The sequence below is a fragment of the Massilia sp. AB1 genome (genome assembly GCF_018119385.1).
Lineage (GTDB): Bacteria > Pseudomonadota > Gammaproteobacteria > Burkholderiales > Burkholderiaceae_D > Telluria.
Genome location: NZ_JAGKSG010000020.1, coordinates 1 through 57,671 on the forward strand (window position 1 = coordinate 1; position 57,671 = coordinate 57,671).

A 57,671-nucleotide genomic window follows, 5' to 3' on the forward strand; every position below is an offset into this window, starting at 1 on the left:
CCAAAAAACCCCCCCCCCCCCCCCCCACCCCCCCGGGGGGGGCGGCCCCCCCCCCCCCCCGCGCCCTGAAGCGCTATCCGCAGCCGCAGGGCATTCCGGCTGACGCCCTGGTCCAGGTGACGTACAGCTTCTCGATCGAGGAGAAGTAGGGCTCCGCAGCGAGATCCGTGCGATATGTGCGCGATGTGATGATGTGTGAGAATCCGGGCGCCGCAAGATGCTAGAGTGCCCGGTTGAAATACATACATCATCTGGATTGTCCATGTCTATTCGCCCTGCCCGCGCCGTCCTTCCCCTGCTGCTGTCCCTGCTGTCCCTGCCGGCGTCCGCGTCGGTGATCCCAACCCCGGGGGAGAGCGCCGTCGGCAGCATCACCTTGCGGATCAAGGCCGGCGATTGCGCTGGCGCGGTGGACTGGCTCAAGGACGGCCTGAAAGCGGAATACCGCGAGGTCGAGCTGCTGGCCGGGACCATGTACGACCTCGGCCTGTGCGTGCGCCGCGACTGGTCGCGCGCCGTCGGCTTTTACGCGAAGGCCTATGCCGCCGGCTTGCCGGAAGGGGCGGAGCGCCTGGCCGCAGGGTATGCCGATCCAAAAAACGGGCCGGACGCGGCCGCGGCATTGTGGTGGGCCATGAAAGGCCGAGCGTTCCACGATCCGGGCTGCGGCGTCGCCCCGGACGCCGCGAACGATCCGGACCGCTTCGTCGCCGCCCTGTCCGGCTGGACGCCTCAGCGCCTCGCCTATTGCAACTACGTGGTCGGCGTGATGTCGACCATCTCGTCCGAACTGCGCTATCCGGAACTCGCGGCCGACTTCGCCCTGGGCGGCGACTTCACCCTGCACTTCCTGCCTGCCGTGCCGCGCGTCGAGGTGCAGAAGGGCGAGGCGCGCGAATACGCGGTGCTCGGTTTCATCGACGGCGACGCACTGCGCGACCGCAGCTCCAAGGCGGTCGCCAGGAGCATCGAGAAGACCATCAAGGAAGTCACCGACCGCGCACTGAAGCGCTATCCGCAGCCGGCGGGCATCCCGGCGAACTCCTGGGCCGACATGAAATACACCTTCGAGATCGTCTACAAATAAGGCGGTGTTCGGCGCCGCGCAACGTCGCGGACCGTGCACGAACGGCAGCGCTGCGGCGCGCCGCAGGCTGGTAGAGTAGGGACATCGCATGCGGATGCGCCACCCTACGGAGCCGCCATGTCCCATCTTGCCGTTCGCCGCGCAGGTATCCTGCCTGCGGCATTCGTCCTGCTTTGCATGCATCCCGTATTCGCAGCCACGCCGGGCGCCCGCGCCGCCGCCGACGTCGGTAGCCGCATCGAGGCGCGCGACTGCGCCCGCGCCGTCGAACGGCTCAAGGAGGGCCTCAGGAAGGAATACGGCGAAGTCGAGCTGATGGCCGGCACCATGTACGAGCATGGCGTGTGCGTGAAGCGCGACTGGCCACGCGCGGTGCCCTTCTATGTGCGGGCGGTCGAGCACGGCGTCAGGGAAGCCGCGGACCGGCTGGCGGCCGGTTATGCCGATCCGCTCAACGGCCCCGACATGGCGGCCGCGTTGTGGTGGGCCACGCGCGGCCGCCGCTTCCCGCCGGCTTCCCTCGGCATCAGCGAGGGTGCCGCCGCAGATCCCGACCGCTTTGTCGCCGAACTGCGCAGCTGGGCGCCGGAACGGCTGGTGCGCTACACCTATGTCGTCGGCGTCCTTTCCACCGTCATCTCCGAGCTGCGCTACCCCGAGCTGGCCCAGCGCTATGGCCTGGGCGGCGAGGTGCTCGTGCGTTTCTTCCCCGCCGTGCCGCGCATCGAAGTGCGCAGCGGAGAGCGCCACGAGTACCAGCTGCTGGGCGTGTATAACGTCAACGTCTTGCGCGACCGCCGCGCCAGGCCGGTGAACAATGCGTTCGAAACCCTGGTGGAAGAGATCGCCGCGCGCGCCCTCAAGCGCTATCCCCAGCCGCCCGGCCTCCTGCCCGAGGAAGTCGTCGAGGCCAGGTTCATCTTTTTCCTGGAAGACGAGTAAAGGGCGCGCCTGCCGGCTCCGCGAAAATGGCGTATCGTCACGCTCATGACCCGACCATAGCGGAGGCAGGATGAACAAACTGGAAGTGGACGTCGCCATCATCGGCACCGGTACCGCCGGCATGACGGCCTACCGGGCGGCGACGGCGCAGGGCGCGCGCACCGTGGTGATCGAAAGCGGCGTGTACGGCACCACCTGCGCGCGCGTGGGCTGCATGCCGAGCAAGCTCCTGATCGCGGCCGCCGAGGCGGCGCACGCGATGCAGCACTCCGCGCCATTCGGCGTGCACGCGGGCGAGGTGCGCATCGACGGGCCGGCCGTGATGGACCGTGTCAAGCGCGAGCGCGACCGCTTCGTCGGCTTCGTGCTGGAAGGCGTGGACGCCATCCCCGACGAAGACAAGCTGCGCGGCCATGCCCGCTTCACGGGGCCGCATACGCTGATGGTGGACGAGCATACCGAGATCCACGCGGCGCGCGTCGTGATCGCCACCGGTTCCGCCCCGCTGCGCCTGCCGGCGCTGGAGAACGTTGGTCCGGGCGTGGTCACCAGCGACGATGTGTTCTACTGGGACGACCTGCCGCGTTCGGTGGCCGTGATCGGCACCGGCGTGATCGGCCTGGAACTGGGCCAGGCCCTGCACCGCCTGGGCGTGCGCGTCAAATTCTATGCGCGCGGCGGCAGCATCGCCCACATCACCGACCCCGAAGTGCTGCGCGAAGCTGGCCGGGTGCTGAACGAGGAGCTCGACATCCAGTTCCAGTCGAAGGTGGTCAGGGCGGTGCAGGAAGAGGGCGAGGTGGCGCTGACGGTCAGCGACGCCTTCGGCAAGGAAGCCACGGAGCGCTTCCAGTATGTGCTGATGGCGGCGGGGCGCACGCCCAATGTGCACGGCATCGGCCTCGAGCACACGGGCCTGGAGCGCGGCGAGGATGGCATTCCCTTGTTCGACGCGCGCACAATGCAGTGCGGGAACAGCCACATCTTCATCGCCGGCGACGCCAACAACGAGCGCCCGCTGCTGCACGACGCGGCCGACCACGGCAAGATCGCCGGCGACAACGCGGGCCGCTATCCGGACGTGCGTCCGGGGCTGCGCCGCACGCCGATCGCGGTCGCGTTCACGGAGCCGAATATCGCCACCTTGGGCAAGGACTACCGGACCTTGTGCGCAGGCGGGCGGCGCAAGTTCGCGATCGGCAAGGTGTCGTTCACGAACCAGGGCCGCAGCCGCGTCATGTTGCAAAACAAGGGAATGCTCAGGGTGTACGGGGAATACGGCACCCGGCTGTTCCTGGGCGCCGAGATGATCGGGCCGCGCGCGGAGCACCTGGCGCATACGCTGTCGTGGGCGGCGCAGATGCGGCTGACGGTCGACAAGATGCTGGAGATGCCGTTCTATCACCCGGTGATCGAGGAGGGCGTGCGCACGGCGCTGCGGGACCTGGCGGCTTGCTTGTCCAAAGGCGAAAGCGAGACGGATCCGGCGGATACGGAGCCGGGCACCTAGGTCCGGTAACACTCCGTCGTTAGCCCTAAAACCGTCGCCCCGGCGAAGGCCGGGGTCCAAGTTCGTTGAGCAGTGTGAACGCAAGCAGAACTTGGGTTCCGGCCTTCGCCGGAACGACGGTTTTACGGCTAGCAGTTGATCAGAAGCTTCAGTTCAGCAAACTCGCATCCAGCTTCCCCTCCGACGCCAGCTGCCGCACGATCCGCACCGTATCGATATCCGCCTCCTGGTACGCCGACTTCTTGAACTCGTCGTACATCGCATTGGCTTCGTCCGTGTGCTCGCCCGTGCCGTCGTCGTAGCAGAAGCGCACCAGCAGCATCGCGTTGGTCGGCGACTCGATGATCATGCGCAGGCTGGAAGCGGCGATTTCGCCCTGCGCCGGCACGTCGACCCGCACTTCCTGCAGCGGCGTCAGGTGCACGCGGTCCTCGATCACCAGCTCGCCGTAGCGCAGGCGGCGGCCGAAGCTGCCGGCTTCGCGGTCCAGGATCTGGCACTCGTCCAGATGCGGCATGAACATCATCGGCGATTCGGCGCGCAGCACCAGGCCGCGCCACAGCTGCTCGCGCGTCAGGGTGTCCACCAGCGGATTCATCGGATCGTTGATCTCGACAAGATGTTCGAATTTCATGTGAAAGCGTCCTCAAAAGCGCGGGCGCCCGGCTCCCGGCCGCCCCAAAGACCGAATGGTACTCCATCGCGCGCACCGCCGCCGGACCGAGAGTGTTGCATTCCTGTCTAGCTCGAGATTTTTTCTTTTGTGCATCGCTCCACATGACAGCCGGATCGTTAAAATATCGGCCTGCCTTCCTGAAACTTTCCCATGTCCAACGCACCAAAATTCGGCCTCAACGGGCCGCAGAGCGAAGCCGTGCTCTATCTCGACGGCCCATGCCTGGTGCTGGCCGGCGCCGGCTCGGGCAAGACCCGCGTGATCACCCAGAAGATCGCGTACATGATCGAAGACCGCGGCTACGATCCGCGCACCATCGCCGCGCTCACCTTCACCAACAAGGCCGCGCTCGAGATGCAGGAGCGCATCGCCAAGCTGCTCAAGCAACCCAAGCAGGCCAAGCAGCTCACCGTCTCGACCTTCCACTCGCTGGGCGTGAAGATCCTGCGCCAGGAAGCGGCCGGAGTCGGCCTGAAGGACAAGTTCTCGATCATGGACAGCGACGACTGCTACACCATCGTCTCCGACCTGGCGCTGACCACCGACAAGCAGGAAATCCGCCGCATCCAGAACGCGATCTCCCTGTGGAAGAATGGCCTGGTCGACCCCGAGGACGCGATCCGCAACGCGCGCGACGAGGACGAGGCCATGGCCGGGCGCGTCTACCGCAGCTACCTGGCGACCCTGCAGGCCTACCAGGCGGTCGACTTCGACGACCTGATCCGCCTGCCGGTGGAACTGTTCCGCAATAACGAACCGATCCGCGACCGCTGGCAGCGCCGCCTGCGCTATCTTCTAATGGACGAGTATCAGGACACCAATACCTGCCAGTACGAGCTGGTCAAGCTGCTGGTGACGGGCCTGGGCAAGAAGCCGATGTTCACCGCCGTCGGCGACGACGACCAGGCCATCTACGCCTGGCGCGGCGCCTCGGTGGAAAACCTGAAGACCCTGCAGGTCGACTTCCCCGACCTGCGCGTCATCAAGCTGGAGCAGAACTACCGCTCCACCACCCGCATTCTGCAGGCGGCCAACGCCGTCATCGGCAACAACCCGAAGCTGTTCGAGAAGTCGCTGTGGTCCGAGCACGGCCTGGGCGAGCCGATCAATGTGCTGGGCATGCAGAACGACGACCAGGAAGCCGACCAGGTGGCGATCATGATCTCGGCCGACCACTTCCAGCGCAAGAACAAGTGGTCCGACTACGCGATCCTGTACCGCGGCAACCACCAGGCGCGCGTGATCGAGCAGGCCCTGCGCAAGGAACGCATCCCCTACACCATGTCGGGCGGCCAGAGCTTCTTCGACAAGGCCGAGATCAAGGACATCATCGCCTACCTGCGCCTGATCGCGAACCAGGACGACGACCCGGCCTTCATCCGCGCCGTCACGACCCCGAAGCGCGGGGTCGGCATGGCCACGCTCGAAACCCTGGGCGAATTCTCCAAGCAGTGGAACTGCTCGCTGTTCGAGGCCGCGCGCAAGGGCGGCCTGGAAGCCAAGCTGGCCGAGCGCCAGCTGGCGCCGCTGCGCGACTTCTGCCGCTTCATGCTGGAGCTGGAAGACCGCGCCACCCGCCCCGGCCCCTCGGGCAGCGGCGACAACGCGGCCGAGGTGCTCGACGACATGATGAAGGAGATGAACTACGAGCACTACCTGTACGAGAACTTCGACGACCGCGCGGCCCAGGCCAAGTGGCAGAACGTGCTCGAGTTCACCAACTGGCTGAAGGAACGCGGCCGCGGCGGACGCGACCGCGATGGCGAAGAAAAGAACCTGCTGGAACTAACCCAGATGGTGGCCCTGATGTCGATGCTCGAAGGCCAGGACGAGGAGCAGGACGCGGTGCGCATGTCGACCCTGCACGCCTCCAAAGGATTGGAGTATCCGCATGTGTACCTGGTCGGCTGCGAGGAAGGCATCCTGCCGCACAAGGGCGATCCGGACGATTCGGTCGAGTCGATCGCGGCCCGCATCCAGGAGGAGCGGCGCCTGATGTACGTCGGCATCACGCGCGCCCAGCGCACCCTGCACGTCACCTGGTGCAAGCGCCGCAAGCGCGCCGGCGAACTGGTCAATTGCGACCCTTCGCGCTTCATCAAGGAGATGCAGCTCGACGTCGGCGACGCCCCGCCGAAAGAAACTGAAGTGCTCAGTCCCAAGGAACGCCTGGCGAACTTGAAGGCATTATTGACAACACCTAAGTCCGTGCCTAGTTGACAAGAAAATAAAAGCCCTCGAGAACGTTGTGCGCCAGCCTTGATGGGGTGGCAAGGGGTGCGCACGATTGAAATTCCCATTTGACTTCAACTGTTGAGCAGGAAATACTTTCTCTTAGCGAATTGGTGCAAGATTATTGCACTGTTTCAACATTGAGAGATAGTTAAAACGACAGTCAAATCGACAGTCAAAGAGAGTCAAGATGGCAACCGTTTCGGAAATACTGACCACCCCCTTGTCGGGCCTGCAGCACATCGATGCCTTGCTCGACAAAGGACCCGACTGGAACTACCTGACGGGCACGGCGAACACGATCTACTACACCTTCTCGATTGCCTCCGGCAACGAGAGCGGCAAGAGCGGACAGGAAGCGTTCTCGGCATCCCAGCAGGCTGCCGCGCGCGAGGCGTTCAGCTACCTGCAGCAGACGACCGGTATTTCCTTCGTCGAGACGGCATCCGGCGACAGTGCGCACATCCATCTCTGCAATATCGACATCGCGGACTACCGCACCACGGGCCTGTGCAGCTGGACTTCGCCGTACAGCTACAGCGGCACGACCCTGAGCGAATATAACGTCGATGCCTACGTCTATCTCGACAATGTGGAATTCCGGGCGCAGAACCAGAACCTGACCCCGGGCGGCGCCGGCTACGAGACCCTGCTGCACGAGCTGGGTCACGCGCTCGGCCTCAAGCACCCGTTCGAAACCGAACCCGAAAACAGCACCGTCCTGCCCAGTTCCGAGGACAACACCAACAACACCCTGCTGTCCTACAACATGACCGGCGGTGCTCATTCGACGTTCAGCCCCTACGACATCGCAGCCCTGAACTGGCTGTATGGCGGAGACGGCTTGCGCGGCGCGCTCGGCGTCAACAGCGTCACCGGCGCCCGCTACATCACTGGAACCAATCGCGCGGACTCCCTCACGGGAACGCGTTACGACGACACCTTACAAGGAAACGGAGGCAATGACATGATCGACGGCGGAGAAGGTACGGATACGATGGTCTTTGGCGGCGCACGCGGCGCCTATACGTTCGCCAACCTGGCGGACGGCGCCCTGCAGGTGAGCAGCAGCGCCGAAGGCGTGGATACGCTGCGCTCGGTGGAGCAGCTGAAGTTCTCGGACATGACGGTCCAGCGTGCGGCCGTGGTCGATACGGTCGCGCCGGCGGCCCCGACCTTCGTGGTGACGCATAACCAGTTCAACTATGCCCGCGGCAGCAAGCCCGGCATGACCGGCGCGGCCGAGGCTGGCTCGACGGTGAAGGTGTATTCCGGCGCCACCCTGATCGCCACCGTGGTGGCCGACCAGAACGGGCTGTGGAAGGCCGAATCCTCGATCGACTTCCCGGATGGCATGGGCTACACCGTCCACGCGACCGCGACCGATGCCGCCGGCAACACCTCGGCGCCGAGCGCCACCGTGGACTTCAACGTCGACGCGACCGCGCCGACCGTCCCGACCGGCAGCGTGGTCCAGGTCAGCGGCGACAACCGCCCCGTGTTCAGCGGCACCGGCGAAGTCGGCACCACCATGCAGCTCTACATCGTCGACGACACCACGGTCCAGCGCTTCGGCAGCGCGACCGTCGGCGCCGACGGCACCTGGAGCCACACCGCGGCCCCTCTGCCGAACGGTAACTTCCAGGTGAGCGTGGTGTCGAAGGACCAGGCCGACAACTCCACTGCGGCCGGCAGCTACCTGAATGTGGCGATCGCGAACGCCGGCTACCAGAACGGCACCGCGGGCAAGGACGTCTTCACCATGGGCGACGGCAGCACCGCCGCGACCGGCGGCGCCGGCACCGACGTCGCCGTCTTCAGCGGCAACAAGGCCAACTACACCGTCGCCAAGGCGGCCTGGGGCTATACCGTGACCGACAATGTCGGCGGCGGCGGCACCGACACCGTGATCGGCGTCGAGCGCCTGCAGTTCGCCGACGGCTGGAAGGCGATCGACGACGACGGCGTCGCCGGCCAGATCTTCCGCCTCTACCAGGCGGTGTTCGACCGCGCTCCCGACATCGGCGGCATGGGCTACTGGATCCAGCGCATGGAAAGCGGCACCGACCTGATGCGCATGGCCAACGAGTTCATGACCATCAAGGCCCCGGACGGCACCGTCGAGTTCGAGACCCTGTACGGCAAGAACCTGACCGACGAACAGTTCGTCATCGAGCTCTACGACAACGTCCTGAACCGCGAACCGGACGCCGGCGGCAAGGCCTACTGGGTCGACGTGATCAAGCATCACAGCCGCGCGCAGATCCTGATGGCCTTCAGCGAAAGCCCGGAAAACCAGGGCAACGTGATCGACATCGTCGCCAAGGGCATGGACTACATCCCCTTCGGTTAAGCACTGCCCGGCGGCAGGGCTGGCATAATGCCGGCTTTGCCGCCGGAGGCGCCATGGACCACGAAGACCGTTTCGTCGATATCGAAATCAAGCTCGCCCACCAGGAAGACCTGGTGGAGACGCTGAACCAGACCATCTACCAGCAGGGCCGCCGCATCGACCAGCTCGAAGTGATGGTGGCCAAGCTCGCCGAACATGTCCGCAGCTTGCAGGATGGGCGGCAGACTCCCCTGAACGAAAGACCGCCGCATTACTGATCTGTGGTCGTCAGCCCGTGCCGCCAGCACGTCGTTCCGGCGAAGGCCGAACCCAAGTTCGTCGCGCAGCCGTTTTGCATGCAAACTTAGGTTCCGGCCTTCGCCGGAACGACGGTCTCTCTGCTAACGGCAAAAAGATTGTCAGCGTGCCGCCAGCTGCTGTCCTAATCGCTTCCCCAACGCCAGCAAAGTCAGCGTCGGCGGCAAGCCCCACGGTTCCGGAATCACCGAGGCATCGCACACGAACAGCCCCGGCGTTCCCGTTTCCAGCCCCGCATCCACCCCCGCGCCGATACGCACGCTGCCGCCCGGATGCGCCGCGAAATGCCAGGTACTGAACACATTGCGCGCCCCCGCCTGGCGCAGGATGGCGCGCGCCATTTCCGTTCCGCGCCGCAGCTTGTCCTTGTCGGCCGGCGCCAGCCGCTTGTCCGCCCAGCGCTGGCCGACCGCGCCGCCGATCTCGTCGCGGATCTTGACCATCACCGACAGCGTGCGCCGGTGCGCCAGCAGGCGGTCGAAGCGGCCCACCTGGGCCGCGAAGGCCTGGTACATCGGGCGCGGCAGGGTCAGGTCGGCCAGCGCGATGCCTTGTTCCGCGAAGTGCGCCCCGGCCGCCATCGGCACCTCGGCGCCGCCGTCGAGATCCTCCACGCTGCCCATCACCGCCACCACCGGATCGCTGAAGAAGGGCGCATGGCGCGGCCCCAGGCCGGACCGGTGCAGGATACGCGGGCTGCCGATGCCGCCCCCGGCCAGCACCACCAGCGGCGCCCTGGCCACCTGCGCCTGGCCGCCGCGCACGAATTCCACGCCGCGCGCCCGGCCTTCCTCCACCAGCACGCGCAGCACCCGGCTGCCGGACGCCAGTACCGCGCCGTCGCGCCGGGCTTCCTCGACGAAGTCGCGCGCCGTCCACTTGGCGCCGAAGGGACAGCCGTAGACGCAGCGCCAGCAGCCGCTGCGGCAGGACTGCGGCCGGATCATCTTGTCCAGCTTGCGCCATGCGAAGCCGGCGGCACGCGCGGCCTCGGCGATACGCGCGGCCATCGGGCCCACCAGGTGGTCCGGCAGGGGCGCCATCGGCAGCTCGGCGCGCAGCGCGGCGATGTATGGGTCCAGGTCGATGCCGTGGGCCGCGAACATGGCGCCGGGCGGCGGGGCGGCGGTGGCGAAATTCACCGCCGTGCTGCCGCCCAGGGTGGCGCCGCCGACCAGCAGCGAGGCGTCGCGGTGCACGAAGGCGCCGCGTCCGGGGACGGCCGCCATGGCCGCCATCTGGGTCAAGGTGCCGGCCAGCGGCGCAGCGCCGCCCTGTTCGAGGATCAGGATGCGGCTGCCGGCGCGCGCCAGTTCGCGCGCCACGCTGGCGCCGCCGGGGCCGGTGCCGACCACGATGGCGTCGTAGGAGTGGTTGTCAGCGTCCATGGAATCAAAAAAATGGGAGGCCGGCGGATGCTAACACGGCGCGTATTCGCGCTGTCCATACGCGTCATTACGCCCGTAAATACGGGATGTCCGGACATGTCGTGTGCATACCTCTTTTCATGTGACGACCTGCATATAAGCCTGCTATGATCTCCGCGCACAGCTGTCGAGCTTGCCCGGCAGCTCCTTCCCTAAGAGTCCGAGAAAGATCTCATGAACCGTCCACAACTGCTCATCCTTGCAGCCAGCATCGCACTGGCGCACGCGGCGGTCGCCGCTCCCAGCGCAGCCGCCCTCGACGCCTCCAACCCGTTCGCCAAGCAAAGCAGCCTGCCGCTGAACTACCCGGCTTTCGACAAGATCAAGGACGAGCATTTCCTGCCCGCCTACGCCGCCGGCATGCGCGAGCAGCTGCGCGAAGTGGACGTGATCGCCAACAGCAAGGCCGCGCCGAGCTTCGCCAACACCATCGTCGCCATGGAGCGTTCCGGCCAGCTGCTGGGCCGCGTGTCGGCCGTGTTCTCGAACCTGCAGACCGCCAACACCAACGACCGCCTGGACGCCATCGACCGCGAGATGTCGCCCAAGCTGGCGGCGCACAACGACGCCATCTACCTGAACCCGAAGCTGTTCCAGCGCGTGAAGACCCTGCATGACAAGCGCGCCAGCCTCAAGCTGGACGCCGAGTCGAACCACCTGCTCGAGCGCGTGTACAAGGAATTCGTGCGCGCCGGCGCCAATCTGTCGGATGCCGACAAGCAGAAGCTGAAGGCCTACAACGGCGAGATCGCCTCGCTGCAGTCGGAATTCTCGCAGCGCGTGCTGAAGGAAGCCAATGCCTCGGCGCTGGTCGTGGGCAGCCGCGAGGAGCTGGCCGGCATGTCGGAAGCCGAGATCGCCGCCGCCGCCGCCGAAGCGGAAAAGCGCGGCCAGAAGGGCAAGTACGCCATCGCCATCGTCAACACCAGCAGCCAGCCTGCGCTGGCCACGCTGACCAACCGCGCCACCCGCGAGCGCCTGATGCAGGCATCGCTCAACCGCGGCAGCCGCGGCGGCGAATTCGATGCGCGCGAGCTGGTGCTGCGCCTGGTCAAGCTGCGCGCCGAGCGCGCCGCGCTGCTGGGCTACCCGAACTACGCGGCCTATTCGCAGGAACTGGAAACCGCCAAGAATCCGGCCGCCGTCAACAAGCTGCTGGGCGAACTGGCCGGCCCGGCCGTGAACAACGCGAAGAAGGAAGCGGCCGAGATCCAGAAGGTCATCGACGCCGAGAAAGGCGGTTTCCAGATCGCCTCCTGGGACTGGCCGATCTACCAGGACAAGGTGCGCGCCGCCCGCTACAACTTCGACGAGAACCAGCTGCGTCCCTATTTTGAACTGAACCGCGTGCTGGTCGACGGCGTGTTCTTCGCCGCCACCAAGGAATTCGGCATCACCTTCAAGGAACGCAAGGACCTGCCGGTGTACGACCCGGACGTGCGCGTGTTCGACGTGTTCGACCACGACGGCAAGCAGCTGGCGATCTTCCTGTTCGACCCCTATGCGCGCGCCAACAAGCAGGGCGGCGCCTGGATGAACGAATACGTGTCGCAGTCGACCCTGCTGAACCGCCGCCCGGTGGTGGGCAACCACCTGAACATCCCGAAGCCGCCCGCCGGCGAGCCGACCCTGCTGACCTACGACGAAGTGCGCACCGCCTTCCACGAGTTCGGCCACGCGCTGCACGGCATGTTCTCGAACGTGAAGTACCCGCACTTCTCGGGCACCAGCGTGCCGCGCGACTTCGTCGAGTATCCGTCCCAGGTCAACGAGATGTGGGCGATCTGGCCTGAGGTTCTCAGCAACTACGCCAGGCACCACAAGACCGGCGCCGCGATGCCGAAAGAACTGCTGGACAAGGTGGTCGCCTCGAAGAAGTTTAACCAGGGCTACCTGACCACCGAATACCTGGCCGCCTCGCTGATCGACCAGCGCTGGCACCAGCTCACGCCGAGCGAGATCCCGACCGACGTGCTGGCCTTCGAAGCCAAGGCGCTGAAGGATGCGGGCGCCGACTTCGCGCCGGTGCCGCCGCGCTACCGCACGACCTACTTCTCGCACTCGATGAACGGCGGCTACTCGGCCGGCTACTACGCCTACCTGTGGAGCGAAAAGCTGGACGCCGACACCGTCGAGTGGTTCAAGCAGAACGGCGGCCTGTCGCGTAAGAACGGCGACCACTTCCGCAAGACCCTGCTGTCGCGCGGCGGCACCGCCGACGCGATGGACCTGTTCCGCAACTTCCGCGGCCGCGACCCGATCATCGAGCCGCTGCTGGAGCGCCGCGGCCTGACCGGCAACTAATCCTTCGCACCGCCCCTGCGCCGCCACAAGCGGCGCCGGGGCGGCGTGTCGTTCGTCCTACCCATATCACATAGAGACACCATGAACCGTCCACACATCCTGCTCGTTGCCGCCGCCGCTGCCGGCGCCGCCGCACTGGCTCCCGCCTGGGCCGCCCCCGCTTCCCAGCTGGAGGCGTCGAATCCCTTCGCCAAGGAAAGCAGCCTGCCGTTCAACTACCCGGCCTGGGACAAGATCCGCAACGAGCACTTCGCGCCGGCCTTCGCCGAGGGCATGCGCGTGGAGGCCCTCGAGGTCGAGGCGATCGCCAACAACAAGGCCGCGCCGACCTTCGAGAACACCATCGTCGCCATGGAGCGCTCGGGCCGCCTGCTGGACCGCGTGAGCGCCGCCTTCGGCACCCTGTCGGGCTCCTACACCAACGACAGCATCATCGCACTGAGCAAGGAACTGGCGCCCAAGCTGGCCGCCCACGGCGACGCGATCCGCCTGAACCCGAAGCTCTACCAGCGTATCAAGACCCTGTACGACAAGCGCAACAGCCTGAAACTGGACGCCGAGTCGAAGTACCTGCTCGAGCGCTACCACACCGACTTCGTGCGCGCCGGCGCCAAGCTCTCCGACGCCGACAAGGTCAAGCTGAAGGACTACAACGCCCAGCTGGCCGCCCTGCAGACCCAGTTCGCGCAGTTCACCCTGAAGGAAGCGAATGCGTCGGCGCTGGTGGTCGACACCCGCGAAGAGCTGGCCGGCCTGTCGGACAAGGCGATCGACGCCGCCGCTCTTGAAGCCAAGAAGCGCGGCCTGGATGGCAAGTTCGTGATCCCGGTCGTGAACACCACCCAGCAGGCCGGCTTGTCGGTACTGACCAACCGCGCCACCCGCGAGAAGCTGCTGGCCGCCTCGCTGGCGCGCGGCAACCGCGGCGGCGAGTTCGACACCCGCGACACCGTGCTGAAGATCGCCAAGCTGCGCGCCGAGCGCGCCGTGCTGCTGGGCTATCCGAACCACGCGGCCTACAACCTGGAAGACCAGACCGCCAAGAACACCAAGGCCGTCAACAGCCTGCTGGCCGAATTCGCCAAGCCGGCCGTGAACAACGCACGCAAGGAAGCGCTTGAAATCCAGAAGGTGATCGACGCCGAGAAAGGCGGTTTCCAGGCCGCCGCGCAGGACTGGGGCTTCTACAGCGACAAGGTGCGCGCCCAGCGCTACGCCTTCGACGCCAGCCAGCTCAAGCCTTACTTCGAGCTGAACCGCGTGCTGCAGGACGGCGTGTTCTTCGCCGCCAACAAGGAATTCGGCATCAGCTTCAAGGAGCGCAAGGACCTGCCGACCTATAACGAGGACGTGCGCGTGTTCGACGTGTTCGACCACGATGGCAAGCAGCTGGCGATCTTCACCTTCGACCCGTATGCGCGCTCGAACAAGCGCGGCGGCGCCTGGGCCAATGCCTGGGTGGGCCAGAGCCACCTGCTGGGCACCAAGCCGGTCATCGCCAACAACCTGAACGTGGCCAAGCCGGCTGCGGGCGAGCCGACCCTGCTGACCTATGACGAAGTGCGCACCACCTTCCACGAATTCGGCCACGCCCTGCACGGCATGTTCTCGGACGTGAAGTACCCGCGCTTCTCGGGTTCGCGCGTGCCGCGCGACTATGTCGAGTTCCCGTCGCAGGTGAACGAGATGTGGATGGCCTGGCCGGAGGTCCTCTCCAACTACGCGAGGCATTACCAGACCGGCGAGCCGATGCCGAAGGAACTGCTGGACAAGGTGCAAGCCTCGCAGCAGTTCAACGAAGGCTTCCGCACCACCGAGTACCTGGCGGCTTCGCTGCTGGACCAGGCCTGGCACCAGCTGTCGCCCGACCAGATCCCGACCGACGTTCTGGCTTTTGAAGCCGAGGCGCTGAAGAAGGCCGGTGTCGACTTCGCCCTGGTGCCGCCGCGCTACCGCAGCACCTACTTCTCGCACACCTTCTCGGGCGGCTACTCGGCCGGCTACTACGGCTACCTGTGGGCCGAGAAGCTGGACGCGGACACCGTCAACTGGTTCAAGGAAAACGGCGGCCTGACCCGCAAGAACGGCGACCACTTCCGCAAGACCCTGCTGTCGCGTGGCGGCACCATCGATGCGATGCAGATGTACCGCAACTTCAGCGGGCGTGATGCGAAGGTGGAGCCGCTGCTGGAGCGTCGCGGGTTGACGGCCAAGTAAGGCGTTTGTAGCCTGCTGGCAAACTTGGGTCACCGCGCAGGCGGGGACCCAAGTTTCTATAAACACCACACACTCAACCGCAGTCGTGTACGGCCCCGGCCCACCTTGCCGTACAATGAATCGTGCTCACCACCGGAGGACACGATGCAAAACGACAACGACGAAATCCTGAAAGCGCACCTGCGCACCCTGCATCGCCACCTGCAGGAAACCGACGACGTCGACCCGGAACTGGAAACCCTGCTGCGCCAGCTCGACGGCGACATCGACAAGGTGCTGGAACGCCGCGCCGAGCAGGAACTCGACCACAATACCTTCGGCCTTTCCTCGCGCACCCAGGAGCTGGCGGCCCGCTTCAATGTGCGCCATCCGAACGTCGCGAGCGGCCTGCGCGAGCTCGGCAATATTCTGTCGAACATGGGCATCTAAGCTGGCATTAATGCCACAAGTCATTGATAGTTAAGCCATTTTCCGGGGCGATCGGCGTCCCGGAGACGGTTTTCCGGTAAAATACCGGCCAATGAACTCCCCAGCCAATCTTTTCGCGAGCGTTCCCAAGCGTTCCAGCCGCGCTCCCGCCGCGCCTTTCCTCCCGATGTCCCGTGCCGAAATGGACAAGCTCGGGTGGGATTCGTGCGACATCATCCTGATCACGGGCGACGCCTACATCGACCACCCGAGCTTCGGGATGGCGCTGGTCGGCCGCCTGCTGGAAGCGCAGGGCTATCGCGTGGGCATCATCAGCCAGCCGGACTGGACCTCGGTCGAGCCCTTCCGCGCACTGGGCAAGCCCAACCTGTACTGGGGCGTTACCGCCGGCAACATGGACTCGATGGTCAACCGCTACACGGCCGACCGCAAGATCCGTTCCGACGACGCCTATACCCCGAACGCCGAGCCGAACAAACGCCCCGACCGCGCCGTGACGGTCTATTGCCAGCGCGCCCGCGAAGCCTTCCCGGGCGTGCCGGTGATCGCCGGCAGCATCGAGGCCTCGCTGCGCCGTATCGCCCATTACGACTACTGGTCGGACAAGGTGCGCCGCTCGGTGCTGTTCGAATCGAAGGCCGACCTGCTCATCTTCGGCAATGCCGAGCGCGCGCTGGTCGACCTCACCCGCCGCATTGCCGCGGGCGAGAACATCAAGACCATCCGCGACCTGCGCGGCACCGCCTTCCTGGTGCCGCACGGCTGGCTGCCGGACGAAGAGTGGAGCGTGCACAACTCGACCCGTGTCGACGTGCCGGGCCGCGTCGACCCGCATCCGAATCCGTATGCGATGGCCCAGGAAGACACCAAGGCCTGCGCCACCGAGAACGCCAAGCCGGAACCGGAAGTGAAGCCGGTGGTCATCATGACGCGCGAGGAGCGCCAGGCCGCCGCCCGCGAAAAGGCGCGCAAGACCGTGGTGCGCCTGCCGTCCTTCGAGACCGTGAGCGAAGACCCGGTGATGTACGCGCACACCTCGCGCGTGTTCCACCTGGAGTCGAACCCCGGCAATGCGCGCGCGCTGGTGCAGCAGCACGGCGACCGCGACGTGTGGCTGAACGCGCCGCCGCTGCCCCTGGCCATGGACGAGATGGACAACGTCTACGACCTGCCGTACGCGCGCGCCCCGCACCCGAGCTATGGCAAGGCCCATATCCCGGCCTGGGAAATGATCCGCTATTCGGTCAACATCATGCGCGGCTGCTTCGGCGGCTGCACCTTCTGTTCGATCACCGAGCACGAAGGCCGTATCATCCAGAGCCGCTCGGAGCCCTCGATCCTGCGCGAGATCGAACTGATCCGCGACACCACCAAGAACTTCGCCGGCACCATCACCGACCTGGGCGGCCCGACCGCGAACATGTACCGGCTGGCCTGCAAGGACAAGAAGATCGAGGAATCCTGTCGCCGCCTGTCCTGCGTCTATCCGACCATCTGCAGCAACCTGGGCACCGACCACAGCAAGCTGATCTCGCTGTACCGCAAGGCGCGCGCGATCCCCGGCATCAAGAAGATCCTGATCGGCTCGGGCCTGCGCTACGACCTGGCGGTGCGTTCGCCGGAATACGTCAAGGAGCTGGTGACCCACCACGTGGGCGGCCTGCTGAAGATCGCGCCGGAGCATACCGAGCAGGGCACGCTGTCGAAGATGATGAAGCCGGGCATCGGCGCCTACGACGAATTCAAGCGCCTGTTCGACAAGTATTCGCTGGAGGCGGGCAAGAAGCAGTACCTGATCCCTTACTTCATCGCCGCCCACCCGGGCTGCACCGACGAGGACATGCTGAACCTGGCCCTGTGGCTGAAGAAGAACAACTTCAAGCTGGACCAGGTGCAGACCTTCACGCCGACGCCGATGGCGATGGCGACCACCATGTACCACTCGGGCAAGAACCCGCTGGCCAAGGTGACGGAAGAATCGGAAGTGGTCGAGACGGCCAAGAGCGGCAAGGTGCGCAAGCTGCACAAGGCCTTCCTGCGCTACTACGATCCGGAGAACTGGCCGATCCTGCGCGACGCCCTGAAGCGCATGGGCCGTTCGGACCTGATCGGCACCGGCGAACGCCACCTGATTCCGCCGGCGGGCGCCGAGTTCGCGCCCGAGCATGTCGTCACGCGCGACCGCAAGCGCATGCCGGGTGCGCCGATGCCGGAGCGCGAGATGGGCAAGCGCGGCCGCGACAAAGTGCAGGTGCGCGTCGAGCGTGCGCCGGCGGCGGTGGTTGCCGCGTCGTCCAAGTCCAAGCCGTCGATCCTGTCGACCATCAAGAGCAAGCCAAAAGCCGGACGCAAGTAATTCTTCAGTTAGCAGTAGAACGTCGCCCCGGCGGAGGCCGGGGTCCAAGTTGAGCGTTTGGTTAGCTTATGCAGAACTTGGGCCCCGGCCTCCGCCGGGGCGACGGTGTTTATACGCTGGCGCTCTCGAACAGCTCGCTGGCCATGCGCGCCAGGTCGTTCATCCCGCCGCCCGCGTCCAGGTGGGCGCGCAGCCAGCCTGCCTGGCCACCATCCTTCATCAGCTGCTCGATCACTTCGCAGGCCTTGCCGAAGCCCGGATCTTGCGAGCGCAGCTTCAGGCGCGTCAGGTCGGCCCGCACCGCCTCGGCGATCGGCACCGCCTTGTCGTTCTCCGGATCGATCCACTCCCCGCCCACGCCGTCGCGCGCCGCGATGAAGCGGTTCCAGGTGTACAACTCGCGGCTGCCGTTCGACGGCCAGCGCCCCGGCTGGGCGGCGAACTCCAGGCACAGCTCGCGCGCATAGCAGGCCAGCGCCGCCGCGTAGATCGGCTTGAGCGGCGTGTCCAGCACGCGCAGTTCGATGGTGCCGTATTCCGGCTTGGGCCGCACGTCCCAGTAGAAATCCTTGATGCTCTTGACGATGCCGTGCGCGGCCAGGCGGTCGAAATGCTCGCGGAAGTCCTGCCAGCTGCGGATGTGCTCGGGCTGGATGCCGCTCATCGGGAAGGCGCTCACCACATTGCTGCGCGAGCTGCAGAAGCCCGAGCTTTCGCCCTGCCAGCAGGGCGAATTGCTCGACAGCGCGATGAACAGGGGCGCGCGCTGGGTCAGCCAGGCGCACAGCCGGGTCGCCTCGTCCGCGGTGCCGGCGCCGATGTGCACATGCATGCCGAACACGGTGAACAGCTTGGCCAGGTAGCCGAACTTGCGCTCCGAGGCGAAGTAGCGTTCCTTGGGATAGATGCGCTGCTCGTTCCACTTCTGGAAGGGATGCGCGCCGCCGCCCGAGATCGAGGCGCCGACTTCGAAGGCCGCGCGCTGCACCGTGCTGCGGATGTGCTCCAGCTGCCCCGCCGCCTCGTCGAAGGACTGCAGGATCGAGGTCGCCACCTCCAGCATCGAGGTGGTGATCTCCGGCGTGTGGACCCAGGGCTTGTCCTGCTTGTCGAGCAGGCGCAGGATGTCCGGCGCGGCCGGGAACAGGTCGAAGGTCAGGCGGTCGAGCACCATCAGCTCGAGCTCGATGCCCATGGTGCCCAGGGTCGAGGGCTTGAAGTCGGGCAGGAAGGCCGGGCCTTCTCCAGACACGGCACGCGCCTGTTCGTCGGCGCTCGGCGCGCCGATCGCTTCTTCGTTGATCAAGAGTCCAGTCGTTGGTCCATTCATTGGGCACCTCCTCGGTAGGTTTCGCCCGCCAGGCGCAGGCCCAGCCAGGTCAGGCCGGGCGCCAGCAGCACGTTCAGCGCCAGCAGGATGTTCATGACGGCGGTGGACGACGGATCCAGGCCGGTATAGGCGTTCAGCGAGTTGTCGACCACCAGCCCGCCGTAGCTCACCAGGGAGCACATCGACAAGGCCATCGCATGCTTCTTGCGCTCGCTCCAGGCAGTGGCCGGCCACAGCGCGACGCGGGTGGCGGCGATGCGCACCGCGAACACCACGCAGGCCGAGACCCAGATCCAGCCTTCCAGCACCAGGCGCAGGTCGACCAGGGCGGCCGACATCAGGAACAGCAGCACGTAGCCGATGTCCTGGGCCGTCTTGAGCTGGGCCTGGAACACGTTGTCGCGCTTCTCGACGTTGCGCAGCAGGACGCCCATCAGCAGCAGCGAGAGCAGGGCGCTGGCGGCCGATATCGAACACAGGCCGAGGTCGATCAGCAGCGCGGCCAGCAGCATGCCGGGGCGCATGGTGGCGGGCACCTTGCACAGGCGGGTGGCGAGCGCATACACGCCGTAGGAGAACACGGCGATCAGCGCGCCCAGCACCAGCTTGCCGCCCTGGCGCACCAGTTCTTCGCCGAAACCGGCGGTGGCGTCGACGCCGTGGCTGCGGGTCCATGCCAGGGTCAGGCCCAGCGCCAGCAGGGCCACCAGGTTGCTGATGCCGACCATGTTGTTGGTGGCGAAGGTCGAGGTGCCGCTGGCGTTTTCGTCGGCCACCATGGAGCTGACGATCACCGGGTTCACCGCGATCAGGATCGAGCCGATGAAGATGGCCGCGCTCCAGGGCAGGCCGAGCAGGGCCAGGATGATGGCGGTGGCCGCGCCGCGCAGGACGGTGGCCAGCAGCAGGCTGGCGCCTTGGCGGCCGCTGCGCAGCAGCCAGGCCAGGTCCATCTTGCGCCCGACCTCGAACAGCACCAGGGCGGCGGCGGCGTTAAGCAGTTCCTGGAACTGGGTCAGCAGGGCGCGGTCGATCACGTCCAGGCCCGTGGCGCCGAGCAGCAGGCCGGCGATCACCGCGCCATACAGCTTGGGCACCTTGAAGCGCTGCAGCAGCAGGCCGAGCACCAGGGCCAGCATCAGGCCCGCGCCCAGCACGGCCAGCGGGGACAGCAGCCAGAGCGGCGTGGACAGTTCGTCATTCATGGCTTGCCTCCCAGGCGTGGGCCAGCGCGCTCAGCTCGCGCTCGATCAGGGCCGCGCGCTGCTTCGTGATTTCCTGCGCGCGTTCCGAGTTCCCCACCGGCGCGGCGGTGGTGACGTGGGCGCGCACGATGCCGCCGTCTTTGGGCAGGGGAATCCACAGGCGGCCCTGCACGGCATTGGCCTCCTTCCACACGGCGACGAACTTGGCGCCGGTGCGCGCCCCCGGTACGCCCGGTTCGAGCAGGGTAAAGGGCTGCAGCCATTCGGCATTCGGGAAGCGGCGCGCCAGCTGGACCTGCATGGCGCTGCGCTGTTCCTGGCGCGCGTCGTCGCGCGAATGGGGCAGGTGCAGGCGGGCCTGGGCGTTGACCGCGGTCTGCAGGTTCAGGCAGGCGCCATCCGCCAGCCAGCGCCAGGTGCCGCCGTCGAGCAGGCGCGGCTTGTCCTTCGACGACGCCAGCCAGGCCTGGAGCAGGGCGGAAGGCGCCGCCAGCTTGCCGGCGTCCAGCGCGCGCACGGCGTTGGCGACATCGTTCCAGTGCCCGGCCTGCCAGGCGCGCGTGGCGGCCCGGCTCGATGGTTCCCAGCGCCACAGCACGGCGGACCACTGCCCGTCGGGCTGGCGCCAGACCGCAGCCGCCTGCTGCATGCCGGCGGTACCCGGATTGGTGAGCAGGGCCTGGCCGGCAGCCGCGTTGTTCCAGGGCGGGATCGCCGTCGTGACCGAACGGGCCAGCTGATGCCAGGCCAGGGCGGCCGGCGTCAGGCAGCCAGCGGCGGGGGCGGGCACCGAGGCCCAGTAGAGCATCTCCACATGCCCGCTCCAGGCGCACTGGCGCACCGAGGGCTGGCCCAGGGGCGCCAGGCTGGCGCTCACGGGCGCGCTGCACTCGCGCGGGTAGGAGCCGCTGAGTTCCTTGAATTCGGCCGCGGCGGGCGCCGCTTCCTGTTTAGTCGCGGCCGCGTGCACGGAAGGCAGGGTCAGGGCGCCGGCCAGCAGGAGCAGCCGGGAAGGGCGGGTGAATGATGTGGCTGGTCGTGGAATCATGGACGTGTCGATCCCGGGCAAAACCCGGTCTGAGGATGATCGGGAAGCTGGTCTACGCCAGCTTGGCGGAGATGCGCGGCGGTCGCGCCTGCGCATCGGTTGGGGTGGTCAAGCGGCGGCGGATGCGCCTGCCGGGTCGCTGGGCGAGCGACGACCTGGCTCAAGTATAAGCCAATATTTCATTTGTTCAAATGGGCTTGTAATTTGGATATTTACAGCGCTGGGATCATTTGGCGTTGGGCGTGGGCGCTCCGCGCCGTTCGCGCGCGATGTCCAGGTCCACGCTGGCCTGGCGCGTGCGCAGCGCCCGCGCATAGCGGTGCCGTGCCCGCAGGCGCGGATTGGTGACCAGGCGCCCCAGGGTTTCGCCGATCACCATCACCACGCCCAGCAGCGGCAGCACCAGCATCAGCCCCACCACGCCGGCCAGCGCGCCGCCCACGAAGATCATCAGCACCGTCACCAGCGGATGCACGCGCAGGCTGCGTCCCAGGGTGAGCGGCATGAACACGAAGTCGTCCAGCAGGCGCACCAGCACGAATACGCCGATCGCGCCGTAGGCCACGAGGGGATTGTTGGGCGCATCGGTCGAGGCCACGATCACCACCAGCACGCAGCCGGCCACCGAGCCCACGAAAGGCACCCAGGCCAGCACCGCCGAGATCAGGCCCAGCAGCAGGGGCGAGGACACGCCGATGGTGTACAGGCCCAGCGCCAGCACGGCGGTGTCGAGCACGGTCAGCTTGAGCAGGCCTTCGAAGTAGCGGCGCGCGGTCTGGTCGACTTCGTGCAGCAGGTAGAGCGAGCGTTCGAAGTAGGCGTTGGGCACCGCGCGCGCCAGGAATTTCTTGAAGCGCAGGCCGTCGCGCAGGAAGAAGAAGGTGAGGAAGGGCACCAGCAGCATCAGCGGCACCCAGGTCGCCACGCCGACCAGGATCTCGCCCAGGTGCTCCTGCGCGAAGTTGTCGGTGTAGGTGCGGAAGGCCTTGTTGACGGTCGAGGTCAGGCGCATCTCCGCCAGCACCGGGAAGCGCGCTTCCAGCAGGGTCATGGTGTTGTGCACGAAGGCCACGCCGCCATCCAGGTAGAGGCCGATGGTCTTTTCCCAAGAGTCTTCTTCCGGGCCGTGGCTCCAGCTCAGGATCGCCGCCAGCGCCAACGAGGCAAGCGAGAAGAACAGCAGGCAGACCCACATCGCGGCGGCGTTGCGGCCATAGCCGGCGCGCACCATGCGCTGCATCGGCCCCAGCAGGATGTAGTGCAGCACGGTGCCGAAGATGAAGGGCAGGGCCAGCCACAGCAGCTTGTTCACCACCAGCAGCAGCACGCAGGTGACGGCGATGATGCCGGTCCAGACGATGGGGCCGGCGCGTTCGCTCTCGTTCATAGCGCTTCCAGCTGCGGACGCCCTGTGCCCATCCATTCGCGCAGGCGGCGGCCGATGTGGCGCGCCAGCGCCAGCGAGATCTTGTAGCCGATCACGGTGTCGGTTTCCATCAGGCCGAGGAAGTCGGCGCGGAAAAACACCGCCATTTCGCAGGGCTCGATGGCGCGCGCCTGGGCGTTGCGGGGCGAGTTGTCGAGCAGGGCCAGGTCGCCGAAGAAGCCGCCCGGCTCCAGCTCGGCCACGACCTGGACCGTGCCCTCGTGCAGGCGGGTGATGCGCACCCGGCCGCTCATCAGGAGGTAGAGCGCCTGGCCTTCCTCGCCCTCGTCGAAGATGATTTCGTCCTTCAGGTAGCGCCGTTCGTGCAGCAGGCCGTCGACGATCTTCAGTTCCAGCGGTGTCAGTGTGCTGAACAGCGCCGTGTTCTTCAGGCGGTGCAGGCGCGGCGACATCTGAGGGGGCTTGAGGAAACCGAAAATCACGAACGCTCCAGTGCGGTCAAGAATTAATGTTGTCTGTTGATTATCCCCTAACGCATGCTGCCGCGCATCAAAAAAGCGCCCCCTGCGAGGTGGGGTGTCGCAGCTTGTCCAAAAGACTTCAAACGTGCGCGCCGCACACGGCAAAAGCGTGTACCATAATTCTTTGCGGCAATATATGTTATGTGAATAACATAGTTGTCGCTTCACCCATGAAGGATGGGCCGTGATCGACACCCACACTTTTCTGCTCGCGCTCGGCATCGGCAACATCGCCTTTGCCGTCCTGATGGCAGGCTATACCTTCGGCGCCAAGCCGAACCCCGGCCTGCGCCTGTGGATGTGGGCGCGGCTCGGCATGGGGGCGAGCCAGCTCCTCGGCTGGATGCGTCCGCAACTGGGCCTGGCGCTGCCGCCCGGCGTCGAGGGCGTGGCCTGGATTCTCGCCGTATCGGCCGAAGTGGCGGCCTATTGCCTGTTCTTCGAATTTACGCGCTGGGGCCGCTTGCTGCTGCCGATCACCGCGCTGTCCTCGGCCATCGTGCTGGCCGCCGGCAGCATGGGCGCCAGCCACGGCCAGCTGGGGACCATGGTGGCCTGCGTAGTGGCGCTGTTCGCCGCGACCATGGCCTGGATCCTGCTGCGCCCGCGCCGCTTCAGCACGCGCTTCGCCGCCGGCCTGCGCAGCGCCTCGCCGCTGCAGCTGATCATCGGCGTCAACGATGCGCTGTTCGCGCTGGCTGTCGGCTGGTCGGCCTGGTCCGGCATCCAGGGGGGCGCGCTGTTTGGCCAGGGCGATTCTTATGAATTCGCCTACCTGATGGGCTACCTCCTGATGATCGTGAACGGCTTCGGCTTCCTGCTGCTGTGCAAGCAGAAGGACGATGCCGAGATGGCGCGCCTGGCCACCACCGATTTCCTGACCGGACTGCCCAACCGCCACGCCTTCCTCGAGCGCGCCGAGCAGGCGCGCCTGGCGGCCCAGCGCCAGCGCCGTCCGCTCGCCCTGATGATGATCGACATCGACCACTTCAAGCAGCTCAACGACCGCTGGGGCCATGCGAGCGGCGACGAGGCGCTGATGGTGTTCGCCCGCACCGCGCGCGCCGTGCTGCGCGAGCACGAGACCATCGGCCGCCTGGGCGGGGAAGAGTTCGCGATGATCATGCCGGGCGCCGACCTCGACGGCGCGGTGCAGGCGGCCCAGCGCCTGCGCGTGGCGGTGCGCAATGCGACCGTGATCACGAGCGGTCCGTCGTACACGATGACGGTGAGTATCGGCGTGGTGGTGCTGGATCCGAACGAGGACTTGAGCGCGGCCTTGGCGCGCGCCGATCATGCACTGTATGCGGCAAAACGCGACGGACGTGATCGCGTCGAGATCGGCCATCCGGAACTGCGCCGCGCATGAAGAAAAAGGAAAAGGAAAAAGAAAAAGGTCCGCCGAAGCGAACCTTTTTCTTTGATGCTGGCGGAGCGGACGGGGCTCGAACCCGCGACCCCCGGCGTGACAGGCCGGTATTCTAACCAACTGAACTACCGCTCCGTTTACTCTGATCATTACTTCGATCAACCATCTGATGCTTGGTGGGCGCTGAGAGGGTCGAACTCCCGACCTAATCCTTGTAAGGGATCCGCTCTACCAACTGAGCTAAGCGCCCGTTCTCTCTATCAGAGGTTTCTGTCTGACGTTTGTCATCACGTCCGAAGAGGCCCGAATTATAGAGGTTGGAATTCGGTGTGTGCAAGGGTTTTTCGAAAAAAAGTTAAAAAGGCTTTTCACTCTTCGCCATCCAATGTTCGCATGCGTCGTAAGCAAGTTTCCGGTGGCAGATATTTACTTGCCCTAGGACATGGCCTTGTTTGTGTCATGAACGGCCGCGCGGCCTGGCCGGCGATCAAAAGTATAGGATGATTATTTATCGGGAGTTAATGCTTGGATGCACACATATGCGCGCGGCATAGGCGATTTTGGCATTGAAAATTTTGCCTTTCTTGAAAACGACAGAATAAATCATGTTTCTGTCGCAGACGTCCGTGCAGATGTTGTAAATACAACTCATTCGCTAAAAATTTCTGCTCGGTGATTCTTCCTTTCCGGATACGCTGCTCTCGCCACTTCAGATGGCACCGGTCCTGCCGGTTACAGCAACTATACAGGCGAGCAATCGCTTGACGGAAAACCAAACATAAGGAAGAAGCATGAAGCACTCGCATTCGATTCATCCAGCAATGTTGAAACTCTGCGCAGCGGTCTCGCTGGCAGTCGTCTCGGTCTCGGCCAGCGCAGGCGCCGGCAACGGCAAGCCGGTCCCGGGCCTGATGGAAACCGACCGCATCATCGTGAAATACAAGGATTCGGCCGCCGCCATGAAGGGCGTGGCGAAGGTTGCCGGCATGACCAGCGACCGCAAGGCCAAGCTGGACCGCGCAGGCCAGCAGTTCGGCATGACCGTCCGTGAAAGCCACACGATTTCGACGGGCGCCCATGTGTTCAAGCTGAACGGCAAGCGCGGCCTGAAGGACGTGCAGGCCCTGGCCGCCGAAATGATGGCGCGCGACTCGAACATCGAGTACGCCGAGCCGGACCGCATCATGACCCACATGGCGACCGCCAACGACCCGATGTACAGCCAGCAGTGGCATTACACCGACGCCACCGGCGGCCTGCGCCTGCCGACCGCCTGGGACAAGTCGACCGGCACCGGCGTGGTCGTCGCCGTGATCGACACCGGCTACCGTCCGCACGCCGACCTGAGCGGCCAGATCCTGCAGGGCTACGACTTCATCGGCGACACCTTCGTGTCGAACGACGGTAACGGCCGCGACAGCGATGCGAGCGACCCGGGCGATGCGATCGCCATCGGCGAGTGCGGCAATGGCGAACCGACCCGCGCCCAGACCTCGAGCTGGCACGGCACCCACGTGGCCGGCACCGTGGCCGCGCGCACCAACAACAGCCTGGGCGTCGCCGGCGTTGCCTACAACGCCAAGATCGTTCCGGCCCGCGTGCTGGGCAAGTGCGGCGGCTACACCTCGGACATCGCCGACGCGATCACCTGGACCTCCGGTGGTACCGTGACCGGCGTGCCGGCCAACGCCAACAAGGCGCGCGTGCTGAACCTGTCGCTGGGCGGCGGCGGTGCTTGCGATTCGACCACCCAGGCTGCGATCAACGGCGCCCGTTCGCGCGGCGCAGTCGTTGTCGTCGCGGCTGGTAACGATGCGATGAACGTCAGCAACGCCAGCCCGGCGAACTGCTCGGGCGTGATCGCCGTGGCCGCAACCGGCAAGACCGGCGGCCGTGCCTCGTACTCGAACTACGGCACCCTGGTCGACGTGGCCGGACCGGGCGGCGACGGCAGCTACAGCGTGCTGTCGACCCTGAACTCGGGCACCGGCGCACCGGCATCGGACAACTACGCCGGCTATCAGGGCACCTCGATGGCGACCCCGCACGTCGCCGGCGTGGCTGCGCTGATGCTGGCAGTGAACTCGTCGCTGACCCCGGACGACATCGAATCCAAGCTGAAGTCGACCGCGCGCGCCTTCCCGGCTTCGTGCTCGGGCTGCGGCACCGGCATCGTCGACGCGACCGCCGCGGTCAACTCGGCGGTGATCATCGATCCGCCGCCAAGCACCGAAACCGAGTCGAACAACACGATGGGCACCGCCAACATGGTGAGCACCAGCGGCACCACCATGAGCGGCAACATGGGCAGCAGCACCGACACCGACTACTTCCGTGTCGATCTGCCGGCAGGCAAGACCCTGAGCGCGGTCCTGACCCCGAACAGCAGCTCGGACTACGACCTGCACGTGTACAACAGCGCCGGCACCCTGCTGGGCAAGAGCGAGAACGGCACCGGCGCGGTCGACAGCTACAACTCGGCCAACACCGGCACCACCACCTCGACCCGCTATGTGCGCGTCGTGTACTACAGCGGCGGCACCGGCTCGGTCAGCGGCAAGTACACCCTCAAGATGACCTGGTAAGTCCTTCTCGCTCTGCCGGCAACGGCAAATCCATAGCGAAACGCGCGGCCTCGGCTGCGCGTTTTTTATTTCCTGGTTTGATGCTGATCAATGCCGTTTCAGAGGGATTGCCGACATTTCTGCCCTTTGAAAACCAACAGTGTCATGTGAATACTTATCCGAGAATTACCCCGTTCGCGCCGCACGCACGTGCAGTAAGCACAAAGTTGGCATCAAAAATTTTGCTTATTTAACTTTCGTCCGAAGAAATTATGTTTTTGAAAAATATGTACGTATAGGTGTTGTGAAATCGCCGAATTCAATTCGAATTTCCCAGCGCTACCTCTTCCGTTCGCGATACGCTGGCTTCGCCGCATCCAGACGGCACCGGCATGACCGGTTAAACCAACTATACAGGCGAGCAATCGCTTGACGGAAAACCAAACATAAGGAAGAACCATGAAGCACTCGCATTCGATTCATCCGGCAATGTTGAAACTCTGCGCAGCAGTCTCGCTGGCGGTTGCCTCGGCCTCGGCCGTGGCAGGCGCCGGCAACGGTAATGTGGTCCCGGGCCTGATGGAAACCGACCGCATCATCGTCAAGTACAAGGATTCGATGCCGGCCGCCAAGGGCATGGCCAAGGCGGCCGCCATGAGCGGCGACCGCAAGGCCAAGCTGGACCGTGCAGGCCAGCAGTTCGGTATGACCGTTCGCGAAAGCCACACGATTTCGACGGGCGCCCATGTGTTCAAGCTGAACGGCAAGCGCGGCCTGAAGGACGTGCAGGCCCTGGCCGCCGAAATGATGGCGCGCGACTCGAACATCGAGTACGCCGAGCCGGACCGCATCATGACCCACATGGCGACCGCCAACGACCCGATGTACAGCCAGCAGTGGCACTACACCGACGCCACCGGCGGCCTGCGCCTGCCGACCGCCTGGGACAAGTCGACCGGCACCGGCGTGGTCGTCGCCGTGATCGACACCGGCTACCGTCCGCACGCCGACCTGAGCGGCCAGATCCTGCAGGGCTACGACTTCATCGGCGACACCTTCGTGTCGAACGACGGCAACGGCCGCGACACCGACGCCAGCGACCCGGGCGATGCGATCGCCATCGGCGAATGCGGCGGCGGCCAGCCGACCCGCGCCCAGAACTCCAGCTGGCACGGCACCCACGTGGCCGGCACCATCGCCGCCCGCACCAACAACAGCCTGGGCGTCGCCGGCGTCGCCTACAACGCCAAGATCGTCCCGGCCCGCGTGCTGGGCAAGTGCGGCGGCTATACCTCGGACATCGCCGACGCGATCACCTGGACTTCGGGCGGCGCCGTCTCGGGCGTGCCGACCAACGCCAACAAGGCCAAGGTCCTGAACCTGTCGCTGGGCGGCAGCGGCGCCTGCGATTCGACCACCCAGAGCGCGATCAACGGCGCCCGCTCGCGCGGCGCCGTGGTCGTCGTCGCGGCCGGTAACGATGCGATGAACGTCAGCAACGCCAGCCCGGCCAACTGCTCGGGCGTGATCGCCGTGGCGGCGACCGGCAAGACCGGCGGCCGTGCCTCGTACTCGAACTACGGCACCCTGGTCGACGTGGCCGCTCCTGGCGGCGACGGCAGCTACAGCGTGCTGTCGACCCTGAACTCGGGCACCACCTCGCCGGCATCGGACAACTACGCAGGCTACCAGGGCACCTCGATGGCGACCCCGCACGTCGCCGGCACCGCCGCGCTGATGTTCGCCGTGAACTCGGCGCTGACTCCGGACGACATCGAGTCCAAGCTGAAGTCGACCGCACGCGCCTTCCCGGCATCGTGCTCGGGCTGCGGCACCGGCATCGTCGACGCGACCGCTGCGGTCGACTCGGCGCTGGGCGGCGGCGGCACCGGCACTACCCTGGCTGAAAGCGAGTCGAACAACACGACCGGCACCGCCGACCTCGTGACCGTCAGCGGCACCACCGTCAACGCCAACATGGGCAGCTCGACCGACACCGACTATTTCCGTGTCGATCTGCCGGCAGGCAAGACCCTGAGCTCGGTCCTGACCCCGAACGGCAGCTCGGACTACGACCTGTACGTGTACAACAGCGCCGGCACCCTGCTGGGCAAGAGCGAGAACGGCACCGGCTCGGTCGACAGCTACAACACGACCAACACCGGCACCGGCACCCTGGCCCGCTATGTGCGCGTGGTGTACTACAGCGGCGGTACCGGCTCGACCAGCGGCGCCTACACCCTGAAACTGAGCTGGTAAGTCCTGCTCGCCGCGCCGGCAACGGCGATGCGACGACCAACGCGCGGCCTCGGCCGCGCGTTTTTTATTGTGCGCTTCACATGGGGCCAAAGCGACGATGGCTGATTGTTACGGGAAATATTTTGTGAAATTAACGTTCTTCCGAAGAAACGATGTTTTTCAAAAATTTGTGATTTTTGGTGTGGTGAAACAACCGAATTCGCTACGATTTCGGCTGCGTTACCTCTTCCTTTCGCGATAACCTGCACCGTTCTCATCCAGACGTACAGCGTCATCGCTGACGAAACTCAAGGTAAGGAAGAAGATGAAGCGTGCAATGCATCCGGTAATGTTGAAACTCTGCGCAGCAGTCTCGCTGGCCGCAGCCTCGGTCTCGGCCGTGGCAGGCGTCGGCAACGGTAATGTGGTCCCGGGCTCGATGGAAACCGACCGCATCATCGTCAAGTACAAGGATTCGATGCCGGCCGACGCCGCCAAGGGCCTGGCCAGGGCCGCCGCCATGAGCGGCGACCGCAAGGCCAAGCTGGACCGTGCGGGCCAGCAGTTCGGCACGACCGTGAGCGAAAGCCACACCATCTCGACCGGCGCCCACGTGTTCAAGCTGAACGGCAAGCGCGGCCTCAAGGACGTGCAGGCGCTGGCAGCCGAAATGATGGCCCGCGACCCGAACATCGAGTACGCGGAGCCGGACCGCATCATGACCCACATGGCGACCGCTAACGATCCGCTCTACACCCAGCAGTGGCACTACACCGACGCCACCGGCGGCCTGCGCCTGCCGGCCGCCTGGGACAAGTCGACCGGCAGCGGCGTGGTCGTGGCCGTGATCGACACCGGCTACCGCCCGCACGCCGACCTGAGCGGCCAGTTCCTGCAAGGCTATGACTTCATCCGCGACACCTTCATCGCCAACGATGGCAACGGCCGCGACAGCGATGCGAGCGACCCGGGCGACGCCATCGCGATCGGCGAATGCGGCAATGGCCAGCCGACCCAGAACAGGACCTCGAGCTGGCACGGCACCCACGTGGCCGGCACCATCGCCGCGCGCACCAACAACAGCTCCGGCGTTGCCGGCGTGGCCTACAACGCCAAGATCGTCCCGGCCCGCGTGCTCGGCAAGTGCGGCGGCTACACCTCGGACATCGCCGACGCGATCACCTGGACCTCGGGCGGCAGCGTGACCGGCGTGCCGGCCAACGCCAACAAGGCCAAGGTCCTGAACCTGTCGCTGGGCGGCAGCGGCGCCTGCGACTCGACTACCCAGACCGCGATCAACGGCGCCCGCTCGCGCGGCGCGGTGGTGGTCGTGGCCGCCGGTAACAGCGCGATGAACGTCAGCAATTCGAACCCGGCCAACTGCGCGGGCGTGATCGCCGTGGCGGCGACCGGCAAGACCGGCGGCCGTGCTTCCTACTCGAACTATGGCACTTTGATCGACGTGGCGGCGCCTGGCGGCGACGGCGGCTATCCGGTGATCTCGACCCTGAACTCGGGCACCGGCGCACCGGCATCGGACAACTACGCCGGCTACCAGGGCACCTCGATGGCGACCCCGCACGTGGCCGGCACCGCGGCCCTGATGCTGGCCGTGAACCCGGCGCTGACCCCGGACGGCATCGAGTCCAAGCTGAAGTCGAGCGCGCGCGCCTTCCCGGTGGCCTGCTCGGGCTGCGGCGCCGGCATCGTCGATGCCACCGCCGCGGTCGCTGCGGCGCAGGGCGCAAGCGTCGGCACGGCTATGGCGGAAACCGAGGGGAACAACATGATGTCCACCGCCAACCAGGTCACCGCCAGCGGCAGCACCGTGACCGGCTATATCGGCAATGGCGCCGACACCGATTACTTCCGTGTCGATCTGCCGGCAGGCAAGACCCTGTCTTCCTACCTGGCCCCGAACAGCACGGCGAACTACAACCTGTACGTGTACAACAGCGCAGGCGCCCTGATGGGCCAGAGCGTGAACGGCATCGGCATGACCGACACCGTGCACTCGGCGAACACCGGCACCACCACGTCGATTCGCTATGTGCGGGTCGTGTACTACACCGGTACCACCGGCGCCGCCACCAGCGGCGGCAAGTACACACTGAAGCTCACCTGGTAAGCCTTCCGCCGGCTTGCCGGCACGGCAGTGCGCATGGAGCGCGGCTTCGGCCGCGCTTTTTTTGCGCCCGAAGGACCTGGTTCTTCCGTGACAGCTTAGCTTGCAACAATTTAATTTTCAGTCGATACTGTATGCAATTACAGTAGTGTGCCCCGGTCTGGGGCGGCCTCGATGAACGCCCCGGTCCGAAAAATCATCCATTGCGACTGCGATTGTTTCTACGCATCCGTCGAGATGCGGGATGATCCGTCCCTGCGCGGCCGGCCCCTGGCGGTCGGCGGGCGGCCCGACCAGCGCGGCGTGATCGCCACCTGCAACTACGAAGCGCGGCGCTTCGGCATCCATTCGGCCATGGCCACCGCCCAGGCCATGAAGCTGTGCCCGGACCTGCTGGTGATTCCGCCTGCGATGGAGAAGTACCGCATCGCCTCGCGCCAGATCATGGACATCTACCGCGACTACACCGAGCTGGTGGAGCCGCTCTCGCTCGACGAAGCCTATCTCGACGTCAGCGATTCCCCCCACTGCAAGGGCAGCGCCACCCTGATCGCGCAAGAGATCCGGCGCCGCATCCTCGAGACCGTCGGCATCACCGCCTCGGCCGGCGTGGCGCCCAACAAGTTCGTGGCCAAGATCGCCAGCGACTGGAACAAGCCGGACGGCCTGTTCCTGGTGCGCCCGGAGGAGGTGGACGCCTTCGTGGCCGCGCTGCCCGTCAAGAAGCTCTATGGCGTGGGCAAGGTGACGGCGGAAAAGATGAACCGCTTGGGCCTGCAGACCTGCGCCGACCTGCGCGGCTGGAGCATGGACCGCCTGCACGAGCACTTCGGCAGCTTCGGCGCGCGCCTGTACGACCTGTCGCGCGGTGTCGACCACCGCCCGGTGAACACCTCGCGCGAGCGCAAGTCGATCAGCACCGAGGAAACCTATACCCCGGACGTGCCCGACCTGCCGGCCTGCCTGAAGCTGCTGCCCGAGCTGGTCGAGCATTTGCTCGGCCGCATCAAGCGCGCCGGCGCCGAAAAATTCATCAACAAGCTGTTCGTGAAGATCAAGTTCGCGGACTTCCAGCAGACCACGGTGGAGTGTGTTGGCTATGCGCCACATATTCCGACCTACGCCCACCTGATGGAAACCGGCTGGCTGCGCGCCGCCAAGCCGGTGCGCCTCCTCGGCGTCGGCGTCCGGCTGAGCGACGCGGAAATCGTCGAGCAGCTGCGCCTGTTTGACGACCTGACAACATAAAAATTTTTTCCGGCATTGACGCTTGGCATCGGCGTAGAATGTCGTTCCCTTGAAATACTGAAACAATCGGATAACAGCGTATGTGGTTCAAGAATCTCCAGATTTATCGCCTGCCCGCTCCCTGGGCATTCAACCCGGAACAGATGGAAGAAGCGCTCCAGCCGCAGGCGTTCACGCCTGCCAGCAGCAACGAGCTGCTGCGCCAGGGCTGGGATTCGCCGCGCGGCAACGGCAAGCTGGTCCACGTGGTCAACAAGCAGATGCTGATGATGCTGGGCACCGAGAAGAAGCTGCTGCCTTCGTCGGTCATCAACCAGGTGGCCAAGGCCAAGGCGGCCGAGCTGGAAGAGCAGCAGGGCTTCCCGCCGGGTAAGAAGGCGATGAAGGAACTGAAGGAACGCGTGGCCGACGAACTGCTGCCGCGCGCCTTCTCGATCCGCAGCAACGTCTGGGTCTGGATCGACCCGGTCAACGGCTGGCTGGTGGTCGACGCCGCCAGCCCGGCCAAGGCCGACGACGTGGTCAAGCTGCTGCTCAAGGCGGTCGACCGCATGCCGCTGGAATCGCTGCGCGTGCAGCGCTCGCCGGTGGCCGTGATGACCGGCTGGCTGGAAGCCGACGAAGCGCCGTATGGCTTCACCATCGACCAGGACACCGAACTGCGCGCCACCGGCGAAAGCCGCGCCGCGGTGCGCTACGTGAAGCACACCCTGGAGCCGGACGACATCCGCCGCCACATCGCCGCCGGCAAGCAGTGCACCCGCCTGGCCATGACCTGGAACGACCGCATCAGCTTCGTGCTGACCGAGTCGCTGGCGATCAAGGGCGTCAAGCCGCTGGACGTGATCAAGGAAGGCGAAGCGCCGACCTACAGCGACGACGAGCGTTTCGACAACGACATCGTGCTGATGACGGGCGAGATGGCCAAGCTGCTGGCCGACGTGGTGGAAGCCCTCGGCGGCGAAGCCAAGGCCTAAGCGCCCATCGCCATTGCTGCGCCGGCGCTCCTGCCGCCGGCGCGCTCACTTCTCCGCCGCGACCTCGTCGCTCGTGGCCGGTTCCTTGCCCGCGCCTTCCGGCTGTGCATCCGAATAAGTCGGCCCTTGCCGGTGCTTGTGCGGAGCCGGCTTGCCCTCCAGAGGCGGCAAGGCCCTGGCCTGCTCCAGGTCTATCCCCGCGATCTCCGCCACCCGGCGTCCGTAATCCTCGTCGCAATGCCACAGGTGCCAGACCATGCGCAGCTGTATCGGCTGAGGACATTTCTTGAGATCGCCCCCGACGTTGTTCACCAGTTCGTCGCGCTCCCAGTCCTGGAAGGTCCGGTAGCGTTCGCCCGCCTGCCGGTAGTCGTCGGCCGTGCGGCTGGTCTGGTAGCGGCCCAGGTGCCCCTCGACGTACTGGTGGTAATCGTGGGCCGGCTGCGGCGCTTCCCGGTAGCCGCCCATGATGCTGGGCTCGTAGTTGATGTGCTTGTCCTCGCCGCGGTTGTCGACGTAGTAGGCCATCTGGCCGTCGCGCTGGTTGGTGCGCGCCATCGCGTTTTCCTGGGGTGCGTTGATCGGCAGCTGGAGGTAGTTCGCGCCCACGCGGTAGCGCTGGGTGTCCGAATAGGACAGGGTGCGTCCCTGCAGCATCTTGTCGTCGGAAAAATCGACGCCGTCCACCAGCACTCCGGTGCCGAAGGCCGACTGCTCGGTCTCCGCGAACACGTTGTCCGGATTCTTGTTCAGCACCAGGCGGCCCACCGGCAGCAGCGGGAACTTGTCCTCCGGCCAGCGCTTGGTGTCGTCGAGCGGATCGAAGTCGAGCTCGGGATGTTCGCCGTCGCTCATGATCTGCACGCAGAATTCCCATTCCGGAAAGTCGCCGCGTTCGATCGCCTCGTAGAGGTCGCGCGTGGCATGGCTGGTGTCGTGGGCCTGGATCTCGGCGGCTTGGGCTGCCGTGAGGTTGCGCACGCCTTGCTTGGGCTCGAAGTGGAACTTGACCAGGTGGGCCACGCCCTGGTCGTTGACCAGCTTGTAGGTGTTCACGCCCGAGCCTTCCATCTCGCGGTAGTTGGCCGGGATGCCCCAGGGGCTCTTGACCCAGGTGACCATGTGCAGGGCTTCCGGGTGGCTGCAGATGAAGTCGTAGAAGCGCCAGGGCTCCTGCTGGTTGGTGACGGGGTCGGGCTTGAAGGCGTGGATCATGTCCGGAAACTTGATCGCGTCGCGGATGAAGAAGACCTTCAGGTTGTTGCCCACCAGGTCCCAGTTGCCCTCGACGGTCTTGAACTTGATGGCGAAGCCGCGCGGATCGCGCGCCGTCTCGGGCGATTCCTTCGCGCCGATCACGGTGGAGAAGCGCACGAACACCGGGGTCTGCACGCCGGCCTCGATGAGCACGCGGGCGCGCGTGTACTTGCCGGCGGGTTCGCCGCCGATCGTGCCGTAGGCTTCGAACACGCCGTGGGCGCCGGTGCCGCGCGCGTGCACCACGCGTTCCGGAATCCGCTCGCGGTCGAAGTGCGTGATCTTTTCGATGAACTGGTAGTTCTCGAGCGTGGCCGGCCCGCGTTCGCCGACGGAACGCATGGACTGGTTGTCGCGGACCGGGTGTCCCTGGCGGGTGGTCAGCGTAGGTCGCTGCTCGCTCATTGCGCTCTCCTCTTTCTCGGACGGTGGAAGAGGGCAGTATAGGAAGGGCAAGCGAAGGGCAGCGCGCGGCTGCCCTAGGGAAAAGGCTGGCTTAGAGCTGCTGGAACACGCCGGCGGCGCGGTTCTTCTGGACGTTATCCCATGGGAAGACCTGGCCGTTCATGGCGACGTAGACGCCGGCCGGCAGGGTCTGGGCGACGCCGCAGGCGAAGCCCAGGTTGAACAGGGCGTCCGAGTTGGCGATTTCGTAGGGGATCATGGCGCCGGTCAGCACGATGGTCTGGCCGAGATTGGCCGCGCCCAGCACCGCCGCGGTTTCGCGCATGGTGTCGGTGCCGTGGATGATGACGATGGCTTTCTCTTGCGCACCCTGGCAGGCGGCCAGCACGCGCTGGCGGTCGGCGTCCTGCATGTCGAGCGAATCGAGCAGCGGCAGCACGTCGAGCGCGACGGGCACCGTCATGCGGCTGCGCTTGATCACTTCGGGCAAATGGCTGTCGGAGAAGCCGAGCACGCCGTTCAGTTCGTTGTAATGCTTGTCGAAGGTGCCGCCGGTGGCGATGAGTCGGAGAGTCATATCGGTTAATGAAGGTTTATCAATGCGGTGAAAAAAGGTCGTTCATGATAGCCGCAAACGGGTATGTATCTGTGTGTGACTGCGCTAGAATCGTCCGGATCGGATGAGTACACTGCTTCCTTTTCCCCCTTCTTACCTATTTCTCCCATGAAAGCCGTCGCACCAGGAACCGTCATTTTCCACCGCCATCGGGGCTACGGCGTGATCACCCACGTCAACCTCCTGACGGGCTGGATCACGGCGCGCTTCGGCAGCGAATCGCGTCCGCTGGACCTCAATTTGTCGAGCGACGAGGTGCAGCATGCGGACGGCGAACCCATCCTGTTCCGCCGCACGCCGCCGGACCGCATGCCGCACGCGCGCCTGATGGCCGTGGTGCGCGAGCTGCACAAGGCGGGCTACCAGAAGCTGTACCTGTATTCCTGGCCCAAGCCCTCGGGGCTGCACTGGCGCTGGCATCTGTTCACCGGTCCGCGCAACTGGATGCAGCGCACCTGGCGCGAAGGCTGGTATGGCTCGGGGGCGGATTACAACAACAATCCGGTGATGGGCTGGGGCGATGTGCCGGGGGCGACGACGGACGAGCTGATCCATGCGCTGGCCAGGTTCGATCCGCAGGGGCTGGCGCAGGCGCTGGGCAGGGACGAGGATCACACGGCGTGGTTCGCGCAGGCCTGCGACTTGCTGCTGCCGGGGTACATGTACAGCCTTAACATGGAGCGGCCGGCGGGTGGCGGGTTGATCGAGGCGCCGCCGGTGCCGGTGGTGCCGGTGAAGGCGGGCTTGAAGGCATACTCGGGGCCGGATATCGGCTGGCCGCCGGGCTGGGCTGGCTTGTGGACCGGGACGCATGTCATGCCGGCGCGTAAGGTGAATCTGACGGGGGAGCCGGAGCTGCGCTGAGTTTTCGGTGCACTCACGCGTTACCGCTGCGGTGCGAATTTAGGTTCCGGCCTTCGCCGGAACGACGTGCTTAAGCTATCGCTTAGAAGACTAGTAACACTATTCTCAGACGCTGCCTTGGCACGTCGTTCCGGCGAAGGCCGGAACCCAAGTCATTTGCAAACCTGCAGCCTTACCTTTTACCCAAGGCCTCCGGATTCAAGATGTTATCCGGCTTCCCCTCCGCAAACTTCAGCACATTCTCGAACGCGATCTGGAAATAGATCTCGTAACTGTCCTTCTCCACATACCCCAGGTGCGGCGTCGCCAGCACGGTTGGAATCTTCAGCAAAGGCGCATCCGCAGCCAGCGGCTCGCTGGTGAACACATCCAGCGCCGCCGCTCCCGGCTTCCCCTTGCGCAGCGCTTCTTCCAGCGCTCCCTCGGCCACCAGCTCCGCCCGGCTCGTGTTGACGAACAAGGCATCCGGCTTCATGCGCGCCAGGTCCTCCGCGGTGACGATCCCGCGCGTGCTGTCCGCCAGCCGCAAATGCAGGCTCAGCACATCCGACCCTTCGAACAAGGCTTCGCGCGAGGCGGCCGCCTCGAAGCCGTCGGCCACCGCCACTTGCCGGCTGTTCTCGCTCCCCCACACGATCACGCGCATGCCGAAGACGCGCGCATACCCCGCCACCAGCTTGCCGATCTTGCCGTAGCCCCAGAGCCCCAGCACCCGCCCGCGCAGCGAGCGGCCCAGTCCATTGAGCTGGGGATTGATCGAGGCCGTCTGCCACAAGCCTTCCTTGAGGTTATTCGCGTAGGGCAGGATCTTGCGGCTGGCCGCCATGATCAGCGCCCAGGTCAGCTCGGAAGGCGCCACCGGCGACCCGATGCCCTCGGCGATCGCGATCCCATGCTCGGTGGCCGCCGCCACGTCGATGTGTCCGCTCACCTTGCCGGTCTGCGAAATCAGCTTGAGGTTCGGCAGCTTGGCCAGCAGCGCGCGCGGCAAGACGGTGCGTTCCCGGATCAGCACCAGGGCGTCGAATGGCGCCAGGCGGATCGCCAGCTGGCCCAGGCCCCTGGCCGAGTTATTGAAGACCTTGACCTCATGCCCGTCGAGCAAGCGGAAGCAATCGAGGCCGCGTACGGCGTCCTGGTAATCGTCGAGAATCGCAATTTTCATGAGTGTTGTCAGAGTGTAATGATTCGCTCGTAAAGAAATAACACGATATGCCAAAAGGACAAATAGCCTACTACATTACTTAGGCATTATTCCTACTTTTTTGTAGTGGAACAGCCCGAATCCGGGTTTGTCGGGTGTACAATCTTCGGCATCTTAAGGGTTTGACATGCTTGCAGCGTGTCCCCAGCAGTACCGTTCCCAGCCTTGCCAGAGGCTGTCGACACGACCGCCGTACCGCCGCCGTACCATCAGGAACAAGCTCCTCGATGCCACCGCAGGCCGACCAGACGACGATCCTGCCGTGCCGGGACAGAAAGAATTCTTAATTGGCATTGGAGGTACCTTTATGAACCAGCCCGTGATGGGCGGCGTCGCCGCACTGAACGTTCCAGCTTACATCAAACACCAAAAGCTCATCAATTGGGTCGCGGACATCGCCGCCCTGACGAAGCCTGACGCCATCTACTGGTGCGACGGCTCGGAAGAAGAGTACGACCGCCTGTGCGCACAGATGGTCGAAGCCGGCACGATGAAGAAGCTCAACCCGGCCAAGCGTCCGAATTCCTATCTCGCCTGGTCCGACCCGTCGGACGTGGCGCGCGTCGAAGACCGCACCTATATCTGCTCGGCGACCAAGGAACAGGCTGGCCCCACCAACAACTGGATGGACCCGGCCGAGATGCGCCGCACCCTGAACGGCCTGTTCGATGGCTGCATGGCCGGCCGCACCCTGTACGTGGTGCCGTTCTCGATGGGCCCGCTGGGCTCGCCGATCGCCCACATCGGCGTCGAACTGTCCGACTCGCCTTACGTCGCCGTTAACATGCGCATCATGACGCGCATGGGCAAGGCCGTGTACGACGTGCTGGGCGCCGATGGCGAGTTCGTGCCTTGCGTGCACACCGTCGGCATGCCGCTGGCCTCGGGCCAGAAGGACGTGCCGTGGCCGTGCAACCCCACCAAGTACATCGTCCACTATCCGGAAACCCGCGAGATCTGGTCCTTCGGCTCGGGCTACGGCGGCAACGCCCTGCTGGGCAAGAAGTGCTTCGCGCTGCGTATCGCCTCGAACATGGGCTACCAGGAAGCGCAGGCAGGCGGCACCGGCTGGCTGGCCGAGCACATGCTGATCCTGGGCGTCGAATCGCCCAAGGGTGAGAAGAAATACGTGGCCGCCGCCTTCCCGTCGGCCTGCGGCAAGACCAACTTCGCCATGCTGATCCCGCCGAAGGCCTTCGACGGCTGGAAGGTGACCACCATCGGCGACGACATCGCCTGGATCAAGCCGGGCCAGGACGGCAAGCTGTACGCGATCAACCCGGAAGCCGGCTATTTCGGCGTGGCCCCGGGCACCAACGACAAGACCAACCCGAACTGCATGGCCTCGCTGCGCGAGAACGTCATCTTCACCAACGTGGCGCTGACCGACGACGGCGACGTGTGGTGGGAAGGCATGACCAAGGAAGCCCCGGCGCACCTGGTCGACTGGCAGGGCAAGGACTGGACCCCGGCATCGGGCACCAAGGCTGCCCACCCGAACGCGCGCTTCACCGTCGCCGCGACCCAGAACCCGGTGATCGACCCGGCCTGGGACGATCCGGCCGGCGTGCCGATCTCGGCCTTCATCTTCGGCGGCCGCCGTTCGACCACGGTGCCGCTGGTGACCGAAGCGAACAACTGGGTGGAAGGCGTGTACATGGCCGCGACCATGGGCTCGGAAACCACCGCCGCCGCCGCCGGCCAGATGGGCATCGTGCGCCGCGATCCGTTCGCGATGCTGCCCTTCATCGGCTACAACATGAGCGACTACTTCCAGCACTGGCTCAACCTCGGCAAGAAGATCGAAGCCAAGGGCAGCGCGCCGAAGATCTACTGCGTCAACTGGTTCCGTACCGATGAAGCCGGCAAGTTCGTGTGGCCGGGCTACGGCGACAACATGCGCGTGCTGAAGTGGGTCCTGGACCGCGCCGAAGGCGGCGCTTCCGGCGGCCAGTCGCACCTGTTCGGCACCTCGCCGAACTACGGCGACCTGAACTGGGACGGCCTGGACTTCACCGAGCAGCAATTCACCCAGATCACCTCGATCGACAAGGCGGCCTGGAACGAAGAGCTGAAGCTGCACAGCGAGCTGTTCGAGAAGCTGGCCTACCACCTGCCGCAAGAGCTGGTGGACACCAAGGCCAAGCTGGAGAAACATCTGGCCGGCTGATCCGGCTGAGTGGGGGAGGGCCGCCTGCGGGCGGCATATAAAAAAGAACAGGGGCGATGCCGGTGGCATCGCCCCTGTTTCATTGTGGCCGTCGATGGCCACCTCGTTCGCCGCCAGCCCGCACCCTCAGCACGTCATTCCGGCGAAGGCCGGAATCCAAGTTCGTCGCGTAGCTCTACATTCAAACGGTAACGCGGTGCACGCAAACTTGGGTTCCGGCCTGCGCCGGAACGACGGTCTGAAGGCTGATGACTATCGTTAGCGCTGCGATTCAATCACGCCTTCAACAACGGTTTCAGATACTTACCCGTCACGCTAGCCTTGTTCGACGCCACCTCTTCCGGCGTACCCGCCGCCACGATCGTACCGCCACCCGCGCCGCCTTCCGGCCCCAGGTCCACAATCCAGTCCGCCGTCTTGATCACGTCCAGGTTGTGCTCGATGATCGCCAGCGTATTGCCCTGGTCGCGCAGGCGGTGGATCACCTTCAGCAGCAAATCGATGTCGGCGAAGTGCAGGCCGGTGGTCGGCTCGTCCAGGATGTACAGCGTCCGGCCCGTGTCGCGCTTGGACAGTTCCAGCGACAGCTTCACGCGCTGCGCCTCGCCGCCCGACAGGGTGGTCGCGCTCTGGCCCAGCTTGATGTAGCCCAGGCCCACGTCCAGCAGGGTCTGCAGCTTGCGCGCGATGACCGGCACCGGCTTGAAGAACTCGTGCGCGTCCTCCACCGTCATCTCCAGCACTTCGGTGATGTTCTTGCCCTTGTACTGCACTTCCAGCGTCTCGCGGTTGTAGCGCTTGCCGTGGCAGACGTCGCAAGGCACGTACACGTCCGGCAGGAAGTGCATCTCGACCTTGATCACGCCGTCGCCCTGGCAGGCTTCGCAGCGGCCGCCCTTGACGTTGAACGAGAAGCGGCCCGCCGAGTAGCCGCGTTCCTTCGCGGTCGGCACGGTCGCGAACAGGTCGCGGATCGGGGTGAACACGCCGGTATAGGTCGCCGGGTTCGAACGCGGAGTGCGGCCGATCGGCGCCTGGTCGACCGAGATCACCTTGTCGAAGTGCTCCAGGCCGTGGATCGACTCGTGCTCCGCCGGCTCGGTCTGCGAACCATACAGGTGGCGCGACAGGGCCGGGAACAGGGTGTCGTTCACCAGGGTCGACTTGCCCGAACCGGACACGCCGGTCACGCAGGTCAGCAGGCCTACCGGCAGGGTCAGGCTCACGTTCTTCAGGTTGTTGCCCTTGGCGCCAGTGATCACCAGCTGGCGGTTCGGGTCGGCCTTGGTGCGCTTCTTCGGCACCTCGATCTTGCGGCGGCCGTCCAGGTACTGCGCAGTCAGCGACTGCTTGCTCTTCATGATTTCCTTGAGCGAGCCGGCCGCGATCACCGCGCCGCCGTGCACGCCCGCGCCCGGGCCCATATCGACGATGTAGTCGGCGGTGCGGATCGCATCCTCGTCGTGCTCCACCACCAGCACGCTGTTGCCGATGTCGCGCAGGTGCTTCAGGGTCGCGATCAGGCGGTCGTTGTCGCGCTGGTGCAGGCCGATCGAGGGTTCGTCCAGCACGTACATCACGCCGGTCAGGCCCGAACCGATCTGCGAGGCCAGGCGGATGCGCTGGGCCTCGCCGCCGGACAGGGTGTCCGCGCTGCGGTCGAGCGACAGGTAGTCCAGGCCGACGTTGTTCAGGAACTTCAGGCGCGCGGTGATCTCCTTGATCACGCGCTCCGCGATGTCCTTCTTGGCGCCGGTCAGTTCCAGCGATTCGAAGTAGGCGAGGGTCTCGCGCAGCGGACGGTCCGACACTTCATAGATGGCGCGCTGCTGCGGGCCATGGCCGATCTTGACGAAGCGCGCTTCGGTGCGCAGGCGTGCGCCTTCGCAGGACGGGCACTTCTTCTCGTTGATGAACTTCGCCAGCTCTTCTTTGACCGCCATCGAGTCGGTCTCGCGGTAGCGGCGCTGCAGGTTGTTCACCACGCCCTCGAAGCTGTGCTCGCGGATCACGGTGCGGCCGCGCTCGTTGATGTACGAGAACGGGATCGTGGCCTTGCCCGAGCCATGCAGGACCGCATCCTTGGCCTTGGGCGGCAGCTGCTCGAAAGGCGTGTCCAGGTCGAAGTCGTAGAAGGCCGCGATGTTCTGCAGCATCTGGAAATAGAACTGGTTGCGGCGGTCCCAGCCCTTCACGGCGCCGGAAGCCAGCGACAGGTGCGGGAAGGCGACGATGCGCTTCGGATCGAAGAACTCGATATGGCCCAGGCCGTCGCATTCGGAGCAGGCGCCCATCGGGTTGTTGAACGAGAACAGGCGCGGCTCGAGCTCCTGCAGCGAATAGCCGCAGACGTTACAGGCGAACTTGTTCGAGAAGATGGTTTCCTTCTCGGTGTCCATTTCGTAGGCCACGGCGCGGCCGTCGGCCAGGCGCAGGGCGGTCTCGAAGCTCTCGGCCAGGCGCTGCTTGATGTCCGCGTTCACCTTGACGCGGTCGATCACGACGTCGATGCTGTGCTTCTCGGTCTTCTTGAGCTTGGGCAGCTCGTCGACATCGTAGATCTTGCCCGCATTCACGCCGCTCTGGACGCGGAAGCGCACGAAGCCCTGGGCCTGCATGGCCTGGAACAGGTCGCTGTGTTCGCCCTTGCGGTTGGCCACGACGGGCGCCAGGATCATCAGCTTGGTGCCTTCCGGCATGGCCAGCACGGCGTCGACCATCTGCGACACGGTCTGGGCCGCCAGCGGCTCCTGGGGGTGGTCCGGGCAATACGGGGTGCCGACACGCGCGTACAGCAGGCGCAGATAGTCGTGGATCTCGGTGACGGTACCGACCGTCGAACGCGGGTTGTGCGAAGTCGCCTTCTGCTCGATCGAGATCGCCGGCGACAGGCCTTCGATCAGGTCGACGTCCGGCTTTTCCATCAGCTGCAGGAACTGGCGCGCATAGGCCGACAGCGATTCGACGTAGCGGCGCTGGCCCTCGGCGTACAGGGTATCGAAGGCAAGGGAGGATTTACCGGAACCCGACAGGCCGGTGATGACGATCAGCTTGTTGCGCGGCAGGTCCAGGTTGATATTCTTCAGATTGTGCGTGCGCGCGCCGCGGATACGAATTTCTTCCATTAAGTTTGCAGGCTTTCAATAAGTTTTTGCGGGCCGGCGCACGAAGAAAAGCGCAGTGAGCGGGCCAATCGGAGAGAACCCATAAGTGTAGCTTGTTTTTCGAAACGCTGTACATGCATCCAGCACTTTTGTGCCGCCAGGATACGTTTTCATGTTACTTTCAGCAGGAATGCACAGGCGGCAACCGGGGTCTGCAGTATGTGGGCCGCTTCTGGGACGCTTCAATGACAAAGCGTCCAGGAATCGAAAATAAATTCCCCGGTTTAGAATCCCTGCCACAAACGCTTCACTACCACTCAAGAGCGACATGGAAATCATTACAGAAGACGATTACGCGGGCCTGCTGGACGACCATCCGCGTTCCCCCAATGCCGCCGTGCTCAGCTTCAGTTCGGGCGGGGTCAGCTGTATTCCGCATGGCTTCCTGAGCAACTGGCTGGAGCAGGAACCCGAGGCCGGTACCTTCTATATCGGCCGCTGTTCCGGTTTTGGCATCGGCTCGATCGCCAAGTACGACGCCGGCCTGCAAAGCCTGTGCGTAGGCCGTTTCGTTTCCGGCGGCTTGCGCCTGCGCTTCCTGCTCAACGGACAGCACGAGTCGAAAACGATCTCGACCTATATGTTTTCCATCGCCCGCATGGGCATGACGAACGCACCGCCGCCCCAGTACGCGGACTCGATCGTCCGCAACGATGTCTGGATTGGCGACGAAGCGATGATGCTGGGCGGCGGGATTATCGAGAACGGCTGCATCATCGGCGCGCGCTCCCTGCTGCCGCCCAATTTCCGCTCCGAACCCTATGGCATCTATGCCGGTTCGCCGGCGCGCCTGATCCGCTTCCGCTTCCCGGAGGCCGTGCGCGCCGCCTTGCTGGACCTGGCCTGGTGGGAAATGCCGATGAGCTGGATTCGTGATAATAACGACATGTTTTTGCAGGATATGACTGCCGACGAAGGCCGCGCGCTCGAGATCATCGCCCGCCTGAAGGAGAGCCGCCGCCAGCACGAAGCCGTGCATGGAAAGCCGGCCATCTTCGCCGCCGGCGACGTGCCGATCTAAGCGATTCTTGACGCCGGTCTAGGCGCCGCCGGGCACCGGCCGCCGGCCCTGGCGTCCAATTCTCGAGCAGTCCGGGGCGTGCAAAAATCCCTTTTTTTCAGGGCTCATCGGCCCCATAATAGTCGGCTGCAACACCCGTTCCCTGACGCTTAGTCATTTGCAGAGTCAGGGCTCTACATAACTCACTGGAGTAACAACATGGCATCAGTCAACAAGGTCATCATCGTCGGCAACCTGGGCCGCGATCCGGAAATCCGCTACATGCCGAGCGGCGACGCGATCGCGAACATCGCGGTGGCCACCTCGTACAAATCGAAAGACCGCAACACCGGCGAGCAGAAGGAACTGACCGAATGGCACCGCATCTCCTTCTTCGGCCGCCTGGCTGAAATCGTGGGACAGTACCTGAAGAAAGGTTCGTCGGTCTACGTCGAAGGCCGCCTGCAGACCCGCAAGTACACCGACAAGGACGGCATCGAGCGCTACGCTACCGACATCATCGCCGAGAACATGCAAATGCTGGGCGGCCGCCAGGGTATGGGCGGCAACGACATGGGCATGGGCGGCGGCATGGACGACGACTACTCGGCGCCGCAGCGTCCGGCTCCGCGCCAGGCCCCGCCGGCCCCGGCAGCCCGTCCGCAGCCGAAGCCGGCTCCGAACTTCTCGGACATGGACGACGACATCCCGTTCTAAGCTGTTTCTTCGAACGGCAAACAAGAACCCGCTTCCTCTTCGAGGAGCGGGTTTTTCATTTCCTGAATCGGGCTGCCGTCTATTTGCCCGCTTATTTGCCGATGATGCTAAGGATATTCCCGTCCGGGTCCTTCAGCCACGCCACCTTCATCTGCTCGCCGACGTGGATATCGTCCTCGAGCCGCATGCCTGCCATCTGGTATTGCTCGAAGCGGGCGCCCTTGGCCTTGAGCGTATCGACTACCGTCCTGATCTCCAGGCCCACATCCCAGTTGATGGCCGTGGCCTGGTTGCTGCCCGCATACTCGGACTGGTAGACGAAGATCCGGGAATTGCCGCTCCGATAGGTCAGGACGCCCGGACCGTCCGAGCTGGCGTCCTCCTCTTCGAGTCCCAGCACATTGGTGTAGAACTCTCTTGCGCTGGCGAGGTCGCGCGTGGCGACGGTGGCGATCGCATCCACATGTGACAGCATGATGGCCTCCTCGGTTGGCCAATGAAGGAAGCGGATAGCGTACTGCGGTCGAATTTTGCGCAGCGCACCATTGGCGCGCTGCGCGGCCTTACTCGTAGCGCAATGCGTCGATCGGATGCAGGTTGGCCGCCTTGGCCGCCGGCATGATGCCGAACACGATGCCCACCAGGCTGGAGAAGCCGAAGGCCATGGCGATCGCCCACCAGGGCACGAAGGCGTCCGGGAAGTTCGGGATCGCCTTGGCCGCGCCGAAGCCGATCAGGTAGCCCAGCAACAGCCCCACCAGTCCGCCCAGCAGCGACAGGGTGGTCGCCTCGATCAGGAACTGCATCAGGATATGGTGGCGCTGCGCGCCCAGGGCCTTGCAGATGCCGATCTCGCGGGTGCGCTCGGTCACCGACACCAGCATGATGTTCATGATGCCGATGCCGCCCACCAGCAGTGAGATGCTGACGATGCCGCCCAGGACCAGGGTCAGGGTCGCGATGATGCTTTCAAAGGATTCCGACAGCTGCTGGGCGGTCTGCACCTTGAAGTCGTTGCGCTGGCCCGGTTTGAGGTGGTGGGACTGGCGCAGCAGCGAGGTCACTCGGCCCTGCACGGCGTCGATCTGCTCGATGTCGTTCACGGTGAAGCTGATCGAGATGTTCAGCTTGGTGCCCGTGCCCGCGATCACCTGGCCGACCGCGAAAGGAATCAGGATGTAGTTGTCCTTGCTGATGCCGAAGGTCTCGCCCTTTTCCTCGGTCACGCCGATGATCTTGAACCACTCGCCGCCGATGTCGATGAACTGGCCCAGCGGTTCGCCCGTCAGGCGCAGGTTCTCCAGCGTCTTGCTGCCGACCACGGCCACGCGGCGGCGCGACTGGTCGTCGCTGGCGCGCAGGAAGCGTCCCTTGGCCGGGAACACCTGGGCCGATTCCATATAGGTCTCGGTCACGGCCATCACCTGGGTGAAGGTGGAGGTCGCGCCGGCGCGCACCGTGGTGCCGAAGTTGCCGAAGGGGGCGAAGGCGGGCGACACGTTGCTGATGTCGTCGATGTGGGTCACGATGCGCTCGTAGTCGCCGATCCCCAGCACGTTCTCCTTGCCCTGCAGCGCTTCCTCGAAGGTCGTATAGGCTTCCACCGTCAGGCTGTTCGAGCCCAGGCCCTTGAACTCGTTGCTGATCGAGGCCGACAGGCCCTGCACGATCGAGACCACGGCGATCACCGAGGCGACGCCGATGATGATGCCGAGCGAAGTCAGGAAGCTGCGGAAGCGGTGCGCGTAGATGCTCTGCAGCGCCGAGCGGAAGCTCTCCAGCACGCTAAACATGGGCCGCTCCCCGGGGACGGAAGCTGCTGCGCTCGGCATTCACGGTATCGCTCTGCACGCGGCCGTCGGCCAGCCTCACCGTGCGCCCGCAGTGCGCGGCGATGTCGGGTTCGTGGGTCACGATGATCACGGTCTGGCCTTCGGCGTGCAGGGTGTCGAACAGGGACATGATGTCGGCCGCGGTGCTCGAATCCAGGTTGCCGGTCGGCTCGTCGGCCAGCAGGATCGAGGGTTCGCTGCACAGGGCGCGGGCGATCGCCACGCGCTGGCGCTGGCCGCCCGACAGCTGGTTGGGCAGGTGGTCGAGGCGGTGCTCCAGGCCGACCCTGGCCATGGCTTCGGTCGCGCGCCGCAGCCGGTCGGCCGGGCGCACGCCGCGGTAGATCAGCGGCTGCATCACGTTCTGGACGGCGGTGGCGCGGGTGAGCAGGTTGAAGCTCTGGAAGATGAAGCCGATCTCCTCGTTGCGCGTGCGCGCCAGCTCGGCGTCGCTCATGCCGGCCACGTCGCGGCCGTTGAGGAAGTAGCGTCCGCTGGTCGGCGTGTCGAGGCAGCCGAGGATGTTCATCATGGTCGACTTGCCCGAGCCCGAGGAGCCGATGAAGGCGACATAATCGTTGCGCGCGACCTGGAGGTCGATGCCGGCCAGCGCCGCGATCGTTTCACCGCCCATCTGGTAATGCTTGGTGATGCCTTCGAGCCGGATGAGTGGGGCGCCCTGGCTCATGTCGAGGCAGGCTTGGCCGCAGGCTCGGCGGTCACCACCGGCCTGGCTGTCGGCTCGACGGCGTCGCCCTGCTTCAGCTGGCGCAGGACCTTGTACGGACCCGTGATCACGGTCTCGCCATTGGCCAGGCCGCTGCGGATCTCCTGCATGCTGTCGTCCGCCGCGCCGGTGGTCACGATGCGCTTTTCCGCCTTGCCGTCCTTGGCGACGAAGACCCAGCTCTCGGCCTTGATCTCGGCCTTCTTCTTGTCCTTTTTCTTCGGGCCTTCGGTCGACTCTTCGTTGTTGGACAGGACCGCCTGCAGCGGCAGCGCGAGCGACTTGCCGCTGCTCGAGACGAACACCTCCGCGCGCACGCTCATGCCGGGGCGCAGGGCCAGCTGCTTGGTATCCAGGAGCTCGACCTTGACGTCGTAGTTGCGCGACTTCGATGCGCCCTGGGCCGCCGCGGCCGGGTTCTGCTTGGGCGAGAGCGGGATCGACAGCACCTTGCCGGCCAGCGCCACGTCCGGGTAAGCGGCGGTATGGATCTCCACCTCCTGGCCGACCGCCACCCGTGCGATGTCGGCTTCGTCGACGTTCACTTCGGTGACCATGGTCGCCGTGTTCGCGATGGTCATCAAGGTGGAGCCGGCGATGCTGACCTGGCTGGCCACCGCCGTTTCGCCGACCTTGATGTCGAGCGCCGTGATGGTGCCGGCGATCGGCGCGCGCACGGTGGTCTTGGACAGGCGCTCGTTGGCCAGCTTCAGGCTGGCCTCCACCTGCTCCAGGCGCGAACGGCTGTTGCGCAGATCGATCTTCGCCGCTTCGAGCGCGAAGCGGGCGTCGTCGATCGCCGAGTCGGCTAGCATCTTCATCTTGTGCAGCTCGAGCTTGCGCTTGTACTGGTTTTCCTGGTTCTGCACACTCAGCTGCTGCTGTTCGATCGCGATGCGCTGCTGGCGCACCACGGCTTCCTGCTGCGCGACTTCGGCGCGGTAGGTCTGGTCGTCCAGGTGCAGCAGCAGGTCGCCCTTCGCGACCTGCTGGCCTTCCTTGACGTGGATGGCGCTGACCTTGCCGATCACTTCCGGCGACAGCATGACCTGCTCTTCGTAGAGCAGGTGGCCCGAGGCCAGGATCGACGAGCGGATGTCGCGGTAGCCGATCTTGTCGGTGTCCACGGCCTTGGCCGGTCCGCTGCCGCGGATCAGCTTGGCGGCCACGGGGATGCAGAGGATCGCCGCGATCGCCAGTCCTGCCAACAGTTTCTTGCGCTTCATGCCATCTGGCTCAGTTTGAACGCCAGCCAGCCGCCGTAAATGAGGACCGTCGGGATCAGGATCACCCGCAGGGCGCTGCCGCGCGAGGCGCCGGTCCAGGCCTGGTAGCCGATGACTTGCAGCGCCAGGTTCCAGACGAAGAGGATCGAGAGGCTGTCCAGCAGGCCCGCCAGCGGGTGGCTCTGTTCGTAATGGAAGAAGAGCTGGTTGAGCGAAGTCGGGTTCAGCGCTTCCATGCCCAGCTGTCCGTTGGATTGGAGCAGCATCTGCATGCCGCCGAGTACCAGCACCAGCACATTGGGCAGGGAGGACCAGGCGGACAGTGCGAAGCCTTTGCCGAAGCTGAGTTCGCGGTTGGTGAATTTGCCGACGATGAGCAGGTACAGCGCGATGGCCGCATACATGGCCAGCACCGCGAAGACGCCGCCGCCGGCGGTGAGGTAGGCCATGGTCTGGCGGCTCATGCCCATCCCCGCCTGCTGCTCGCGCACGGCGGGATCGGCGACGGCGGCCAGCATGTGTTCCTGGAACCAGGTGTAATCGACGAAACCGAGGAAATACCAGAGGAAGAGCGCGACATTGGCGGCGCAGATCGCCAGTACTGGCAGCCAGGCGGCAGGGCGGGATGCCAGGCGCCGGAAGGTGGCGGCAGGTTCAAGGAAGATGCCGAACAGGGCGCTGAAAGGGGAGGTGGTGGCCGGTGCCGACTTGTCGATCAATTCCATGGCGTGTGTCTTGTTCCAATGAGTCTTCGGGAATGCGCCCATGACCGCGGCGCCGGGTGTGACTATTTCACGAGGAAAACGATAGCATGCTGTTAAATAATGGCGCTATGTCCTTTGCTTACTTTGAAGGCAATCCTATAAAGGTTGATAGGAGCGCTTTGGACACAGCACGCGCCGGCGGTGGCGGTGCGTGGCACGCACATGGGCGGGAGTTGAAAGATGAAGCGCATCTATCGCTGGAACACCGTGGAAGGCGGGGGGAGCGAACACCTGGCGCTCGATGCCGATGCCGCGCGGATCGTGGCCGAGAGCGTCGTGATCGGGCCGGACGCGGGGGCGCTGTACGAGGACGAGCCCTTCGGCTGCGCCTACCGGCTGAGCTGCGATGGCGAGTGGCGGGTCCGCGAGCTGGCGGTGTGGATGGCCGACGGCAGGACGCTGGCGCTGCGGGCCGACGGTGCGGGCCACTGGACCGGCGCGAATGGCCTGCCGCTTCCCGCGCTGGACGGCTGCATCGACGTCGATCTCGCCTGCACGCCCTTCACCAACACGCTGCCGATCCGCCGGCTGGGGGAGAAGCTGCGGCAGCGGCGGGAGCTCAGGCTGGTCTTCGTCGCGTTCCCCTCGCTCAGCCTGAGCGCCTTGTCCCAGGCGTACACGCGGCTGGCGCCGGAACGCTATCTGTTCGAGAGTCCGGAGCACGCGTTTTCCGCCGAGATCGCAACGGATGAGGAGGGCGTGGTGCTGCGCTATCCGGGTTTGTTCGTTCGGCGCAGCCCCTGAGCACGACGCCGCCATGTCGGCGGCGCGGGTTTCCGCTCAGGCGCGGCGGCGCAGGCTGGCCAGGCCGAGCAGGCCCAGGCCGAGCAGGGCGACCGAGGCCGGTTCCGGCACGGCGGCAGGTTCACTGTAGGCGATTTCGTTGGCCAGAAGCTGGTAAGTCACGGAGGTGGGGAAGTCGGCCCAGTCGTAGCCGTTGACCCAGACGAAGCCCTCGCCCACCGCGCCGCCGACGATCGCAGCGGCGCCGCCGTCGCGGGTGGCGTAGACGGTGCCGAGGCCGAGCTGGCTGAAATTCTGGAAGAACTCGGTTGCGTTGCCGTCGGTGTAGTTGCTGCCCAGCTGCTCGCCGAGGCCTGCGGCCAGGCCGGCAGCGGTGAAGACCACATTGCTTTCGTAGTAGTTGGCGGCGTCCGATGCCGAACCGTTCAGCAGCGACATGCCGTACCCGGCGGAGGACCATTCGGTGATCAGCTTGCCGCCGCCCTGGATGAAACCGGCGAGCGCATTGTTGCCGGTGCGCTCACGGCCGAGGATCACGGTGTCGATGCCGGCCAGCGAGGCATCGCTCAGCTCGTCCAGCGCCACCACGGTATGGCCATGGGCGTTCAGGCCGCCTGCGAGGGTGCCGGCGCTTATATATTGGCCGAATACGCCGACCATGCCGGCATGGGCGGCACTGCAGGCAAACAGCGCAGCCACGGCGGCGGCTGCGAACGTGGTGTGAAAGCGTTTCATCGTCATCCCTAGTGTTGCGTGAGTGTTTTTGCTGGCGGCAACTGTCCGCCAAGCCGGCTGTTTCGCCGGCCGAATTACCCTAAAGCATGTTTTGTGCCAAAAGGCATGCTTTATTGACAAATCAAGTAGTTAGGATGGCTAAGTAAAGACGAGTTTTCTCAACTGTAAAAAATTCCGACATGAAAGACACTAGGGCGACGTCGCAGCGGCAAAGATTTTGAATCAAATCGTTTGCAACTAAATCGCAAGCGATTTAATATGCCTTCTATGGCAGCGCGATAGTAATCAATCCCGCGAGGCCTGCAGCAAGGAAGCGCCGTTTCAGGAGCGGCGATCATTTAAATAGCGCGCTATCTAATAGCGTTTTATGAAAATTTGAAAAGGAGTCTTACCATGGCAATCGATAAAGTCCTCTACCGTGCAAGCGCCAAAGCAACCGGTGGCCGCGAAGGCCGCGCCGTCTCGTCGGACGGTGTGCTCGACGTCAAATTGACCACCCCGAAGGAACTCGGCGGCAATGGCCTGGAAGGCACGAACCCGGAACAGCTGTTCGCAGCCGGTTATTCGGCCTGCTTCCTGGGCGCCATGAAGTTCGTCGCGGCCCGCGACAAGCTGAAGATCTCTCCTGACGTCGCAGTGGAAGGCCAAGTCGGCATCGGCCCTCTGCCGGCCGGCTTCGGCATCGAGGTGCAACTGAACATCAGCCTGCCGGGCGTGCCGGCTGAGGAAGCCCAGACCCTGATCGACCGCGCCCACATCGTGTGCCCGTACTCGAACGCCACCCGCGGCAATATCAACGTGACCCTGCAGCTCGTATAAGCAGCTAAAGGCACTTGCCGCCGATGGGCGGCTTGCTCGCACCAGTCGTGCCTGCTTTCGGCACGCTGAGTTCACATTGTAATGAAAAAGATAACGGCCGCCACAGCGCGGCCGTTCGTCAATTTTCATGGCTTTTTTCTTGTTGCCTGAGCCATTTCTGTGCTTTCGAAAGCAGCTCGTGGGGATGGGATTTTTTTGCCAAATCCAAAAATCAAGCTCCCTGAAGGGGAGCGATCACGTTTTCATATATGCGTTATCTATGCGGTAAATAACGCGATCTGGGCCTATTTGAATGCATTTTGCTGCCATGTATTTGAGTGGCTGATAACGCATTTTTACGATGTGACAAGGAAGTTGCCATCCTTGCGTCGACACGATACAACGCTCCAAAAATTTTTCCCGCGCGGAAAACGAAAGCGCTTTTGAGGTGTTTAGAATTGCCGTCCATCAGCTTCCTGACGGCAATTTTTAAACCGTGTTAGGGCTGCCTAGCCAAGTTGGCAAAAGCTTTAACCCTCAAAATATTTAACAATTTTCCGCCGATGCAAACGACTGCCTCCATTTCGCGTAACACCACTTTTTCGCTTGCGCACCTTCAGCAATACGCACTCCCTGTCCTGTTCACCCTGTTTGGCGTGATCATGGGTTCCTGGGCCGGCCGCATTCCGGCCCTGGCCGAGCGTGTCCAGGTTTCCCACTCGGCGCTGTCGATGGTGCTGCTGTGCGGCGGCCTCGGCGCCGTGGTGTCGTATCCGATCTCGTCCTTCCTGATGGGCCGCGTCGGCGCCCGCAAGACCCTGCTGGTCTCGGGCCTGGCCCTGCTGGCCGTGCTGGTGTCGATCGGCATGGCGCCGACCGTGCCGCTGCTGATGATGGCGGTCCTGAGCCTGGGCATCACCGCCAGCACCTTCGACGTGGCGATCAACTCGGCCGCGACCAAGCGTGAAAAGCAGACCGGCAAGTCGGAACTGTCGAGGCTGCACGGCCTTGGCTGCGCCGGCGGCCTGGCGGGCGCGACCCTGGGCAGCCTGATGGCAAGCATGAAGATCGCTCCGGCCACCCACTTCCTGATGCTGGCCGCACCGCTGGCCGTGGTGCTGTGGATGGGCTTCTCGATGCTCGAGGCCGACGACAGCGTGGAAAAGGTCGAGAAGAAGTCGTTCTCCCTGCCGCGCGGCCCGCTGGCACTGCTGGGTCTGCTGGGCTTCCTGGGTTCGATGTCGGAAGGCAGCATTGCCGACTGGAGCGGCGTGTTCCTGAAAGAGCATTTCGGCGCGTCGGACGGCCTGGCGCCGCTGGCCCTGTCCGCGTTCTCGGTGATGATGCTGATGTCGCGCATGGTCGGCGACAAGCTGAAGGTGCGTTTCGGCGCCCAGCGCCTGGTGACCCTGGGTGCGCTGGTCTCGGCAAGCGGCCTGTTCTTCGCGGTGATGGCGCCGAACGCCTACTTCGCGCTGGGCGGCTTCGCCATCGCCGGCCTCGGCCTGTCGCTGCTGTTCCCCTTCGTGTTCAGCGCCGCCGGCGCCCAGGGCCCGATCGCCCTGGCCGGTGTGGCGAGCATGGCCTACAGCGGCAGCCTGATGGGCCCGCCGGTGATCGGCGCCGTCGCCCATTACGTCGGCATGCAGGCGGCCATCGGCTACGTCGGCGGCCTGTCGCTGGTGATTGCCCTGGTGGCCAGCCGCACCCGCCTGCTGAAGTAATCCTGCCGCCCGGCCCGGCCCGGCCGCAAGCAACGCAGACGTGTCCGCAGGGACCGTCTGCGTTGTCGTTTCCGGGTGGCCTGCGTCCTGTCGGCCCTGCTTGCACCGGCATGCGTGTTCTTGCCTTCGCGGCAGAGAAACCTTGCATACCGGCGGCGCCCTGAGCACGGCGGCGAAAGACGGTATTATCGACTATCGCCAACCCGACCTTACCGATCATGCTCCAGACACCCGTCTCCTTCCAGCCGCTGTTCGCTCCGCACCCTGATCCGGAACCCCTGAGCTTCCTGTTTTACCAGGGACGGCTGCTGGTGCGCGAAGACAGTCTGGCGCTGCCGCAGGCCGCCCTGCTCGCGCAGCTTGGCGTGCCGGAAGCGAACCTGCAGCCGCTCGGCTTGCTGGGCGAACGGTATTGCCAGGCCGGCTGGCTTGACGAGGAGCTCGTGCCGCCGCCCGGCTATGGCTGGCGCGGCCTGCGTTCGCTGTTCGGCGAGATGGATGAGCAGCTGGTGGGCCTGGCGGCGCGCGCGGCCCAGGTGGCCGAATGGGCGCGCACGCACCGTTTTTGCGGCGCCTGCGGCAGCGGCACCGTGCTGGCAGCGGGCGAACGCTGCTTCAAGTGCGTGAACTGCGGGCACATGGCCTACCCGCGCATCTCGCCGGCCATGATGGTCCTGATCCGCAAGGGCGATGCGGTGTTGCTGGCGATGCATGTGGCCTCGCCCACCAAGCGCTTCGTGCCACTGGCCGGTTTCCTGGAGGCGGGCGAATCGGTCGAAGAGGCGGTCCACCGCGAGGTGTACGAAGAGGTCGGGCTGCGGGTGACCAACCTGCGCTACTTCGGCAGCCAGTCCTGGCCCTTCCCCCATTCGCTGATGCTGGCCTTCACGGCCGATTACGTGGACGGCGAGATCCGCGTCGACACGTCCGAGATCGCCGAGGCGCGCTGGTTCGGCCCCGACGACGAGTGGCCGGAACGCGTGCCGCACGTGTCGATCTCGAGCGTCCTGGTCGACGCCCACCGCCCGCCAGGGCGCCAGGACTAAACCGGGTCTGTCTCCGCCTGCGCCTGCACTTCGCGCGTGCGGACGATGCCGGCGGCGGATGCCGGCGCCGTGGCGGGCGCCGGCTTGGCCCCTGTGCTGCGCAGGTTGATCGCGCGCTGCAGCAGGTCGAACCAGAAGGGGGCGCCGAACAGGGTGGTGCTGGCGGTCACCAGCCAGCCGGCCACTTGCAGCACGAAGCCCGCATCGAGCACCGGAGGGAAGCTGCTCCATCCGATCGGCAGTGTCCACAGCTGCTGCAGGGCGGCGGAATCCAGCGCGCCGGGCGCCGCGCCGATCTGGGCCGCCAGCGCCGGATGCTGCCACAGGGTGCGGAACAGGTGGATGCTGTCGATGTTGAACATGATCGCGAGCAGCAGCGCCAGCAGCCAGGACACCAGCAGCTGGCGCCGCTTGTAGACGCCCGACAGTCTTTCCATGGCGCTGACGAACCATCCGGCGATGCAGTTCTGGAAGCGCTGCAGGTCGCCGCCCGATTGCGCATACAGGGCCTGCAGCGTACGCCGCAGCTGCGGATCGTCGACGGCGGCGATGGCGGCGCCGACCGGCATGTCGCCATGGCGGATGCTGTCGACCAGGGCGATCGCGAAGTGATTGGGTTCGATGTAGGATGGTTCGGGGCGCGCCAGCCTGGATTCGGGCGCCCGTCCGGGTTCCATGCTCCCGTGTTCCGCGCCGCGCCGCACCGTGCCGGCGCCCTGGGGATTGACCAGCGGGTGCTCGTACAGCATGCGCGCCAGCGCGTCGAAGCGCGGGTCGGCCAGCATGCGCTTGACGCCTTCCTGTAGCATGCCCGCACGCAGGCTGAATGCCGCCGCGAGCGCTTCCTGCAATGTACTGACGACCAGGGCCAGGGTGCCATAGCAAAACGCCAGGCCGATGGCGACTTCGAGGACGGTGCTGCCGAACATGGCGCTTCTCCCGAAAGGAACCGTCCTCCACGCTACGCCGCTTGTGGTATTGCTGACCTGATCGTGCTCAAGAAATTGGCAGGAGCGGGTCGGCTACCCGCATTTTCTATATACTTGCGGCAATCGATTTTCTAGGATTTACCATGTCTGACAAAGAAGCTTTCACCGAACACGACTGGCGCCGCCTGCTCGCCAGCCTTGGCGAGGATCCCGACCGCCCGGGCCTGCATGAAACACCGGCGCGCGTGGCCAAAGCCTGGAAGCACTGGACTTCCGGCTACGACCAGAACCCGGTGGAAGTCCTGAAGGCCTTCGAGGACGGCGCCGAGGAGTACAACGAGCTGATCGTGGTGCGCGGCATCCCAGTCTACAGCCATTGCGAACACCACCTGGCGCCCTTCTTCGGCCGCGCCACGGTCGGCTATCTGCCGAACGGGAAGATCGTCGGTCTGTCCAAGCTCACCCGCCTGGTCGACATCTATGCCAAGCGCCTCCAGGTGCAGGAGCGCCTGACGATCCAGATCGCCAACGCGCTGATGGAAGTGCTGGAGCCGAAGGCGGTCGGCGTGGTCATCAAGTGCCGGCACATGTGCATGGAAAGCCGCGGCATCCGCACCCCTGGCGAGGAAACCATCACCTCGGCCATGCTTGGCGAACTGCAGCCGAACCTGGCGCTGCGCACCGAGTTCCTGTCGCTGGCGCGCGACGACCGCGGCGCGTAATCGCGAACTGCCGGCGCACTTCCGCCTCCCGCGGCGCCGGCCGCCCGGCCGCGGCGCATCCCCGCCTCAACCGGGAACCTGTTCCATATCACGGCCCTCCAAGATGTTTTGGAGGCTGCTGTCATGGACCGCCCTGCATACCCAAGCGACATCTCGCGCGACGAGTTCGACAGCATCCGCGGCATGCTCGAGGCGGCGCGGCGCAAGACCCGGCCGCGCAAGCACGACCTCTACGACGTGTTCTGCGCGGTGCTGTATTTCCTGCAGACCGGGGCGACCTGGCGCAGCCTGCCGCCCGGCTTCCCGCCCTGGCGCACCGTGCATGAATACTTCACGCAGTGGAACATGCTGCGCGAGGGCCAGCTCACCCTGCTGGAAAAGGTGCTGATGCAACTCGGACGCGAGCAGGAACTGTCTCACCTGCACAAGCTGCTGCAGCGTCATTCGGTGACTTGATGCAGTCGGCGAAGATGTAATATTTCTGTCACACTCTGTTGCACTTTTCACATAGTTCGCTGGAACACTTGAGCTAAGCTAACAAGATACTTATCAAATTGTTAGCAAAAGCCATGGTCGAGCACTGGAACCTGATCGCATACTCCGCGCTGAACGCGCACGCCGGCCTGAGCAGCTGGCAATTGCTGGGCGCGGTATTCGCCGCCGAGTGGCTGATTTTCCTGATGCCGCTGTCGCTGGTGCTGCTGTGGGCGGGCGGCGGCGCGGGCCGCGAAGTGGCGCTGCGCGCCTGCCTGGCCGCGGTGTGCGCGCTGGCGCTCAACGGATTGATCGGCCAGCTGTGGTACAGCGCGCGTCCTTTCGTGGCCGGGGCGGGGCATACCTTCCTGTTCCACGACCCGGACAGCTCCTTCCCGAGCGACCACGCGACCAGCATCTTCTCGGTGGCGCTGGTGCTGGCCTTCAGCGCCGTGCCGCTGGCGCGCCGCCTGGGCCTGGCGCTGCTGCCGCTGGCCCTGGTGGTGGCCTGGTCGCGCATCTACCTGGGTGTGCACTGGCCGAAGGACATGGCCGGTGCGCTGCTGGTCTCGGGAACGATGGCCTTTCTGGCCCATACGCCGGCCGCCCGCGCCGCCTGCGCAGGCCTGCTGCCGGCGCTCGAAACGCTGTACCGGCGCGTGCTGGCGCTGCCGATCGGGCGCGGTTGGCTGCGGCCTTGAGCGGGACGCG

Annotated in this window: 44 protein-coding genes, 2 tRNA genes and 1 pseudogene; 27 read left to right on the plus strand and 20 right to left on the minus strand. The window is 65.1% G+C overall.

Annotated elements, in window-relative coordinates; genetic code table 11:
• Nucleotides 1-262: 262 nt before the first annotated feature.
• The 3 genes from J8847_RS13055 (at nt 263) to J8847_RS13065 (ending at nt 3,539) form a co-directional block, all read left to right on the plus strand.
• Nucleotides 263-1,087 carry a sel1 repeat family protein gene (locus J8847_RS13055; RefSeq protein WP_211525149.1) on the plus strand — a complete coding sequence of 275 codons (825 nt, stop codon included), beginning with the start codon at nt 263-265 and terminating at the stop codon, nt 1,085-1,087.
• A gap of 177 nt (nt 1,088-1,264) precedes the next feature.
• A complete protein-coding gene (locus tag J8847_RS13060) occupies nt 1,265-2,029 on the plus strand; it encodes a sel1 repeat family protein (RefSeq protein ID WP_211525150.1) in 765 nt (254 codons plus the stop codon).
• Between the two features lie 70 nt (nt 2,030-2,099).
• On the plus strand, nt 2,100-3,539 hold the full coding sequence (locus tag J8847_RS13065) for a dihydrolipoyl dehydrogenase (RefSeq protein WP_211525151.1): 1,440 nt from the start codon (nt 2,100-2,102) through the stop codon (nt 3,537-3,539).
• A gap of 148 nt (nt 3,540-3,687) precedes the next feature.
• Here the strand turns inward: J8847_RS13065 and J8847_RS13070 are convergent, their stop codons facing one another.
• Nucleotides 3,688-4,173: an SRPBCC family protein gene (locus J8847_RS13070; protein ID WP_211525152.1), complete on the minus strand. Its 486-nt coding sequence runs from the start codon at nt 4,171-4,173 to the stop codon at nt 3,688-3,690.
• 192 nt (nt 4,174-4,365) lie between these two features.
• Between J8847_RS13070 and J8847_RS13075 the strand changes: the two genes are divergently transcribed.
• From J8847_RS13075 to J8847_RS13085, 3 genes are all read left to right on the plus strand, one after another.
• Nucleotides 4,366-6,435 (plus strand): UvrD-helicase domain-containing protein, encoded by a 2,070-nt coding sequence (locus J8847_RS13075; RefSeq protein ID WP_211525153.1) that lies wholly within the window; start codon nt 4,366-4,368, stop codon nt 6,433-6,435.
• 202 nt (nt 6,436-6,637) lie between these two features.
• Nucleotides 6,638-8,800, plus strand: a complete 2,163-nt coding sequence (locus tag J8847_RS13080; RefSeq protein ID WP_211525154.1) for a DUF4214 domain-containing protein — start codon at nt 6,638-6,640, stop codon at nt 8,798-8,800.
• A gap of 53 nt (nt 8,801-8,853) precedes the next feature.
• Complete coding sequence (locus J8847_RS13085; protein ID WP_211525155.1) at nt 8,854-9,057, plus strand: SlyX family protein; 204 nt, start codon at nt 8,854-8,856, stop codon at nt 9,055-9,057.
• A 141-nt stretch (nt 9,058-9,198) separates the two neighbouring features.
• Here the strand turns inward: J8847_RS13085 and J8847_RS13090 are convergent, their stop codons facing one another.
• Nucleotides 9,199-10,485 (minus strand): GMC family oxidoreductase N-terminal domain-containing protein, encoded by a 1,287-nt coding sequence (locus J8847_RS13090; RefSeq protein ID WP_211525156.1) that lies wholly within the window; start codon nt 10,483-10,485, stop codon nt 9,199-9,201.
• 213 nt (nt 10,486-10,698) lie between these two features.
• Between J8847_RS13090 and J8847_RS13095 the strand changes: the two genes are divergently transcribed.
• The 4 genes from J8847_RS13095 (at nt 10,699) to J8847_RS13110 (ending at nt 17,830) form a co-directional block, all read left to right on the plus strand.
• Nucleotides 10,699-12,828, plus strand: coding sequence for a M3 family metallopeptidase (locus J8847_RS13095; protein WP_211525157.1), 2,130 nt, complete (start codon nt 10,699-10,701; stop codon nt 12,826-12,828).
• 81 nt (nt 12,829-12,909) lie between these two features.
• Nucleotides 12,910-15,045 (plus strand): M3 family metallopeptidase, encoded by a 2,136-nt coding sequence (locus J8847_RS13100; RefSeq protein WP_211525158.1) that lies wholly within the window; start codon nt 12,910-12,912, stop codon nt 15,043-15,045.
• A gap of 144 nt (nt 15,046-15,189) precedes the next feature.
• Nucleotides 15,190-15,474: a DUF4404 family protein gene (locus J8847_RS13105; RefSeq protein WP_211525159.1), complete on the plus strand. Its 285-nt coding sequence runs from the start codon at nt 15,190-15,192 to the stop codon at nt 15,472-15,474.
• A 166-nt stretch (nt 15,475-15,640) separates the two neighbouring features.
• Nucleotides 15,641-17,830: a YgiQ family radical SAM protein gene (locus tag J8847_RS13110; RefSeq protein WP_211525160.1), complete on the plus strand. Its 2,190-nt coding sequence runs from the start codon at nt 15,641-15,643 to the stop codon at nt 17,828-17,830.
• Between the two features lie 109 nt (nt 17,831-17,939).
• On the opposite strand, the gene J8847_RS13115 is transcribed toward J8847_RS13110, so the two are convergent.
• The 5 genes from J8847_RS13115 to J8847_RS13135 form a co-directional block, all read right to left on the minus strand.
• A complete protein-coding gene (locus J8847_RS13115; RefSeq protein WP_211525161.1) occupies nt 17,940-19,160 on the minus strand; it encodes a YbdK family carboxylate-amine ligase in 1,221 nt (406 codons plus the stop codon).
• A complete protein-coding gene (locus J8847_RS13120) occupies nt 19,157-20,365 on the minus strand; it encodes a cation:proton antiporter (RefSeq protein WP_211525162.1) in 1,209 nt (402 codons plus the stop codon). The genes J8847_RS13115 and J8847_RS13120 overlap by 4 nt, the downstream gene beginning before the upstream one ends.
• Nucleotides 20,358-21,413, minus strand: coding sequence for a hypothetical protein (locus J8847_RS13125; protein ID WP_211525163.1), 1,056 nt, complete (start codon nt 21,411-21,413; stop codon nt 20,358-20,360). The genes J8847_RS13120 and J8847_RS13125 overlap by 8 nt, the downstream gene beginning before the upstream one ends.
• 226 nt (nt 21,414-21,639) lie before the next feature.
• Entirely contained in the window at nt 21,640-22,800 is a 1,161-nt protein-coding gene (locus tag J8847_RS13130; protein ID WP_211525164.1) for an AI-2E family transporter, read from the minus strand.
• On the minus strand, nt 22,797-23,282 hold the full coding sequence (locus J8847_RS13135; RefSeq protein WP_211525165.1) for a cyclic nucleotide-binding domain-containing protein: 486 nt from the start codon (nt 23,280-23,282) through the stop codon (nt 22,797-22,799). The genes J8847_RS13130 and J8847_RS13135 overlap by 4 nt, the downstream gene beginning before the upstream one ends.
• Before the next feature lie 223 nt (nt 23,283-23,505).
• On the opposite strand from J8847_RS13135, the gene J8847_RS13140 reads away from it, so the two are divergent.
• Complete coding sequence (locus J8847_RS13140; RefSeq protein WP_211525166.1) at nt 23,506-24,690, plus strand: GGDEF domain-containing protein; 1,185 nt, start codon at nt 23,506-23,508, stop codon at nt 24,688-24,690.
• A 58-nt stretch (nt 24,691-24,748) separates the two neighbouring features.
• Here J8847_RS13140 and J8847_RS13145 read toward each other — a convergent pair.
• Nucleotides 24,749-24,825: transfer RNA gene (locus J8847_RS13145), tRNA-Asp, on the minus strand.
• A gap of 39 nt (nt 24,826-24,864) precedes the next feature.
• Nucleotides 24,865-24,940, minus strand: a tRNA-Val gene (locus J8847_RS13150).
• Nucleotides 24,941-25,481: 541 nt separating this feature from the next.
• Between J8847_RS13150 and J8847_RS13155 the strand changes: the two genes are divergently transcribed.
• From J8847_RS13155 to J8847_RS13175, 5 genes are all read left to right on the plus strand, one after another.
• Nucleotides 25,482-27,275 (plus strand): S8 family peptidase, encoded by a 1,794-nt coding sequence (locus tag J8847_RS13155; protein WP_229429711.1) that lies wholly within the window; start codon nt 25,482-25,484, stop codon nt 27,273-27,275.
• Between the two features lie 438 nt (nt 27,276-27,713).
• Nucleotides 27,714-29,513 (plus strand): S8 family peptidase, encoded by a 1,800-nt coding sequence (locus tag J8847_RS13160; RefSeq protein ID WP_229512794.1) that lies wholly within the window; start codon nt 27,714-27,716, stop codon nt 29,511-29,513.
• Between the two features lie 328 nt (nt 29,514-29,841).
• The gene (locus J8847_RS13165; protein WP_211525167.1) at nt 29,842-31,620 is read left to right on the plus strand and encodes a S8 family peptidase; all 1,779 of its coding nucleotides are present in this window, start codon (nt 29,842-29,844) and stop codon (nt 31,618-31,620) included.
• 171 nt (nt 31,621-31,791) lie between these two features.
• Entirely contained in the window at nt 31,792-32,865 is a 1,074-nt protein-coding gene (gene dinB, locus J8847_RS13170; protein WP_211525168.1) for a DNA polymerase IV, read from the plus strand.
• Nucleotides 32,866-32,945: 80 nt separating this feature from the next.
• Nucleotides 32,946-33,842: a recombination-associated protein RdgC gene (locus J8847_RS13175; protein ID WP_211522478.1), complete on the plus strand. Its 897-nt coding sequence runs from the start codon at nt 32,946-32,948 to the stop codon at nt 33,840-33,842.
• A 45-nt stretch (nt 33,843-33,887) separates the two neighbouring features.
• Here J8847_RS13175 and J8847_RS13180 read toward each other — a convergent pair whose 3' ends face one another.
• The gene (locus J8847_RS13180) at nt 33,888-35,504 is read right to left on the minus strand and encodes a catalase (protein ID WP_211525169.1); all 1,617 of its coding nucleotides are present in this window, start codon (nt 35,502-35,504) and stop codon (nt 33,888-33,890) included.
• Nucleotides 35,505-35,595: 91 nt separating this feature from the next.
• The gene (locus tag J8847_RS13185; protein ID WP_211525170.1) at nt 35,596-36,081 is read right to left on the minus strand and encodes an asparaginase domain-containing protein; all 486 of its coding nucleotides are present in this window, start codon (nt 36,079-36,081) and stop codon (nt 35,596-35,598) included.
• Nucleotides 36,082-36,228: 147 nt separating this feature from the next.
• Between J8847_RS13185 and J8847_RS13190 the strand changes: the two genes are divergently transcribed.
• Entirely contained in the window at nt 36,229-36,984 is a 756-nt protein-coding gene (locus J8847_RS13190) for an L-asparaginase (protein ID WP_211525171.1), read from the plus strand.
• Nucleotides 36,985-37,156: 172 nt separating this feature from the next.
• Here J8847_RS13190 and J8847_RS13195 read toward each other — a convergent pair whose 3' ends face one another.
• A complete protein-coding gene (locus J8847_RS13195; protein ID WP_211525172.1) occupies nt 37,157-38,149 on the minus strand; it encodes a D-2-hydroxyacid dehydrogenase family protein in 993 nt (330 codons plus the stop codon).
• Between the two features lie 346 nt (nt 38,150-38,495).
• Between J8847_RS13195 and J8847_RS13200 the strand changes: the two genes are divergently transcribed.
• Nucleotides 38,496-40,358: a phosphoenolpyruvate carboxykinase (GTP) gene (locus tag J8847_RS13200; RefSeq protein WP_211525173.1), complete on the plus strand. Its 1,863-nt coding sequence runs from the start codon at nt 38,496-38,498 to the stop codon at nt 40,356-40,358.
• Between the two features lie 275 nt (nt 40,359-40,633).
• Here J8847_RS13200 and uvrA read toward each other — a convergent pair whose 3' ends face one another.
• On the minus strand, nt 40,634-43,483 hold the full coding sequence (gene uvrA, locus J8847_RS13205; RefSeq protein ID WP_211525174.1) for an excinuclease ABC subunit UvrA: 2,850 nt from the start codon (nt 43,481-43,483) through the stop codon (nt 40,634-40,636).
• A 307-nt stretch (nt 43,484-43,790) separates the two neighbouring features.
• On the opposite strand from uvrA, the gene J8847_RS13210 reads away from it, so the two are divergent.
• Complete coding sequence (locus J8847_RS13210) at nt 43,791-44,543, plus strand: acetyltransferase (protein ID WP_211525175.1); 753 nt, start codon at nt 43,791-43,793, stop codon at nt 44,541-44,543.
• 198 nt (nt 44,544-44,741) lie between these two features.
• Nucleotides 44,742-45,239: a single-stranded DNA-binding protein gene (gene ssb / locus J8847_RS13215; RefSeq protein ID WP_211525176.1), complete on the plus strand. Its 498-nt coding sequence runs from the start codon at nt 44,742-44,744 to the stop codon at nt 45,237-45,239.
• A gap of 91 nt (nt 45,240-45,330) precedes the next feature.
• Here ssb and J8847_RS13220 read toward each other — a convergent pair whose 3' ends face one another.
• From J8847_RS13220 to J8847_RS13240, 5 genes are all read right to left on the minus strand, one after another.
• The gene (locus J8847_RS13220; RefSeq protein ID WP_211525177.1) at nt 45,331-45,714 is read right to left on the minus strand and encodes a VOC family protein; all 384 of its coding nucleotides are present in this window, start codon (nt 45,712-45,714) and stop codon (nt 45,331-45,333) included.
• Nucleotides 45,715-45,802: 88 nt separating this feature from the next.
• Nucleotides 45,803-47,032, minus strand: a complete 1,230-nt coding sequence (locus J8847_RS13225; RefSeq protein ID WP_211525178.1) for an ABC transporter permease — start codon at nt 47,030-47,032, stop codon at nt 45,803-45,805.
• A complete protein-coding gene (locus J8847_RS13230) occupies nt 47,025-47,759 on the minus strand; it encodes an ABC transporter ATP-binding protein (RefSeq protein ID WP_211525179.1) in 735 nt (244 codons plus the stop codon). The genes J8847_RS13225 and J8847_RS13230 overlap by 8 nt, the downstream gene beginning before the upstream one ends.
• Nucleotides 47,756-49,024 carry an efflux RND transporter periplasmic adaptor subunit gene (locus J8847_RS13235; RefSeq protein WP_211525180.1) on the minus strand — a complete coding sequence of 423 codons (1,269 nt, stop codon included), beginning with the start codon at nt 49,022-49,024 and terminating at the stop codon, nt 47,756-47,758. Before J8847_RS13235 ends, J8847_RS13230 begins: the two co-directional genes overlap by 4 nt.
• Entirely contained in the window at nt 49,021-49,749 is a 729-nt protein-coding gene (locus tag J8847_RS13240; protein ID WP_211525181.1) for a YIP1 family protein, read from the minus strand. The genes J8847_RS13235 and J8847_RS13240 overlap by 4 nt, the downstream gene beginning before the upstream one ends.
• A 219-nt stretch (nt 49,750-49,968) precedes the next feature.
• On the opposite strand from J8847_RS13240, the gene J8847_RS13245 reads away from it, so the two are divergent.
• Nucleotides 49,969-50,532 carry a putative glycolipid-binding domain-containing protein gene (locus J8847_RS13245; protein WP_211525182.1) on the plus strand — a complete coding sequence of 188 codons (564 nt, stop codon included), beginning with the start codon at nt 49,969-49,971 and terminating at the stop codon, nt 50,530-50,532.
• A 36-nt stretch (nt 50,533-50,568) separates the two neighbouring features.
• On the opposite strand, the gene J8847_RS13250 is transcribed toward J8847_RS13245, so the two are convergent.
• Nucleotides 50,569-51,267: a PEP-CTERM sorting domain-containing protein gene (locus tag J8847_RS13250; protein WP_211525183.1), complete on the minus strand. Its 699-nt coding sequence runs from the start codon at nt 51,265-51,267 to the stop codon at nt 50,569-50,571.
• Nucleotides 51,268-51,660: 393 nt separating this feature from the next.
• Here J8847_RS13250 and J8847_RS13255 point away from each other — a divergent pair, with 393 nt between their 5' ends.
• The 3 genes from J8847_RS13255 (at nt 51,661) to nudC (ending at nt 54,835) form a co-directional block, all read left to right on the plus strand.
• Nucleotides 51,661-52,086 carry an organic hydroperoxide resistance protein gene (locus J8847_RS13255; protein ID WP_211525184.1) on the plus strand — a complete coding sequence of 142 codons (426 nt, stop codon included), beginning with the start codon at nt 51,661-51,663 and terminating at the stop codon, nt 52,084-52,086.
• 641 nt (nt 52,087-52,727) lie between these two features.
• Nucleotides 52,728-53,789: an MFS transporter gene (locus J8847_RS13260; protein WP_229429713.1), complete on the plus strand. Its 1,062-nt coding sequence runs from the start codon at nt 52,728-52,730 to the stop codon at nt 53,787-53,789.
• Between the two features lie 218 nt (nt 53,790-54,007).
• Nucleotides 54,008-54,835 carry an NAD(+) diphosphatase gene (gene nudC, locus J8847_RS13265; protein ID WP_211525186.1) on the plus strand — a complete coding sequence of 276 codons (828 nt, stop codon included), beginning with the start codon at nt 54,008-54,010 and terminating at the stop codon, nt 54,833-54,835.
• On the opposite strand, the gene J8847_RS13270 is transcribed toward nudC, so the two are convergent.
• Nucleotides 54,832-55,764, minus strand: a complete 933-nt coding sequence (locus J8847_RS13270) for a hypothetical protein (protein ID WP_229429714.1) — start codon at nt 55,762-55,764, stop codon at nt 54,832-54,834. The genes nudC and J8847_RS13270 overlap by 4 nt on opposite strands.
• Nucleotides 55,765-55,907: 143 nt before the next feature.
• Between J8847_RS13270 and folE the strand changes: the two genes are divergently transcribed.
• The 3 genes and pseudogenes from folE to J8847_RS13285 all read left to right on the plus strand — a co-directional run bounded on the left by folE (nt 55,908) and on the right by J8847_RS13285 (nt 57,661).
• Nucleotides 55,908-56,486: a GTP cyclohydrolase I FolE gene (folE, locus tag J8847_RS13275; protein WP_211525187.1), complete on the plus strand. Its 579-nt coding sequence runs from the start codon at nt 55,908-55,910 to the stop codon at nt 56,484-56,486.
• 123 nt (nt 56,487-56,609) lie between these two features.
• A pseudogene (locus tag J8847_RS13280) lies at nt 56,610-56,885 on the plus strand (transposase); the annotation flags it as partial.
• A gap of 170 nt (nt 56,886-57,055) precedes the next feature.
• Complete coding sequence (locus tag J8847_RS13285; protein ID WP_211525189.1) at nt 57,056-57,661, plus strand: phosphatase PAP2 family protein; 606 nt, start codon at nt 57,056-57,058, stop codon at nt 57,659-57,661.
• The last annotated feature ends 10 nt before the right edge of the window (nt 57,662-57,671 follow it).

Excerpts from the sequence above, each read along its gene's own strand:
- J8847_RS13055 (WP_211525149.1), top strand. The coding sequence starts at position 263 with ATGTCTATTCGCCCTGCCCGCGCCGTCCTTCCCCTGCTGCTGTCCCTG.
- J8847_RS13060 (WP_211525150.1), top strand. The coding sequence starts at position 1,265 with ATGCATCCCGTATTCGCAGCCACGCCGGGCGCCCGCGCCGCCGCCGAC.
- J8847_RS13065 (WP_211525151.1), top strand. The coding sequence starts at position 2,100 with ATGAACAAACTGGAAGTGGACGTCGCCATCATCGGCACCGGTACCGCC.
- J8847_RS13070 (WP_211525152.1), bottom strand. The coding sequence starts at position 4,173 with ATGAAATTCGAACATCTTGTCGAGATCAACGATCCGATGAATCCGCTG.
- J8847_RS13075 (WP_211525153.1), top strand. The coding sequence starts at position 4,366 with ATGTCCAACGCACCAAAATTCGGCCTCAACGGGCCGCAGAGCGAAGCC.
- J8847_RS13080 (WP_211525154.1), top strand. The coding sequence starts at position 6,638 with ATGGCAACCGTTTCGGAAATACTGACCACCCCCTTGTCGGGCCTGCAG.
- J8847_RS13085 (WP_211525155.1), top strand. The coding sequence starts at position 8,854 with ATGGACCACGAAGACCGTTTCGTCGATATCGAAATCAAGCTCGCCCAC.
- J8847_RS13090 (WP_211525156.1), bottom strand. The coding sequence starts at position 10,485 with ATGGACGCTGACAACCACTCCTACGACGCCATCGTGGTCGGCACCGGC.
- J8847_RS13095 (WP_211525157.1), top strand. The coding sequence starts at position 10,699 with ATGAACCGTCCACAACTGCTCATCCTTGCAGCCAGCATCGCACTGGCG.
- J8847_RS13100 (WP_211525158.1), top strand. The coding sequence starts at position 12,910 with ATGAACCGTCCACACATCCTGCTCGTTGCCGCCGCCGCTGCCGGCGCC.
- J8847_RS13105 (WP_211525159.1), top strand. The coding sequence starts at position 15,190 with ATGCAAAACGACAACGACGAAATCCTGAAAGCGCACCTGCGCACCCTG.
- J8847_RS13110 (WP_211525160.1), top strand. The coding sequence starts at position 15,641 with ATGTCCCGTGCCGAAATGGACAAGCTCGGGTGGGATTCGTGCGACATC.
- J8847_RS13115 (WP_211525161.1), bottom strand. The coding sequence starts at position 19,160 with ATGAATGGACCAACGACTGGACTCTTGATCAACGAAGAAGCGATCGGC.
- J8847_RS13120 (WP_211525162.1), bottom strand. The coding sequence starts at position 20,365 with ATGAATGACGAACTGTCCACGCCGCTCTGGCTGCTGTCCCCGCTGGCC.
- J8847_RS13125 (WP_211525163.1), bottom strand. The coding sequence starts at position 21,413 with ATGATTCCACGACCAGCCACATCATTCACCCGCCCTTCCCGGCTGCTC.
- J8847_RS13130 (WP_211525164.1), bottom strand. The coding sequence starts at position 22,800 with ATGAACGAGAGCGAACGCGCCGGCCCCATCGTCTGGACCGGCATCATC.
- J8847_RS13155 (WP_229429711.1), top strand. The coding sequence starts at position 25,482 with ATGAAGCACTCGCATTCGATTCATCCAGCAATGTTGAAACTCTGCGCA.
- J8847_RS13160 (WP_229512794.1), top strand. The coding sequence starts at position 27,714 with ATGAAGCACTCGCATTCGATTCATCCGGCAATGTTGAAACTCTGCGCA.
- J8847_RS13165 (WP_211525167.1), top strand. The coding sequence starts at position 29,842 with ATGTTGAAACTCTGCGCAGCAGTCTCGCTGGCCGCAGCCTCGGTCTCG.
- dinB (WP_211525168.1), top strand. The coding sequence starts at position 31,792 with ATGAACGCCCCGGTCCGAAAAATCATCCATTGCGACTGCGATTGTTTC.
- J8847_RS13175 (WP_211522478.1), top strand. The coding sequence starts at position 32,946 with ATGTGGTTCAAGAATCTCCAGATTTATCGCCTGCCCGCTCCCTGGGCA.
- J8847_RS13180 (WP_211525169.1), bottom strand. The coding sequence starts at position 35,504 with ATGAGCGAGCAGCGACCTACGCTGACCACCCGCCAGGGACACCCGGTC.
- J8847_RS13185 (WP_211525170.1), bottom strand. The coding sequence starts at position 36,081 with ATGACTCTCCGACTCATCGCCACCGGCGGCACCTTCGACAAGCATTAC.
- J8847_RS13190 (WP_211525171.1), top strand. The coding sequence starts at position 36,229 with ATGAAAGCCGTCGCACCAGGAACCGTCATTTTCCACCGCCATCGGGGC.
- J8847_RS13195 (WP_211525172.1), bottom strand. The coding sequence starts at position 38,149 with ATGAAAATTGCGATTCTCGACGATTACCAGGACGCCGTACGCGGCCTC.
- J8847_RS13200 (WP_211525173.1), top strand. The coding sequence starts at position 38,496 with ATGAACCAGCCCGTGATGGGCGGCGTCGCCGCACTGAACGTTCCAGCT.
- uvrA (WP_211525174.1), bottom strand. The coding sequence starts at position 43,483 with ATGGAAGAAATTCGTATCCGCGGCGCGCGCACGCACAATCTGAAGAAT.
- J8847_RS13210 (WP_211525175.1), top strand. The coding sequence starts at position 43,791 with ATGGAAATCATTACAGAAGACGATTACGCGGGCCTGCTGGACGACCAT.
- ssb (WP_211525176.1), top strand. The coding sequence starts at position 44,742 with ATGGCATCAGTCAACAAGGTCATCATCGTCGGCAACCTGGGCCGCGAT.
- J8847_RS13220 (WP_211525177.1), bottom strand. The coding sequence starts at position 45,714 with ATGCTGTCACATGTGGATGCGATCGCCACCGTCGCCACGCGCGACCTC.
- J8847_RS13225 (WP_211525178.1), bottom strand. The coding sequence starts at position 47,032 with ATGTTTAGCGTGCTGGAGAGCTTCCGCTCGGCGCTGCAGAGCATCTAC.
- J8847_RS13230 (WP_211525179.1), bottom strand. The coding sequence starts at position 47,759 with ATGAGCCAGGGCGCCCCACTCATCCGGCTCGAAGGCATCACCAAGCAT.
- J8847_RS13235 (WP_211525180.1), bottom strand. The coding sequence starts at position 49,024 with ATGAAGCGCAAGAAACTGTTGGCAGGACTGGCGATCGCGGCGATCCTC.
- J8847_RS13240 (WP_211525181.1), bottom strand. The coding sequence starts at position 49,749 with ATGGAATTGATCGACAAGTCGGCACCGGCCACCACCTCCCCTTTCAGC.
- J8847_RS13245 (WP_211525182.1), top strand. The coding sequence starts at position 49,969 with ATGAAGCGCATCTATCGCTGGAACACCGTGGAAGGCGGGGGGAGCGAA.
- J8847_RS13250 (WP_211525183.1), bottom strand. The coding sequence starts at position 51,267 with ATGAAACGCTTTCACACCACGTTCGCAGCCGCCGCCGTGGCTGCGCTG.
- J8847_RS13255 (WP_211525184.1), top strand. The coding sequence starts at position 51,661 with ATGGCAATCGATAAAGTCCTCTACCGTGCAAGCGCCAAAGCAACCGGT.
- J8847_RS13260 (WP_229429713.1), top strand. The coding sequence starts at position 52,728 with ATGGGTTCCTGGGCCGGCCGCATTCCGGCCCTGGCCGAGCGTGTCCAG.
- nudC (WP_211525186.1), top strand. The coding sequence starts at position 54,008 with ATGCTCCAGACACCCGTCTCCTTCCAGCCGCTGTTCGCTCCGCACCCT.
- J8847_RS13270 (WP_229429714.1), bottom strand. The coding sequence starts at position 55,764 with ATGTTCGGCAGCACCGTCCTCGAAGTCGCCATCGGCCTGGCGTTTTGC.
- folE (WP_211525187.1), top strand. The coding sequence starts at position 55,908 with ATGTCTGACAAAGAAGCTTTCACCGAACACGACTGGCGCCGCCTGCTC.
- J8847_RS13285 (WP_211525189.1), top strand. The coding sequence starts at position 57,056 with ATGGTCGAGCACTGGAACCTGATCGCATACTCCGCGCTGAACGCGCAC.